The organism is Microvirga brassicacearum, from assembly GCF_008757455.1.
GTDB lineage: Bacteria > Pseudomonadota > Alphaproteobacteria > Rhizobiales > Beijerinckiaceae > Microvirga > Microvirga brassicacearum.
Map to the genome: position 1 here is coordinate 1 of NZ_VCMV01000009.1, position 57429 is coordinate 57429.

The window sequence follows — 57429 nt, forward strand, 5'->3', positions numbered from 1 at the left end:
GACCGCCATCCCAGTAGCTGAAACTCTGAAACAAAAGGTTTGCGACAAAGCCCCTTGCCGGCCTCGTCAACACCGTGAACCTGGAAGATGTGCTTGGCCAGATCCAAGCCGACTGTGGCAACATGTATGGCGGACGCTCCCTCTCTTTGTTGCGATCTTCACGACGACCACGCTATGGCACTTTGATGCCGGTGAGCAGGGAGCGTCCACACCATCACGTTAAATGCCCAAACCTTTGTCTCGTGATTACAACTAAGTCACTGAAACTATTGGATCGTCTGTCTCACGCCAAAATGCCCAGTGACACTGCTGCCTATCGATTGCGGCGACACCGCACCAGGCGTCTAAATCTGATCCACTGAAAATCGTGACGGGACGCCAAGCGAGGCTAGTCGATAACGGCGGAAGAGGATCAAACCAGCACCCTTGATGATCTTTAGCTAAGCTTTGCGACGCGCCGAGCGCGTCCGGCGAAGAGATGAAAGCGGAGCATAGACCCTTCTTGGCTCTTCGGACATCAGCGGATCGCCAGCTTCCTCAAAAGGGAGACAATTACGCCGCACAAGGATTTCTCAGCACAGTGCCGACGCTGTCCCGTTCAAGTCCGGATAATTCTGGAATTCCTTTTCCGGCGCCTCCTGGCGGTAGTTCCAAGAGCTCGGCCGCACGCAGCAATCTGCGAGTGTAAGACTCGGATGGTGCTTTCAGAATGGTCTCTGCTTGTCCGTACTCGACCACCTTACCCGACTTCATCACTGCAATGGCGTCACACATGTGAGCCACGACAGAGAGATCGTGACTAATGAAAATGAGGCTCAAGCCTCGCAATTCCTGAAGATCCTTGAGAAGATTGAGGATCTGCGCCTGCACCGATACATCGAGAGCCGATACGATTTCATCACAGATCAGGACCTGCGGCTCGAGAGCGAGGGCACGCGCGATCGTCACGCGCTGACGCTGGCCGCCCGAGAGTTCGTGCGGGAGCCGATCGAGGTGCATCGAGGCAAGGCCGACCTCATCGAGGAGCTTCAGGATGGCGCTGCGCCGATCCCTGCCGCGATGCAGCCCATGGATCGACATCGGCTCCGCGATTGCCTGCTCAACGCTCTTTCGTGGATTAAGCGCCCCAAAAGCATCCTGAAAGATATACTGAATGTCACAGCGCAATCTCTGACTCATCCGCGAAGGGTCGGCGATTGTCTCGTCGCGATAGATGATGCTCCCGGATCGTGACCGCACGAGCCCGACGAATGCCTTGGCGAGCGTGCTTTTGCCGCTTCCACTCTCGCCGACGATCCCGAGAGCGCCCCCGTGCGGGACTGCCAGCGAGACGCCGTCGACGCCGCGCACCTCCGGTGCGAACGGGCCGCGTCCCGGGTAGGTCACGACAAGGTCGCGAACCTCTACCAGAGGTCTGGCTGTGGTATTCTGGCGGGCCGTTGGCGATGATCTGTTTTCGTCCACGCGATCTATCGTCGGGAGACGATCGAGCCGGACACCGACGCGCGGTACACAGGACACCAGGGCGCGTGCATAGGCGGTCTGCGGATTGGCAATGACGCCGGATGCAGGCCCTCGTTCCACGATCGCTCCCTGTCGGAGAATGACGATACCCTGCGCCAGGTCCGCGACGAGGCCGAGATTGTGCGAGATCATCAGCATGGACATGCCGCGCGCGCGCTGAAGTCGCTTGAGCAACTGGAGGATCTGCGCCTGCACGGTCGCATCAAGAGCGGTCGTTGGTTCGTCGGCGATCAATAGCGAGGGGTTACCCGCAAGGGCGATAGCGATCATGACCCGCTGCTGTTGGCCGCCCGAGAGCTCATGCGGGTATCGGTGGGCGATATCCGGTACCTCGAGCAAACTCACTTCATCGAGCAGCCGAGTAACTGTCGACGTTACGCTTCCCGGGACGGCGTTGTGACGGAGTTGGGCGGCATGAATCGCTTCTCCGATCTGGGCCCCGACAGACATAAGTGGATTGAGCGATGCCGAAGGATCCTGAAACACGGTCCCGATTCTGCTACCTCGAATTTTGCGCAACTCACGTTCAGACAGCTTGAGAAGGTCTTTTCCCTCGAAGAGCGCCTCGCCGGTGCATGTAACCGACGTTCCCACCGGCGCAAGTCCAATGAGCGAGAGAGCAGTCATGGATTTGCCGGAACCAGATTCCCCGACGATTGCCAGGGTTTCCCCGGCACCGAGATCGAAGGAGATGTTTTTGGCGGCTACGACCGTACCTGCGCGACCGGTAATCGAGACCGAGAGGTCACGGACGGAGAGGATCAGATCTGGCTTCATGATTTTCTCAACCTTGGATCGATAAATCGCTGGAGAAGATCGGTCAGGAGATTGGCGAAGATCACCGCAAGGCCGAGCCAGATGATCACGGCTTGCACTACAGGATAATCTCGCCCCTTGATGGCTTGCAGCGTCAATGTGCCGAGGCCAGGAAGGCCGAACACCACTTCCATGGTCAAGGCGCCAGTCAGAACGCCGGCAAGGATCAGGCCTGCGAGCGCAATGACAATCGTGAAGGCATTCGGAAGAATATGCCCGATGACGATCCGCGCCGGACTAAGTCCTTTGGCGCGGGCTGTGCGGATATAATCCGCTCCCTCGATGTCCTTCATATCCTCATGAAGCATCTTCGCGATCGTTCCCGCGATATCCATACCGAGAATGATGGCCGGGACGACAAAGTTGCCAATCGCCGGAATCCAGCCCAACCAGACCGCAAAGACGACCACACAGAGGATGCCGATCGAGAAAGTCGGAATCGTGATCGACCAAATCGTCACGAAATCGACCAGACCCACGAAGATTGACCGAGGGTAGACGCAGGCCAGTGTCGGCAGTGCGATACCGAAGAACAACCCAATACCAAGCGCCGCCAACCCCAACTTCAGAGTCGATGGCAACACCGTGGCGATAAGGTCGACAATCGGTGTCGCGAACCGGGACGAAACGCCGAGGTCTCCGGTCGAGATCATCGAGAGCCATGTGAAGAACTGTTCGATCCATCCTCGAGAGAGCCCCAAATCATCACGCATTGCGCTTTGCTGCGCGTAAGTGAGGGAACCTTCAAGGCCTCGAACATCGACAACATCGCCCGGGATCATGCGGATCAGAAAGAAGGTGATCAGGACGATCCCGACCGCAATCGCAAGCGAGCGCAGGATATCGACCGTGATGCCGACGAGCAGGCGTGCAAGGTGAGGGGTCACTGGGCGATCCTCCGGCGGGCGGGATCGAAGCGGCGACGAAGCGCATCCCCGATGAGGGCGAGAGAAAATGTGACGATCGACAAAGCCAGAATTGGCGCGATGACCGCGTGCGGGGCATCCTCCGTAAAGCTCGCCGCGCTAGCGATCATGCGTCCCCATGTTGGAGTTTCGGGCGAGACACCAAGGCCGAGAAAACTCAGCACCGATTCAGAGACGATGCAGCGCGGCAGGATAATCGCAAACTGCGTGATCAAGGCGCCGCCGATATTGGGAAGCACATGAACCAGTGCGATCCGCAATCGGCCAGCGCCAAGGACTTTCGCCGCGTCCGTATACGGTCGCGCCATCTGCTGGAGGTACGTGGCGCGTGCAATCAGCGCAAAATTCGGTGCAAATGAAATGCCCAACGCCAAAACAACCGATGTCTCGCTGGGCTCGAACGCAACGACGAATGCGAGAGCAAAGAGGATGCCCGGCAGAGCGCGGATAAGATCGACGACAGCGAAGACCACCGTCTCGGTGACCGGCCCGAGCGCCATCGCGATCAGCGCCGCAAGCCCGCCCGTGATGAGGGCAACGCAGGCTGCGCTCGCGCCATAGAAAAGGCTCAGCCGCGTCCCAATCAGAAGCCGAGAATAGACGTCCTGCCCCTGATCGTCAGTGCCAAGCCAGTGTTCCTTGCTCGGTGGCGAATTCATATCCGCGCCGAACATGTAAGGATCGTGTGTGACCAGAAAGGGTCCGATCAAGGTGACGATCAGAGCGACGGCGATAAAGCCGATGCTGATCCATGTCATGAGAGGGAGCGCGGGCATCCGATACCTTGAATACCCTGTAGGGGCTATCATCGACATTTCCGCGCTCCCTGTTCTTTCATTAATGCAGTCCGGCGAGAGTTATCGTTCGATCCATGCGAAGGCGACACCGCCATCGGCGCGATGTGCCGAGGTGTTGAAGCCGATGGTCAGATCCTTGACTTCACTCCGGATGCCATACGCGCCCGGCGAATGCCCGAGGACCACCGTGTAGTAATTGTCGATCACGCGCTGCCAGGCTTTGAGATAGAGTGCACGACTCTCATTTTGATCGACCGCGGAAATTGCTGCCGTTACCAGAGTGTCGAACTCCTTATCCTGCACTCCGCCCCAGAGACCTGGATTCGGGCCGTCGCTGGTTAAGCGGACGTAGCGAAGAAAAATGTCGTTGCGCGGGCCTGAGCCGCCCGGGAAAACGTCCCAATCGTAAGCTGATAGCGCCTTCTGAAAGCCCAGGTCGTCGAACGACTTGTTGTCGACTTTGAAGCCAAGTTGGCGCAGCACTTGAGCGATCGGCGCCGCGGTCCGGCTTGTAATCTCGGAGATCATGTAGATCGTGGTCTTCCCCGGATCGACACCTTCGGCGGCCAGGATTTTTTTGGCCCGCTCGAGATCAGGCTTCGCGTGTTTGTCTTTGGCCGCCATTTCGGCGTCGAAGAAGAAGTTGCCCTTGTCCACCATCTGGTTGCCGACGGTGCCGTATTCTCCAGCCGCCTGATTCAGGAGGGCTTTTTTGTCCAACGCATAGGCGACCGCCTCACGAACCTTTATGTTGTCGAAGGGCGGACGCGGCTTGCGGTTGTTGAAGGACAGGAAGTTCCAGCTCGTATCGCCGCGAAACTCGACTCTGATGTTCCCGCCGGCTTCGACGCTTTTGATCTTCGAGAGCGGGATGGAGGCGGCGTGGTAGTCGCCTGCGCGCAAGGCGAGCGAAGCATCGCCGACCTCGCGCACATCGAACTTGATGCCGTCGACATAAGGCTTGCCTTCCATCCAATAGTCTTTGAACTTGGCGCCGGTGATTTTGAGCTGCGGTGTCCAGCTATCGAAGGTAAACGGTCCGGTACCGATCGGCTTCGTGATGTTGGAATCCCAGCCAGGCGATTCAGGCGCCAGAATCCATGCCTCGGCGAGAAGGTTGACGAATGGCGCGAAGGGAGCCTTGAAATGAACCACAAGGGTGTTCGCGTCTGGAGTCTCCATGCTTTCGACCTGCTGCATCGCGCTGGTCAGCCAGCCCCCTTTGACCTCCCGCTCGATGCGCTCCAAGTTCTTTTTCACATCCTGCGCAGTCAGGATGCGGCCGTTGTGAAACTTGACGCCCTTTCGGATTGCAAAGGTGTAGGTCCGGCCGTCGCTGGAAATGTCCCATTTCTCGGCGAGAAGGCCCTTGGGCTGGCCGTCCTTCGAGATTGTCGTCAGTGTTTCGGCAAACGGATGCGGGAGTGAGATCGTGCCGGTATGGCGATGGAAGTCCGCGGTGTCGAGAGTTCCCCATTGCAGCTTTAGAATGCCGCCATATTTTGGCTCTGCGTGTGCGGCAACGGACCCCGATATTGCAAGTGTTGCAGATAGCAACAGTCCAATCAGATGTTTTTTCATCGTAAGCTCCTTGAAGAGTGACGGTCAGTTCTGTGGAAGCGCCAGGCCATCGACGCCTGTGCGAGGCAGATCGAGATAGCGCAGAATGGTCGGGGCGATGTCGATGAGCCTGGTCTCGCCGTGTTCGACGGTTTCCGAGGCAAATCCGCCGCCATTGATCATCAAGAAAGGATGCCGCTCGAACGATCCGAGCCCGCCATGACTGCCGAAGCCTTCTGGCTTTCCGGGTTTTTCATCGGACACGCAGATCGTAATGTGGCCCGGTACGCCGTACGAGTTGCGCTCGTCCGTTCGCGCCATCGAGAAGGCGATGCTGAGCCCGTTGTCGGGCCTCTGCCCGAGATGACCCATTTCATCTCCGACGAAGACCTGCCCGATCCATGGTTGAGCGCGCAGGAACGATGCCACCTCGCCCTTGCGAGCACTCATGTGAGGAGCAAGGTAGATCAGTCCGGCGCCACCCTGCGGCGCCACCACGAGATCGGTCGATTCGGGCGCTTCCTTCAGCCCCGCATCGACTAGGCGCGCCGCCACGGCGACACGTTCAGCAACGGTTTCCTGGCCATGGTCCGATCCGACCATCAGCAGAATTTCTTCACCCTCAGCACGAAGTTGCGCGACCGTGTCCTCGACCTGACCGAAACTACGATCGGCGCAGGCGATGCCGTCGAGATGAGTGCCCGAACCAAGGTGATCCGCGTGCATGGCCGCATCCGGATTCGAAAGCCACAAGACAGCCAGCCTCGGTTGGCGTTCCCGCAGGACGATCTTGCAGAACCAATCGGTGAGCGCCTCGTCACCTGCATAATCGTGGGTGACGACGGGTGCCTCGTCCTTGTCCAGACGGCGGCCGCCGGGGCCGAACGAACCGGCGCGGTGAATGACGTGACCGAAGTGGTCAGGGTCATGGAAATACGCTGCTCCCGGGGAGACGTTCGAGGCGATAACCGCGCCGCCGTAAGGCGCGAGACGCTCGGCCAGTGTTGGCACGCGCAAAGTACGCCCGAATGCCGCGCGCATTTTGCCGACGAACGCAGGGTCTCCGACATCGTGAACGCGAAACCCGTCGGCGTCCGGCAATCCCATCATGTTGCCATGCAGCCCATGATTGGCGGGCCAGCAGCCTGTGGCGATGGAGGCTGCGCTGGCCCGTGTCGCGGACGGGAAAATCGCGCGGTGGTTGGCGAAGCTCCGAGAGCGGTGGGCAAAATCCGTGATCCGAGGGCACGTGTCATGTCGTACGAAGTCCGCGCGATGGCCGTCGCAGATGACAAGGACCACGCGCCCCATCGAACGGGAATTCTCCGGCTGCGGTGATCTGATCGAGGATGTAACGGTCACAACTTTACTCCATTGAGCGCGTAGTCGAAGATGTCGAAATTGCGCAGCCCCTTACGAGCGCGGCCCGCATAGTCGGGCTTCAGGGGGTGCGAGAGGATAAAGGGGACTTTCTGCTCGCTGGTGCCGCCATGAGAACGCAAGCGGGTGCCCGCCAGGGCGGATAAGTCATGCTCCTCGGCGCGGGCCCCAAGCGCCACGCCGCGCTCGGCGACGACCACGAGATCGCCCTCGCCCTCTCCCGGCAGTTCGTAGAGCTTGCACGCCTCCGCGGCGCTCAGGACGCTCTGGACACCAAGCACTGACGCGAGGAGTGCAGCGACACTGTCTCGAGAGACATCCGCTCGTTTGAGATAGACCCGCACGAACCCACCGAGAGAGGCATGATGGCGCACGAACGGATCGGTGATCGGACAAATGACGCGGGCGGTTCCCTTGCCGAATTCCTGCTCGATCAAATCCTCCAGGAACACGACATTGGCTGCCCCGTCGGGCAATGCCATGTCGTTCATCCCGTGATCGGCGACGATGCCGATGACGGCGCCTTTGGCGAGAAGGGTTGCGATGCGGTCGTCCACCGCGCGCATGAAGGCGAGCGCCTCCGGTTCCTCAGGCGCATGCTTGTGCTGGATGTAGTCGGAAAGCGAGAGGTAGAGAATGTCGCTGCGGTCGCGGTCGAGCAGTGCGATCCCGGCGTCAAGAACGAAGAGCGACAGGTCGGCCGAATACTTGTCCGGCTCTTGGGAATCGGGAAGTGGAATGGAACCAATGAGGTTGATCGCCTGCGCTGCGCTTTCGGCCGAACAGGCGGTGCCGGAGAACCCGCGCGCCAATGATTTCAGCAACTTGTCCTTGGCTGTGACGATGGCAACCTTCGCGCCTGCCGCCGAGAACCGGGCCAGGATGGTGTCGGCGCGCATCCGCTCTCCGTCCAGCATCATGACTTCGCGACCGGTTGCCCGATCAAGGTAGTAGTTGCCGGCAATTCCATGAACGGACGGCGCGGCTCCGCAGACGATCGAGATATTGTTGGGGTTTGTAAAAGTCGGCATGGCCGCGAGCGCCGTTCCGAAATATCCATGGCGCATGAGAGAGGAAAGCGTGGGGATCACCCCGGCAGCCTCCGCGGCCTCAAGGTAGCTTGGATCACACCCGTCGAAACAGATGACGACGACTGGCAGACTCGGCCAGGAGTACGAGCGTCCGTTTACAAGCAAGGGCATGCTGGCATGGTGATATCCAACCGTCGACAAGGCTCCGACTTTAGTCATACAAGTGTCACCAAACGTAAGTAATGTTATCTGTTAGTTGAGTAAGATCATTTGCTCACTGGCTATTTAACGATAGCAACGTCTCGTTTAAAGTAAATTGAGAAATAATCTCTCTGCTGTGACATATAGTAAGATATGAGAAGAAACCTTCCTCCACTTAAATCTCTTGTGGCTCTCGAGAGCGTAATACGTCACAAAAGCGTAACAAAAGCGGCAGATGAACTGTTCGTCACACATGGAGCGATAAGCAAACATATCGCTTCTGTTGAGGATTGGATCGGCCTCCCTCTCTTTGCGAAGAAGCGTCGATCGATGCAGCCGACGGAAGCCGCGCTGAAACTGGCTGAGGCTGCAAACAAGGCATGGACTCTCATCGCTGATTCCGTCGATGCCGCACGCGCCGAAGAAGAGCCCACGGTTCTGAACGTCGTCTGCCCGGCGACATTTTCGATGCGATGGCTGATCCCGCGCGTGTGGGATTTTTCCGCAAAGCATCCGCGAATCTCGGTGCTGATTCGTCAGACCCACACTGGTGACAAATGGCTCGAGACGCCGTTCGACGTCGCTATCCGATCGGCCGGTCCAATTCCGGCGAGATACGCGTCAAACTGTTTCCTTCGGGAGGAGCTTGCGCTCCTCGTTTCGCCGAGGGCTGTCAGCAAGCCAGGAGCGATGATCGCGGATATGCACGGCATCAAACTTCTTCGTGCAATGACGCGTCCAGGCGAGCTCGAAGCCTGGCTGAAGGCGGCTGGAGCTCCAGGCGGAGCCGTTGCTAGCGCACAGGCCTTCCCGCACTTCTATATTGCGTTAGAAGCAGCCCTTGCTGGCGCTGGGGCATTGATTTGTCCTTTGGAGACCGTGCGAGACTTGTTGGAAAGAGGCGATCTCATAGAGCCCTGGCCACGAATCCGAATTCCGGGACCGGATCATGAGGCGATCTATGACCCAGGAACGGCACAGGCTAGGGCGGCCGAAACCTTTAGCGATTGGCTGATAGGAGTGGCACGCGAAGCAGCGCGGGCGACCGCTTCGTAACTCCGGCGCGAGCTTCTGCACAATGAACGGGTAGCTGAGTAAGGGCCAAGGTACGAAACGCGCCACGCTCCTTCCTTGCAACGCTCCTGAGGTCGTCCAGGGCAAGTTCATATAGTGTGCCCATCGCCTTCTCCGTGGTGAGATGGGCCCAGTTGCACTTTGCCTTCAAAACGATGGGGGCGAGACTGTGGGCATCGATGGAATGCTCAGACTTACTCCTCCCTTTGATGAGAGAACCTGTCGGTCACTTTCAACCTCTGCGAAGACCACCAGTCACATCATCCGATCCTCACGAGGTTCTGGTTCGGCAATGGTCCGCCGGGAAATTGAGTGAGTCTGCCACCGACCTCGAGCGGCCCAAGGTCAATTCCCGCAAAGCCGATGCGGTCGATCAACGCGCCGACCTCTGCCTTTGCGGTATCGTCATCCCAACGAGAGTCGCCCGTCAGGGAGTATGGCGTATCTTGCGATACCGCCGACCGGCTGCGCGATAGGTCGAGGCGCCCATTGCAGCTAATCCAGATCGGCAGAGTCGATACTTGAACAATCGCATTGAGCAGGATCACAGGAGGATCAAGCGACGGGTCCTGCCGATGCTCGGCTTCCAGTCCTTTGCGAGCGCCCGCGTGATCCTGGGTGGGATTGAGATGATCCACATGATGCGCACGGGACAGGCGAAATACGCCCGAAACCCGCAGCCGTCGCTCGCTGCTCAATTCGACCTGCTCGCAGCATGAACGCCTCGCGGAAACTCTGGTGTCTTTTGGACGTCCCTCAAATTTGCGACGGAACCGCCGGCACAGGTATAGGGGAGATGTCACATTAACTGAGTATAAGGCTTCCGCTGGCTACGGCTGCCGATTTGTGCACAGGCCAAGTGGTTGATTCCACTGATGACAGATTTTTTCTTGACCAGTAAAGCGCAGCATTTCCCGTTGATGTGACATCCCCCGTAGCAGACTTGGAACGCCCGCGTACGAGCGCGCCGAGATCAGAGGTGTTGGTATGGGCAGGACGACGGAAGAGAGTGGCGGTCTAATCGTAGGCTGGGAGGAGCTGGAAGACGATGGCGGATTTAGTTGGCAAGCTTTGGCCGAACTTCAGGGCTCACTACCGGACCACCTAATGGCTGACCTCCACTCACCGCAAGCATCTCCTCCATTAGAAAATTTGGGAGGCCTAGATACAGAGCCAGACGGCTTGGTTGCTAACTCTAAGTGAGAAGTGCTGTCAGGTGTAGAGAGGATGACAGGACAGTTCCATCCTTCGTATATGCTATTACTCTGTCACTTACGTGTCAGCTCAAGGTCCCTCCACTAATGCCCTCTGAAAAGGCCGTAAATGCGCCTAGCTCAGGCCCCCGTAGCCACCGGGCGCTTTAGTCGAGCCGCATAGACCGAGGCGTCATCAGAGCCTCGCATCAATCTCGAAACTCCTTCCTCGATCTCAGCTGAGATTCTGCAAATTTCGCTAATAAGCTGAGAGAGGTCGAACTTGGCAAAACGTTCCTGCGCGACAACAAAAACGACGCTCCCCAGAATACGCTTCTCCGTGTCGCGAACGGGAGCCGCGATACCCACTAAACCTTCGAACACTTCTGAGTGAGTAACGGCATAGCCGTCACTTCGCATCACGCTCATTGCCTTACGGAACTCATCCCAGTCCGCTGCTAAACCAATCTCACGAATCTCTTCTTCGTTCCAGCGGTATACGTTCTTGAGTTGCGCAAGAGACAGGTGCGCCAGAATGATCTTTGCCATCGCACCGCGAAAGATGGGCATGGCGCGGCCACGTTTGTAGATTTCTTCTATGCTGCGGTCGGGCCAAGCGAAATCAGCACAAAGGACTTTGTCTCCGTAATAGCTACAGAGCATAATATTGAGATCAAGATCCTCCGAGTTACGCCGGATCAGTCGGCGGGCCGCTCTCAAGAGAGGGTCGCTCTCGCGTATCACCATCTCAAGTTCGATGATGCGCGAACCGAGAACGTAGTTCCCTCCTGCTGCTGCCATAAGCAGTCCGCTCTTCGTCAGTGACTGGATGTAGCGGTAAGCAGTTGCCCTCGACGTTCCTGTCAGTTCGGCGGCTCGAGACACATCTATCGACAAATTGTCTTCGTCAAAATAGTTCATGATTTCAAGCATTTTGTCGAGGCTTGTCATGGTCTCATCTCGGTCTATTGGCCGCTCAGCCAGGCCGCGGGGATAGTGATGATCCCTGGGAAGAGGATGAACAAGATAAGGATGGCGATCTGGGCCAAAATGAATGGCCCCACACCACGGATAACCTGAGGCAAGCTAACCTTTGACACGGCAGCGACAACGTTGAGGACCGCACCAACAGGTGGTGTGAGCAGCCCGATTGCGCAGGCTAACATGAAAACAACACCGAAATAGATGGGGTCGATCCCCGCGTCCCTGACGGCAGGCAGGAGCACCGGAATAAGAATAAGGATGATCGGAACCATGTCCATGGCGCACCCGATAACGAGCACGAGGCCAACCACGATGAACATCAGGAGGGTCGGATTGTTCGCGAATGGAGCGACGAGGTCCGTAATCTGGTCCGGCAGTCCGGCAATGGTAATCATCCAGCTGGACACGAGGGCGGCAGCGACTAGGAACATGACCATGGCAGTCGTTTTCCCAGCCGCGAGAAACACGTCGAAGAGGTCTTTAGCCCTTAGTTCACGATAGACAAACAGTGCGACGAACAGGGCATAAACAGCCGCGACCACGCCAGCTTCAGTGGGCGTAAATACCCCGAAGCGCAAGCCGACGAGGATGATAACAGGCAGAAGGAGGGCCCATATTCCTTCCCGAGCTTTCCCGAACACCGCCTTGACCGGCACGCGAGCCGGCGTGGCAATGTTCTCATGACGCGATACGAAGTACCATGTGGTCGCGAGAACCACTCCCATCAAAATGCCGGGAACGATACCAGCGATGAAAAGCTTCGTGATCGACATATTGCCGACCACGCCGATCAGAATAAAACCGATGGAAGGCGGGATGATCAGAGCTGTGATGCCAGATGCTGCGATCAGACCGGCAGAACGTCCCTTGTCGTGGCCCGCTTTGACCATCATGGGAACGAGGATCGCAGAAAGGGCGGCTGCATCAGCTGCGGCGGAGCCGGACAGACTTGCAAGAATACAGGCGGCGAGAACGCCGACATATCCGAGGCCGCCCTTAATATGGCCAACCGCGGCCAGTGCCAAATTGACGATGCGCCGTGATAGACCACCTGCATTCATCAACTCGCCGGCGAGCATAAAGAATGGCACAGCCATAAGTGGGAAGCTATCAGCGCCATTCAGAAGATTCTGGGCAACGATTTGGGAGTCGAAGAAATCCAACTGCCACATCAGGGCGACCCCTGTCATGAGCAGAGCGTAAGCGATGGGCAGACCAATGAACATGCTGCCTAGCAGGGCGCCGAGGAAGACAAGCAGCGTCATGATTACTTCTCCAGACCTTGGCTGACTGCGGCAGTTTCTTCATCGATCACGATCATTCGATCCATTTGTCCGGTAGCGATTAAGAACAATCGCCAGACCAGGATGAACATTGTGGATATTCCGAAGACTAGGCCAACGCCGAAGAACAAGCCCATGGAAAGACCTGTCGCTGGCGCATAGGTGTAGAGATTAACGGAAGCCTGGGTCCAGCTGCCCTCGATGATCAGCCAGGTTGCGAGGATCATCAGCAAATGACCGACGATCAGGCAAATGCGGCGCAGCGGCGTGGGGAGGCTATTGACGACGAAATCCAGTCCAAGGTGGCCATGGTCGCGCAGCACAATAATTGCTCCGATGAACGTCAGCCAAACAAACAGCCAGCGCGCGAACTCTTCCGAGACTGTAATTCCAGAATTGAAGATGTACCTCATGAGCACGTTGCCGAACACAAGGACAACCATGCCCACGAGACACAGGACGACAATCCCCTTCAAGAGGGCGAAATAAGCGTCAATCGCCTTCGTCAACATCTTCTTCCGTCCTCCAGACAAGTATCGTGAATGATGTTAGAGCTGCATCAACTACCCCAACGTGATGAGCGAACCGGGAATTACCCGGTTATGCTTACGGTCTCCGATAGCCTTCCAACCCGTCGTCAGGAACGTCCGGGAGGTTCACCACGATATTGTCCGGCGTACGGCAGGTCAGCCAAGTCAGAGGCTCGGTTACGCTCATGTTCGCCTCGACATGCGGCATGTTCGGGGGCACGAACACGAAATCGCCGTCCTTCATATCGACGTACTCCTTGTAACCCTCTCCGAAATAGATACGCCCATGGCCCTTGAGAACGTAGCCGCCGGTTTCTGCATCGCCATGGTGATGAGGAGGCGAACGGAAGCCAGGCTCATTGGTGACCTGTCCGAACCAGATCTTCGTGGCCGGGGTGTGTTGCGGGCTTACGCCCGAACGCCGGACGCAATCCCCGGATTGATCGGTATTTGAGTCGAGCTCACCTGCGCGGGTTACAACAGGCACAACTTTGATAGTCACTTCATTTCTCCTCGTTAGGATTGCTCAAGCAGTCCACTGTCGGGTGACTTTCGTCAGTTCATATGCATTCCGCCATTCACGTCGATCGCAGATCCTGTGATGTAGGCGGATTGATCGGACGCCAGGAACAAGCAGGCTCCCGCGACATCGTCTGGCGTTCCAAAGCGTCCAAGAGGCACTGTAGGAAGCACTTTTGCCGTCAACTCATCGTCGTAGAAATCTTTGGTCATCTGGGACATGATGACCCCTGGATTAATCGCGTTGACGCGAATTCCGGCAGGTCCAACATCGCGTGCCATAGCCTTGACCAGGCCTAGGACGCCACCCTTAGAGGCAGCGTAATGGGGTCCGCCCATGAGGCCGCCGCCGCGCTGTGCCGCGATCGACGCGATGCAGATAATCGAGCTCCCAGCCTTCATCACGCGGAGTGCCTGCTGTGACATGATGAGGGTGCCGCGGAGGTTTACGTCCATGATCGCGTCGTATTCATCACGGGTAATATCGACGGTTTTGCGCGGTTGAGTGATCCCCGCGTTGTTCAACAGAATGTCGATTCTCCCGTACCTCTCCGTCGCAGCGGCATACACATGCTGGGAGGTCTCCTGGGATCTCACGTCCGCCGCAATCCCGAGCGCACTGGGTCCGATCTCGCGTGCGGCGGTCTCGACCCCGTCTTTATCGAGATCGACGAGGATTACGGATGCGCCGTTACGCGCAAACGCGCGAGCAGCAGCAAAGCCAATGCCTTGGGTGTTCCCGGCGCCAGTAACAATCGCAACCTTCTCTTTCAGCAACATCACGGTTCGCTTTCTTATCTTTTGGACTCAGCCGTCGTGCAGACGGAAGAATCGTTCCTGTGGCGGACAGGTGCCTCTGTTAAAATAGGCGACTTAGCTCAGCACCGGCAAACGCAATGACAAATCGCACAACTGCGCCCGCTGATGCGAGCGCAGTATTGTCTCACAGGTTACTGACTCTTCGCTTTGGCGGCTTCGCGATCGGCATTGAAGCTCTTCACGACTTCCTGGTCCAGACCGGCTGTTACGCGCTCAATGACCGGCTTTACAGCCTCACGCACCTTCTGCATGCTTTCGTCAGAGATCTGGTTGATCTGCATGCCCTTGTCGACCAGGAATTTCCGGGTATCGACGTCAGACGCTTCGATAGCTTTACGGTTGAAGATGGCCGCCTCATCACAAGCAGCGCGCACGGCTTCTTGCTTCTGCGTATCAAGCTTGTCCCAGAAGCGCTTGCTGACGAGCACGACGCTCGATGTCGGGAAATGGCGCGTTTCCGTCAGGTACTTCTGGACCTCATAGAATGACGTTGCCCGAGTAACATCGTTCGCGATCTCATTCCCGTCGATTGCCCCGGTTTCGATGGCTGTGAAGGTCTCAGGAAACGGCAGCGGCGTGGGGTTCATACCGAGAGCCTTCAGAACGTCGAGATACACGGCATTCTGAATGGTTCGGATACGAAGGCCGTTCATGTCCTCAAGCTTCTCGATCGGGCGCTTGTTGTTCGTGACGTTACGGAACCCATAATCCCAATAGCACAGGCCGACCAGATTAGAGGCCGAGAGCTTGTCGAGCATTGTTCGGGCGGTCTTTCCGCGCAACACGCCATCAAGTTCCTGATAATTCTTGAATTGGAACGGAAGCTGGAAAAGATCGAAATCCTTGACCGTGCTCGCAAGTGCGGCAGTAGTCGTCACGGCCATCTCGACGATCCCGCCCTGCGCCGAGGATGCAGATTGGATTTCGTTGCCAAGTTGGGCATCGGGGAAGCCGCGGACTTTCAAAGCGCCATTGGTACTTTTTTCGATGAGGCTACCGAAATGGTCGACCGTTTGGCCCATCGTGCTTGTCTTCGCCACTGGGTAGCTGAACTTGACGGTCTGGGCTGATGCGCTGCCCGCAATACAGATCGCAACCGCGGTACCCGCAAGCGTTGTGCTTAGCCATTTAGACTTTGTCATTCTCGTCTCCTCCAAATTCGTGTTCTGGGGTCTCAAGAATTCTCATATTATGAGATAAGTCAAGGAGGTTCCAATGATGCATATGCTCGACCCGACAGCGTAGATCCGTAGGTTTATTAGATGTAACGTGATTTTATGCCCGAGAAATCAAAAACTTAATCATGCTGGGCAGCGATGAAGCCGTGCCATCGTTGTAGACGGTAGTCGCATCATGTGATAATTCGGTGGACCTCATCTGGCCTGGGCCCTATGGGTTAAAGCCTGTGAGGATGAGCTTCTGGGAGTGAAGATGACCCTTAGGGAGAACAGCTACGACTTGGCTGGGCGCTTGGCCGTTATCACGGGTGGGGCAGGTCAGATTGGGAGCGCGATCGCCAAGATTTTCTCCCGGTCCGGCGCCAAGGTTGAGATCTGGGACCGGCATGAACCTGCCGCTGCTGAAGGAGTTCTTCGCTTCCGGGCTGTCGACGTAACGGATCCGGGATCCGTTAGCCGGGCAATGGCAGAGGCGGCGCGGGACTTGGGAGGCGTCGATCTCCTCGTCAACGCCGCAGGCGTGACTGGGCCGACAAAGAACGTTGCCGACTATAGCCCTGCCGAGTGGCAACTAACGCTCTCCGTTAATCTCACAAGCGTCTTCTACTGCTCGCATGCTGCTTTACAAGTAATGGACAGGTCACGAAGCGGCCGGATCATCAACATAGCGTCCGTCGCCGGGAAAGATGGCAATCCTGGCATGGCGGCTTACTCAGCAGCAAAGGCCGGTGTCATCGCGTTCTCAAAAGCGCTCGGTAAAGAGTTGGGGACCACTCAAATTCGCGTTCACAGTATTGCGCCAGCGCTTATCGAGACAGGTCTTTTGCGCCAAATGGACCCTGAGATGGTCGCTGCCAACTTCGCGAAAATCCCTATGGGGCGCGCTGGTACACCTAAGGAGGTCGCTGAGCTCGCCGCGTGGCTGGCCTCTGATGGCTGCTCCTTCTCTACCGGAGCCGTGCACGATCTTTCCGGCGGAAGGGCGACTTACTAATGGTGAACTCTCAGACATTTGCCGCTGCAATGCCAGCAACCCTCGAAGGCAAAGTGGCGATCGTTACAGGTGCAAGCCGAGGCCAGGGACTGGCCGAGGCTCGACTTCTTGCGCAGCGAGGTGCTGCCGTTGCGCTATGCGACGTCCTTGAGGAGGAAGGTGTTGCGACCACGGAGGAGCTGACCCGTGCTGGCTTGGACGTTCGCTTTTTCAGGCTTGACGTTAGTCAGGAAACCGATTGGACGACCCTCGTTGACGCCGTCATGCAATGGCAAAGGGCAATCAATATTCTTGTCAACAATGCCGGGATCATCAATCGGCAGTCGATTGCCCAGACGACACCTGATCAATGGAGGCGTCTTGTTGATATCAATCTGACGGGTGCCTTTCTAGGCATCCGTAGTGTCAGTGACAAGATGGCAGACGGATCAGGTGGGGCGATCGTCAATATCTCCTCCAACTCAGCTTTCTCAGCTCATTATGACCCAGCCTATACGGCGAGTAAGTGGGCCCTTCGGGGGCTGACCAAGGCCGCGGCCATGGAATTCGCCGAGCGCCGCATTCGGGTTAATTCTGTTTGTCCCGGGCTGGTATTAACGAAGCTCAATAGCGGATCACCCCATCTCGCACCTATGATTGAGATGACGCCGATGAAGCGCGCGGCTGCCGACGAAGAAGTCGCGCGATTGGTGGCCTTCCTGGTCAGCGAAGAGGCCAGCTTCATCACAGGCGAGGACTTCATTATTGATGGAGGATTCACCGCCGGTGCCGCCTATCGCCGGGTTTCTGAAGAGACGGGCCTGCTGGGCTAGAACATCGCGCGATCAATGCTGCCGTGGCTGACCACCAATTATTTAATTGTCAGGATGGAACGATGAAACTTGCATGTGTCCGCGTCGGGACTACGGAGCGGTCTGGAATTATCCGTGGAGACAAGGTTGTACTCTTACCACCGTCGAGTGGCGACCTCGTAGACCTTATCAACTTAGGGTTCGGTGCATTCACTGAACTGGAATCTGCTGCCAGTGAGTCTGTATCAGTTGAGGAGGCTCAGTTCCTGCCCCCGATCCGCCGGTTCCGCCGCGATGTACTATGCACGGGTTGGAACTATTGGGACCACTTTGAAGAAGGTGTCGGCAAGCGCGACGGGCAGGAAGTCGAACGCCCAACGGCTCCCACGTTCTTCAATAAGGCTCCCAGCGCACTGGTCGGCGCGCGGGAAGATATTGCCTTTGATCTGCGTGTCTCACAAAAGTGGGATTACGAAGGCGAGATTGCAGTTATCATCGGCAAAGAAGGGCGGAGCATCCCCTCAGGTCGTGCGTCGGATTATATTTTTGGATATACTCTGGCCAATGATGTGTCTCAACGTGATCTCCAGCGTCGTCACGGTGGCCAATGGTTCAAAGGCAAGAGCATTGATCGAAGCACCCCGATCGGACCATTCCTTGTGACCGCCGACGAAATCGACCTTCCTTCAGTCAGACTGGAAACGTTTGTAAATGGCGAGAAGCGTCAGGACGCATTCGCTCAGCAGATGGCCTTTAACATCGGACAGATCATCGCAGAGCTGTCCTTCGGGATGACTCTGTATCCTGGTGATGTCATTCTGACTGGGACTCCCAGTGGTATCGGGATGGCGCACGACCCGCAGATTTTCCTAAAGAGCGGCGACGAGGTCGTCGTTCGCGGGACAGGTCTTGGAGAACTTCGCAATCGAGTTGTTGAAACAGATTTGTATGGCAGTTCGGACGTCGCGCTCGCATAGCGCGCTACATGTCATAGATGTTTAATGTTCGGCAATATCTCTGCCGAACTTAGACTTGCTGGAACTCCTGCCTGCGCCGTCAGACCTGCGCCAATTACAATTGCGTTCCATTGCATCCTCACGTCATGATGTTTTTTGCGTGCCAACCCTTATCGGATTGGCGAGAAAGCAGTTGGAACGAGTAGTCGATTTTCCATCTTCACAATCAAAGGCGTGACGGCCGAGAGATAGTTCTGCCACTCGGGCTCTGCCGCCAGAGCCTCCCGACGCGAAATGCGTTCCTCGAACGAAGTGTAACCCCAAAGATGAACAAGCGTGCTGAGCGGACCCACTTCGCTAGTAAAATAGCCAAGTAAATTGCCCAGGACTCGCGTTTGTAAGTCGAGCGGGCCATTCGTGTATAGCGCGAGATAGGTCGGCAGCTTCCCTGCTGCAATAGTGTAGATGCGTTCTTCGATGAGCATCGTTAGTTCCTTCGAATCAAACCATTTGCACGACAGGAATGCGAGAGGTGCCAAGATGATGGAGCTAACGCTATCGGCGCCAGATCTTGCCATGCCCCCGTCAAGCGCGTGTAGTATTACCAGTTGCGTCTGTCCATCCCGAGCAAGCTGTCGCATGCGTCTCGCTCGATTAAGCCATGCTGCCGAACGTAACGGCAAATTGCTCTGAACCCTGCATGGGTCTAGCCCGTGGTTCAGTGTTTGGAGCAGATCTAACCGTGATTGGAGCGCCGGTCAGGCGCGCATTGGGGCGACCGTCGTTGCCGAGGAGGCAGAGTGGAAAGTGCGTTCCGCTCCCTTCCAGGTCATGGGCACGAAGCTCTGGGGAATGCCACGTCCCAGACCCCAAAGGCTCACGTGGCCTGAGTGCGTGAGACCATCCGGCCTCGCGAACGGCACTTGGTGGAACCCTGGTGCAGAACTAAACCACGGCTGATAGGGAAGGTCTCTTACGGGTCCAGTCGACATCGAGAGTTTACAATGAACGTCCGCTTTCCGCCTATACGCTGACCAAAGCAGTACTTCGGACACGTGCCACGAGCGGTCATTGCGGCGCGCTTCTCTAATGTCTGGTTCGCGCCGCATTGCGGACGTTCGATGTACTTCCGGAATGTGCCAGGAGCGGACGTCTCAGCCGTGGAGAGAGCCGATCCCTAAATGGAAGCATACCGTGAATGGCTACGCGCCGTATCAGTGACGGTGTCACCTTTATCCCTTCGCCAAAGGGCTGCTTCGAGCAATGTCATTGAGTCAAAACCACCTGTCTGATGCGATGGCCGACCAGCACATCGCCGCGATATTGTCGCGCTCTCCGGGAGTCAGTCTTGCTCCTGCGGCGCGATGCCATTTCAGTGTGTTGCGGATGCCGCCGCCGATGAACCCGCCCATGTCCTGTACTGGGAGGTTGCGCAGCACCCCGGCCGCTCGGGCATCCTCTATCAGCTTGTTGGTGAACGTCGTGACCGGTGCGAAGGCCCGCCGCAGTTCGTTGGCCGGAATCAACGGGACATTCGACAGATATTCAAACAGGATAGCGCGATCGGGATCGGACCAGATGAAATCGATATAGTCGCCGATGTAGCGACGGATTCGCGCCTCGTGCGGGGTCGCCGGATCGTGCTCCACCACGAGCGCCGCGGCAACCGTTTGCGTCAGGCGCTCGTATACGCCCCAGATGAGATCGTCCTTGGATTTGAAATAGTTGTACAGCGAGCCGGTCGCGATTCCCGCCGTCGTCGCGATCTCGGCCATCGAGCACTGAAGACCGTTGCGCACGATGAGCTCAGCGGCGGCGGCCAGAATGCGTTCCCGCTTGTCCACAACGATGCCGTCCATGGTCTGAATGAACCTTCATTCACCTGTCACAAAGACTAAGTAGCGGTAGCTCCGTTCTCGCGCAAGAGCCATCCGGACATAGCGGCCCGATGGTTGTTGCCCCCTCGAAAGGAGCCGCGCGCCATGCCGGATGCTTACCCGACCTTTGTTCATCTGACCGACCTCCACATAGGAAATCCGGCCGTCGAGGACGATCACCTCTATTCGGACACCGCGACCACACTTCGCAGTATTCTGGCCGAGGTGAAGATGCTGGTGCCTGCGCCGCGCTTCATCGTCGCCAGCGGCGATCTCACCAATCGAGGCGATGCGGGCAGCTACGAACAGCTGAAGTCGATCATGGCCGAGGCCGATCTCGGCATTCCGATCTTGTACGCGCTCGGCAATCACGACAAGCGTGCCGGCTTCTACTCGGCGATGCTCGACCGCACCGGCGATCTCGACAAGCCCTACGACCACGCGGCGGTGATCGACGGCATCCACATCGTCGTCCTCGACAGCAGTGTGCCCTTCAAGATCGGCGGCCATTTTGAGCCGGGTCAGATCGAATGGCTGACGGCCGAACTCGACCAGCATCCGGACGTGCCGAAGCTGATCGTCATCCATCATGCACCGGCGCTCGACACCGAGCACCCGGATCTCGAATGGGAGTCGCTGTCGTTTGTCGATACCGAGCGTCTGCGCGTTGCCCTCGAAGGGCGAAACGTGATCGGCGTGCTTTCTGGTCACATCCACTTCGACCGCGTCAGCAACTGGCACGGCATCCCGGTGGTCGTCGGCATCGGCCAGCATGCTGCGACCGACGTGCTCTACCTGCACGAGGGCCTGCGCATGCTGTCGGGTGCCTCCTTCGCCGTCGGCACGGTGCGCCCCTCGGGGCTGACCATCTCCTTCATTCCGCAACCTTCGGAGCGGCGTGAACTGAAGGTCCACACCTTCGCTGGCATGGCCGAGATCATCAAACGCTACGAGACGGAGGCTGCTACTGCTGCTGCAGTCTCCGCCATCGCCGCAGAATAATTCCGGAGATACACCGATGAACCGCAAGACCTTTCTGACCGGTGCACTCGCGCTGCTTGCCACAGGCGTCGCCTATCCGGCGCTCGGCCAATCCATTCCGGCGACCGTCGATCAGCCAGTGACGATCAGCTATTACAACTACAATCTCGCGTCGGCCGGCAACGGCGCAGAGGCGACGAAACGGCTCATCGCCAAGTTCGAGGCCGCCAACCCGAACATCAAGGTGAAGGGTGTCGGCGCCAGCTCGGCCGACATCACCAGCCGCATCCAGGCCGATGTCGCCGCCGGTCGCATTCCCGACGTTGTGCAGATGGTGTTTTCCGATCTGGAATTCACCGTGGACAATCTCGGCGCCGCAGCGCTCGAGCAAATCGTGCCAGAGACGGAACTCAAGGCGCATTTCGAGGGCATTTCGCCAAACGGCCTCCAGCTCGGCGTGTTGAACGGCAAAACTTACGGGCTTGCCTATACTTTCTCGACACCCGTTCTGTTCTACAACGCCGATCTGTTCAAGGCAGCAGGCCTCGATCCAGACAATCCGCCCAAGACCTGGGCCGAGGTCAAGGCAGCAGGGCTCGCTATCACGAAGAAGACAAAGGCCGAGGGTATTGCGACCGGCATCTTCGGACCCTCCGCCGGCGACTGGTTGTTCCAGGGCGTGCTTCGTTCGAACAACGGAAGTCTGATGTCTCCCGATCGCAAGACCCTGGCCTTCGCGGAGCCTGCATCGGTCGAGGCAGTCGCCATGCTGCGCGATCTCTATGACAGCGGCGCCTACACCAACCTCGACATCACGGCGGCCATGGAAGCAATGGCTTCGGGCAACGTCGGGATGTATCTCCAGACCTCCGCAATACAGGGCTTCCTGGTGAAAGGCTCGCAAGGCAAATTCGACTTGCGCGCTTCGACCATGCCGCGCTTTGGCGATAAGCCCCAACGGCCGAACAATTCCGGAAGTGCGCTGGTGATCCTGAGCCGAGACCCGCTGAAGCGGCGCGCCGCCTGGGAACTCATGAAGTTCATGACATCCAAGGAAGCCTACACGGTTATCACCTCGGAGATTGGCTACCTGCCTCTGCGCGCCGACATCGTCGAGGACCCGAAATATCTTGGTAATTGGGTGAAGGAACACCCGCTGATCCAGCCGAACCTTGAGCAGCTCAGGATGCTCGAGCGGTGGGAGTCCTTCCCAGGTCCAAACTATCGGCAGATCCAGAAAACCATGATGGAAGGCGCCGAGATGGCTGTCTTCGGCGGCACGGATCCGGCTGCGGCGATGCAGGCGGCGCAGAAGTCCGCACAGGCGATGATGCCGAAGTGATGCGAGACGCGAACCGGCCCTGTGCACCGCAGGGGATGCGGGGCCGGCTTTGGCAAAACGGCGATATCCGAGGCCTTCGGCCGACGAGCAGCAGGATTCGAGGATTGCAGATGTCTGAAGCCGCTCTGAGCACCCATGGTGGCACTGTTCGACGCCGCCGAATGGACAACTGGCGCGTCACGCCCTGGCTCTACCTTGCGCCAGCGGTTCTGACCCTCGCGATCTGGATCTATTGGCCGCTCATCGACGCTTCTCGGCTGAGCTTCTACGAATGGAACATGCTACCGACCACACCGCAGACCTATGTCGGTTGGCAGAATTACATCAACATATTCGCACTGCCGAAATTCTGGCAGGCATTGTGGAACACCGGCATCTACATCATCGGCCTGCTGCCGATCGCCGTTCTCATTCCGCTCGCCATCGCGATCTACACGCATGACCTGCCGGCTCGCGCGCGCAACTTCTATCGTGCCATCATCTTCGTGCCGATGATCATCGCCCCAGTCGTCGCAGCTGCGGTCTGGCGCTGGCTGCTCGATCCCGGCCACGGCATGGTCAACGAGGCGATTACGCTGTTCGGATTCCGCCCCGTCCGCTTCCTGCAGGACCCGAAGATCGCGATCTGGACGATCATCGTCATCACCGGATGGAAGCTGATCGGATTCTCGACGCTGATCCTCTCCGCTGCCAATGCCAACATCAATCCGTCGTTGGTCGAGGCGGCGCGGATGGACGGGGCCTCGAAGTGGGAGATCGTCCGCGATATCCGCCTGCCGCTCCTGCGCTCAACGGTGCTCTTCCTCGTGCTGATGACGATCTTGCTCGGGGCGCAGTGGAGTTTCGCCTACATCCATGTGCTGACTGGCGGCGGCCCGCTCGGCGCGACCACCAATATCTTCTACATCCTCTGGGATTTTGGCTTCTCCAGTCTGTCGGTGGGGTGGAGCTCTGCAGCCGCCGTCATCCTCTTCCTCGGCTTTGGCGTGGTGGCCTTTGTGCTCTTCCGCCTGATGGATAGGTATTCGTTCCATGACAATTGATGCGGCAGCCTTTGCTCCCTCCATACCCGCCATAAGCATTGCTCGACCTACGAAACGCGGTGCAACCGGGCTCAACAAATCCGTGGGCCATTTGGTGATGGCCGTACTCGCAATCTTCTGCCTGTTCCCGGTCTACTGGATGATCGTCACGTCCTTGCGGCCGGCAAACGAAGTCTTCGATACCAGTCTGTGGCCAACCGCCGCCTCGCTCGACAACTATGTCTACGCACTCAATGCTATCCCGATCATCGAGATGCTGGGCAACACGCTGCTCGTCTCGGCGGTAGTCACGGTGGTGCAGCTCTTCACCGGCCTGCTCGCTGCCTACGCTTTCGCGCGCTGGCGCTTTCCGTTCGACAAGCTGACCTACACGCTGATCGCTCTCACCTGGCTCGTGCCTTTCCAGGTCGTAATGATCCCGAACTACCTGCTGGTAGCCGATCTCGGCCTGCTCGACAGTCTCGCCGCGCTCATCCTGCCGCACTTCGCGGCAGCACTCGCCATCCTGATGCTGGCACAAGCCATGCGTTCCTTTCCACGGGAAGTCCTGGAAGCAGCGCGAATGGACGGCGCCAAGAGCTGGCGAATCCTGTGGGAGGTGATTGCGCCGAACCTGCGCGGCACGATTGCGTCGCTGACAATCCTCATCTTCATCTCGACATGGAACGAGTATTTCTGGCCGCTGCTGCTCTCCCGGACACCGGAGAACAGCGTCATCCAGATCGGCATTCAGATGTTCATGACCTCGGAAGGTACCCAGTGGGGGCCGCTGATGGCGGCCTCGACGATGGCCAGCTTGCCGATCCTCCTTCTCTATGTCGGCCTGCAGCGGCAGGTGATTCAGTCCTTCATGAAATCGGGAATTCGCTGATGCAACCACAATACCAGCGCCATTTGGCCGTCGACGGAACCTTTAACATCCGCGATCTCGGCGGTTACGCCATTGCCACGGGCGAGACCCGCTGGCGACGCGTCCTGCGCGCCGACGGGCTGCATCGCCTCGACCATGCGGGCATGGCTGTGCTGACGGCGGAAGGCGTCACCACAATCATCGATCTGCGCCACGGCCACGAGCTTGAAACGCAACCCAATCCGTTCAGCACCAATCCGGCGGTGCAGTACCACCACGTGTCGCTATTCGATCAGCTCGCTCCCTCGGCGATGGCAGGCGATGATGTGCTCTACGACCTCTATGTCCAGGCCTTGACCAGCCGACAGGGCGCGATTGCGCAGGTTCTGACGGTGATCGCCAATGCGCCCGACGGAGTCGTGCTCTTTCATTGCACCGCAGGAAAGGATCGGACAGGCATCGTGTCCGCACTGATGCTGGCGGTCGCCGGTGTGGAGACCGCGATCATCCTGGAAGACTACGCCATGACCAAGACGCGGATCGCACCGATGATCGACGAGATCCTCGAAGGCGCGGCCACCCGTGGGGTCGATGTCGAGACCTTCATGCCGCTGCTCGCCTGTGAGCCCGAGACCATGGCGGCGACCATCGCCCATGTCATCGGGTCCTATGGCTCGGCCGAAGCCTACCTCGAAACAATCGGCCTTGCTCCCCAAACCATCGATCGCCTCAGGTCGCGCCTTGTGGAGGATGTCTGATGGCTCGCCTTTCGCTGACCCAGCTCAAGAAACGCTATGAAGGCAAGCAGGTTCTGCATGGTGTCGATGTGGAAATCGCCGACGGCCAATTCGTGGTGATCGTCGGACCCTCGGGCTGCGGCAAGTCCACGTTGCTGCGCATGATTGCGGGGCTCGAGGATGTCACCGAAGGAACGATCGCCATCGATGGACGCGAGATCGACCACCTCGATCCGGCCGATCGCGGTTGCGCCATGGTGTTTCAGAACTATGCGCTCTACCCGCATATGACCGTACGCGAGAACATCGCCTATCCGCTGAAGATCGCGCGTCTGCCGAAGTCCGAGCGCGAACGCCGCGTGGTCGAAGCTGCCGGCACCCTCGATCTTTCGGATTATCTCGATCGCCGTCCGGCGCAGCTGTCCGGGGGGCAGCGCCAGCGCGTGGCCATGGGCCGTGCGATCGTTCGCGAGCCCGCCGTCTTCCTGTTCGACGAGCCGCTCTCCAACCTTGACGCCAAGCTGCGGGTCACCATGCGCATCGAGATCAAGCGGCTGCACAAGCGCCTTAACGCGACCTCGATCTTCGTCACGCATGATCAGGTCGAGGCTATGACGCTAGCGGACATGCTCATCGTCATGAATTCCGGCATGGTCGAACAAATCGGTACGCCGAACGCGATCTATCGCGAGCCGGCCTCCACCTTCGTCGCCGGCTTTCTGGGAGCCCCGGCGATGAATCTCCTGCCGGCCACGGCGGTAGGCCACGACCGCGTGGCCTTCGACGCCGCGCCGACCCATCTCGTGCCAGCGGCGGCGCTCAATTTGGCTGTCGGTACCAAGCTCACGCTCGGTATCCGCCCTGAGGACGTCGTCGTCTCGTCCGATCCGAAATGCGGCGGTCTGGCCGCCTCGATCGACCTAATCGAAGAACTCGGCAGCAGCCGTATCGCCTATTGTGCGGTCGGTACAGAAGAGGTGGCTGTCGTTTTGCCGCGGAACGAAATGAACTTGGACCACCGCACCATCTTTCTCGATTTTCCGGCTAACGCGCTGCATGCCTTTGACCAACGAACGGGCAAACGGCTGGCCAGTTCTCCCCCTATCGTCGACGAATGCCGGGAAACCCTAGTAGCTTGTTTCAACTCCGATGTGGTCTAGCAGAGATCCATCGCGGACCCAAACGGCAGTAAATTTCGATCCAACAAGTACCTCTGTGTCCTGACGGATCCGGCGATAATCGCCGTTTGGCACTTTTTCTGTCTTTAGTCGGAACCTCGGACAGAGCCTTCTTATGTGCAATCCATGCGCCTTTCGCGGCTTGTGCCATCGGTTGAAAAGCGAATGAGCATGTCGTCGTGTCGGTAGACCTCGCCAGGCCTCGGTACGGGCGAAGGAAAGCGGTCAGCAAGCGTTGAAATGTTCACGCCACAGGAATCTTGGTGCGCCGCTGCTGTGATCGGGCAATTCGGCTGTTGGGCGGGATCCGCGAAGGTGTCTGTTCAATATCGTGATGCTCAAGCGCCGGCAGTCAAAGCACCGGGCCTCGACATACCGAACAAGAAAACACCTGCGATTTCATGTCCGATCGCACAGGGGCTCCAGACCAACCAGCCAATGGTTGGCCCCACTTGGACGTCCATCGGTGCATCAAGCCTTGCCGGGGCGGCCTGCGACTGCTCTAACAAAATCATTAGTAGAGCCGCCGCATACTTTCCCATTATGTGTTCCCAATGTGCAACGCGCTGCCCCGGCAAATGCCATGCTCAAGCGTGAACTCCGGCACAAGCATATCGAGATATTTCGTGCCGTCATTCGAAGCGGCAGTGTAACGGGCGCCAGGCGCCTGCTCGGTATCACTCAGCCAGGGGTCAGCAAGCTCCTGAGCCAGACTGAAGAACTGTGTGGATTCAGCCTCTTCGTCCTCTTTGAGCCGACGGTTAATCCGGCGTGTCCAATGTTGCGATATTGCCGGTCACATTGAAGGCCTTCAACCTTGCCATCCCATTGAGATCCAACACAGTCAGACTTCCAGGTTCGACCGGGATGATGCGGTCGGGCTCCAGTCCGATCAGCACCGACAGCGCTGCCCGGATTGCGCCGCCATGGGTTACCACCACCGTTGTCCCGTCGCTCGGAAGGGCCGCGAGTGCCTGGCGGATTCGCTCCCTGAACTCCTGCCACGGTTCGGCCCCCGGGGGGTCGAACCGGGCAGCCCGCCAGGCTTGATACTCGGCCGGATCAAGGTGGGCCTTTGCCTTACCCTCCCATGCCCCCAAGCCCGCTTCACGCCAAGCCGGGTTGGTTATCACTGGATTGAGGCCGAGAATCCCCGCTGTCTCCCGAGCGCGCCGAAGGTCGGATGCATAGGCGGCCTGTGGGTTCAGCTCATGAACAAGCGGCGCGATTGCAGCGGCCTGCTGCTCCCCTTGTGGCGACAGACTGATGTCCTCCTGGCCTTGCAACACGTGCTTCGCATTCCAGGCCGTCTCGCCGTGTCGCACCAAAACCAATCTCTTCATGAACGCAGAATCCCTCTCTCGTCGAACACCCCGTCCGGCTCAGACGGCAGGCGAATGCCGATCACCTCCCCAATCGTGAAGCGGTGCGCCTGATCAATCACGGCCGTCAGTCGGGTCTCGCCAGCAAGGGCCGTCACCATCGTACGCCCTGCCAGGGGGACGGCTTCTAGTACCTCCACCGGAACCGCATCCTGCTGGTCATGGCTCGTCACGCCAAGTCGCTCCGCCCGGTACATCAATTGTGCGGATCCGGCTCCTTGGGATGGCCCAAGCCGAATCCCTTGAAAGGACCAGGATCCCTCGGCGTCCGTTGCCGGCACCAGGTTCGCTGGTGGCGTCCCGATGAAGGTCGCCACAAAGGCTGTCTTCGGCCTGCTCAACAGCTCCTCCGGTGAGCCAAACTGTTCGACGCGTCCATCCTTCAGGACCGCAACGTGGGTCGCCATCGTGAGGGCTTCGACCTGGTCATGGGTGACATAGACGCTTGTCGCTCCTGTCGCCCGATGCACACGCATCAGTTCTGTTCGCATCTCGACGCGCAGCTTTGCGTCCAAATTCGACAGTGGCTCGTCGAAGAGAAGGATCTTGGGCCTAGGGGCAATCATCCTGGCAATGGCCACGCGTTGCTGCTGTCCACCGGAGATCTCGTTTGGAAAGCGCTCGGCGAGATGATCGATCGCCATGAGCTTCAGCACGTCCGCAACGCGCGCGCGACGGTCGCCTGCCGACCATTTTGCAACCTTCAACGGCCACTCGACGTTCGCCGCCACCGTCATGTGGGGCCACAAGGCATAGGATTGGAACACCAAGCCGCAATCGCGGTCTGCGGGCCCTCTGATGATGCCGCGCGAGCCGCTCGCCACCTCCCGGCCCTCGAAGGTGATCGAGCCGCCCGTCGGTGTCTCAAGTCCGGCCAGCATGCGCAGCATTGTGCTCTTGCCGCAGCCGGACGGCCCGACCAACACGAGGAACGAGCCGCGCGGCACGGTGATGTTTACCTCCGAAACAGCGTTGAACGTTCCATAGGTGCGCTCGAGATTGCTGATTTCGATGGCCGAAGCATTCGTTTGGGGCAATATCGGCTCCCCTTTCTGCTCGCGAATCTGAACGTTCATCGGGCCTCTCCACGATTGTCGTCGAGCCACGGCTCTGCCTTGCCCTGAAGGCGCTGCGCCAGCAGCGTGGATGCAAGTGCGACGACGGTAATCAGCGCTGTGATGGCGTTGCCGAACTGAAGGAAGCCTTCTGAGGCATAGCGATAGGCCAACACGCTCAACACGGGCGTGGCTGGCGTGAACAGCAGCACGACGAGAGACAGGTCTCTCAGGATTTTGACGAAGGTGAGGACGCCGCCGGCCATGAGCGAGCGTGCCGTGAGGGGAAGAAAGATTGCCAGGAGCCTGCGCGGGAATCCTGCTCCGGTCATACGGGCCGAATCCTCCAGCTCGCCCGCCACCTGCTCCATCGCCGCCCGTCCCGATTGAACGGTAAACGGCAGAGTGTAGGCGGCTCCAGCAATCACCAGAAGCACGAAGGTTCCGTAAAGAGCCGGAAACGGCCCGATCGGCGCCCCAAATAATGCAATATAGGCCGCACCGAATGCAATGCCGGGCACGAGCGCTGGCAGGAAGGCAAGCTGGTTGAGGGTGGCACCGATGGGATGCCGCTTCAGGCGGGAGATCGCGTAGGCGATTGCCAGGCCGAGCACCATCGAGACCACCGCGACCGACGCCGCAAAAGCCAGTGTCATCCCGATTGCGTTAAGAGTTTCGGGATTGCGCAGGATCCCAGGTTGGCCCTGGGCGTAGGCAGGATCGGAGCTGCCAATCCAAAAGTGCAGCGTGAAGCCGGAGAAGATGTCTCCGGTACGGACCGTCAGGCTCGACGTCAGCAGAGCCAGGAGTGGCATCAGGGTTGTCAACGCGAGGATCAGACCTGCCAGCGCCAACCAGGGCCAGCGCCAGTTCCCCAGGGCGAAGCGTCGGTTGCGCCCGCCTTTGCCTGAGATCGTCGCGAAGGACCGCCGCCCGGCCATCACGCGGTTGGAGGCCCAAAGCACGAGCGCCGCAACCGCAATCAGCACAATAGCGAGCACGTAGCCCCGCTCGGGCTGGCCGGTGGACAGCGCCCCGTACAGACGGGTTGATAGCGTGTGCATGCCCGCTGGCAGCCCGAGGATGGCCGGAGCGGCAAAGTTCGAGACCGCGCCCGCGAAGGCCAGCGAGCCTGCCGACAGGATTGCCGGTATAACCACTGGGAGCGTGATGCCAACCAGGATACGCGACGGGCGGGCGCCAGTCATCGTCGCGGCCTCGATGAGGTCAGCGTTCACGGACGCAAGTGCCGCGGCGATGAGGAGAAAGGCGAGCGAATAGTAATGAGCGACCAGGACGAGGAGGGTCGGCGTCATTCCCCATGCGAGCCAGTCCGGGACTGCGAACCCCAGGTCGGTCAGAACCCCGACCTGTCCCCCCACCCGCTCGTTCCGGAAGACAACGCCCCAGGCAAAGGCGGCTGCAAAGCTCGGGATCATGTAGGGAAGCGTCGCAAAGACACCAATGGTGCGCCGGAAGGGGACGTCGGTCAGAACAACGAGCCAGGCGAGGAAACCGCCGACGACGATAGTCCCCAGCGCCACGAGAACACCGATAACCATCGTGTTGGCGAGTGGCGACCACAAGAAGTTCTGTGCGATGCGACCGGTGAAGACCTGGTGCCAGACGCCCAGGCCTCTGCCCTCTCCCACCGTTGCCAGCGCGACCGTGAGCAGAGGGGCAGCGACGAGAACGAGAAGAACTCCGCAGAGTACAAGGCCGAGCAGCAGCGACGGGGACACCCCCCGTCGCCAGACTGGAGCAGTCGACAAAGCCAAGGTTGTCATGTCCAATTCTCCGTCACCCGATCACTTCAGGGACAGAATGAAGTCGGACACATCCTGTCGGATTCCAGCTGTTTTAACCGGGTCCATGCGCCAGGCCCGGAATTGATCAAGGGGGATTGCATCCTTCGGCTGCTGGATGTCCGTCCGCGTGGCGTAGTCGCCGGGGACGTAGAAGGGCGCAAAACCCGGCCCGCCGTTGGCGCTGTCGTCGCCGATCATGAAGCGGATCAGCAGGCGAGCTGCCGCCGGGCTCTTCGAACCCTTCACGACACCGAGATAGGCCGGGAAGAGGACACCAGGTGCTGGTTCGACGGCGTTCGCCACCTGAAGAGCACGGTTCTCTTTGGCGTTGTCCCGACGATCCGAATAGGTCGTGATGCCAACAGGGGGGCTGGCTTGGCCCTTCTTGCCGACGGCGTCATTCACCGCATCCGTGTTCCTGACCAGCACTGGGCCATTGGCCCAGAGCGCTGCGATCCACTGCTCGCCGGCGTTCTTGTAGGATTTGTCGAGCGCGAACGGCTTGCCGAACGCTGCCTGGTAGGCCTTCTCCATCTCGGCTGAGCGAAGGACGACTTCAGCCATGAAGTCGAGGTAGTCGCCGCGCAGGTTCGGATCCACGAGCACGACCTTGCCCTTCCATTCGGGCTTTGTCAGATCCCACAGGTTGCGCACAGGCGGGCCGTTCGGGTTCGCCTCTTCATTATACATGAGGACTTTGGTCGAGAGACGGTTTGCCAGAAGCGGCTTCTCGTGCTCATCGGGCACGCGGCCTGCGATGTCGGTGGGCACGTAAGGCAAAAGCAGGCCCTTGGAGACGAGCTCCGTGTAGACCACGGGCGCATCGGAAACATAGGCGACGTCCGCGTTCATCACGCCAGCCTGCGCTTCCGACTTCAAGCGCGCGATCATCTGGGTGGACGAGATATCGAGCGGGACGACATCGATACCAGGATAAGCAGCCTCGAATGCCTTCTCGATTTGCGCAATACGACTCGTAAAGGCATAGACAGTGACCTTGCCCTCCTTCCGCGCGAGCGGGAGAAGCTCCGCAGCCGTCATCGCATCGAGGTTCTGAGCGCTGGCCGGGGCGAAGGGTAGGCAGACGGCGATTGCAAGAACTGCCAACAAGTTTTGTCTCTTCATGTTCGTCTCCTCTATGGCAGCTCGTGTCGGCTGCTTGGTGGTTAGTCGAATCGCGTCACCAGCGTCTCCAGCGCATCGAGCGTCGACACGGACTGGCCGCCGTCGATGCGCGCGATGGTGAGAATGAGCGCGTTGCAAATTGCCATCGGGACGGTGAGCGTCAGGAATTCCTCATCTCGGCCGCGCGGAGCGGCGAGCACGTGGTCGGGTGTTCGGGGAATGCGCCGGGCGATGTGATCTGCGATGAGGAGCGTTGTCGCGCCGACCTGAGGAGCATGATCGAGCGCTCCGGTGATCTCCCGGGGCAGGTGCCGAAAGGCAAAACAGACGAGCACATCGCCCCGCCCGAGGGGAATGAGACGCTCGGCGAACTCACGTCCCTGGCCCGTGACGAGGGAGGTGCGAAAGCCCGCGCGGCGCAGACGGCGGTCCAGAAGATCGGCCAGGACGATGGAGTTGCCCTGGGCACACAGAATGACACTGCGAGCCTTTAGCAATGCCTTGGCGGCGGTCTCGATGGCAGCCTGATCGATATGGCGCACGAGCCCCAGGAGCGTATCAACCTCGCTGGCAACCAGCGAAGCCAAAAGGTCACCTTCGGATCCGGCAAGTGTCTCGGCGATCCGGCGCGAGGAGTCGGACGCGACGACCTCGGAGCGCAGAGCCGAGCGCATATCCAGATAGCCCTCGTACCCAAGCTTCTGGGCGAGCCTGACTGCCGCGGCAGCATGCACCCCGGCCTCGCGGGCAACCTCCGAGGCCGAGAGCATCGCCGTATTTGCGGGATCGCGGAGCAGCACGTCCAAAAGCCGCTGATCGGCCTCAGTCAGGCGGTCCCGGCACCGGTTAATCTGATTTGCAAGGGAATGTGCCATGTGTCACCCGTTCTGCAATAATAATTGCACAGCATGATGGTTCGTGCAAGTACCATTGCATCGTCGTTTGGCACGATCGTGTTTTGCCGAGAGAGCCACAGAGCATGGCGAGCTGGAAGGCCGCGACCGCCTCCATAACCTTCTTCGTCAGCCGAGCATCCTGCGATGCGGAGGCATTGCCACGGCGGTTGCAGTCCTCGCCTTCACCTTGAGTGACTTATCGATTGTCGTAGCCATCGATTGCTATGAGGGCCATCGCGCAGAACCCGGCGAGACGGCTGCCCCATTGCCTCGGAGAGCTAGAGCCGGACAACGTGACATTCACGAGCGGTCCCTATGTCGAAGGCGGAACTGGAGCGATCACTCGGCCATTAATCAGGAGCTGATTTGGTCTAATCCGAAGGCCGATCCTTGGATGAATGGAAATCATGAGTGATCCGCAAATTCCGACTCCCAATAATTCCCCAACGCGGCCGCCCATTCCGCCCGAGACGCCGCCTCGCGAACCGGCTGATGTTCCCTCGCCCGATGTTCCCTCATCTCCTCCCGAGGAGTTCCCCGCTCCAATCGAACCGGGCGGCGTACCTCCTCCGCGGCCTCCCGAAATTCTTGTCGTGCCGGCAGGTTCGGCGCCTCGCGCTTAGAAGCCTCATTCCGGGTCATCGTGCTTGACTCACTGCATCGGCCACCAAGCCCGTGAATCGGCTCCGCGGACGCAGCTTGATAGCCGAGCGGTGCGAGCAAAACCGCGCCGCTCACCAGCTGACGGAAATGGCAGCGCGTCACGATCCGACCGAACGGATGAGCTTTCGACGACGCGGTGTGCTCCCGACAGCAAAAAAGCATGCTTTATGCTGCCCGCCCCATCAGCGTCCCCGTTGACGTTCTGTGAATTCATCTTCAGATCGCGTTTAGCGGCGATCACTTGCCCGCAAGGCGCCGCTGGTGAGCGCCGGCTTGCCCGCCCCGGCCCGGCCGCCGAACCAAGCCGCGAGTGCTCCTAAAATCAAAGCAATCGATCCAAACAAAGCTCCTCGCGAAACCGCCTCCGCCGCCACGTCCGCCGCCTGGGTTGCCTGCTGCCTGACTTGGTCCATTCTCTGTCGATATTGCTGCTCGTATAGCTGAACCTGGCTGCGCGCCTGCTCGATCGGGATATTCTGCGCCCTGGCGAGGGCCTGAGCCGCCCGTTCACGGGCCTCCTGCGCTTGGGCCGGATTCCCGGTTAGTGCCGCGCGCACCGCAGCCACCGCCGCATCCCTTAGTGCAGCCGGGTCATTGCCGCCCGTCGCATTGCGGACAGCCTGCTCGATCGTTGAGAACGGATCCGTGACTTGGGTAAGCCCGGGAGCGGCTACTTGTGCCATCATTTGCGCCGTCCCGCCGGCCGTGCTCGCCACGTTGCCGACCGCATTGGTGATGGTCCGGTAGGTACCGCCAAGAATGCTGCCGACGGCGGAGGTCAGCAGGTAAAAAATAACGAGGGTTGTCAGCGCCCCAAGTGGTTAGGCCATGCCAGCCTGCGGGTCGATTCCCTCGGATTGCCGGCCAATCGTCCGGCCGCGTAGCCGCCGGCGAAGGCAGCAACGATCCCGGATAGCGTCCACCAAGTCGCAGCGACAATCGAGAATCCGGTTGCGGTGGGATTGTCGCCCGTTCCGGGGTCGAGGGTCGCCACACCAATCCCGATGCCCGGCAGGTTGCCTGCCATCTCCATGGCGCCGCCTGACCGCATCCACAGCATCCATTCCCCACCTCACCACGCAAAACGCCTGGAAAGGAAACAGCATGAAGTTCATTAGCGCCCACGTCCGCCCCGAAAAGGTCTTCCACGGCTACGATGACAACAAGCAGCTGGTGACCAAGCCGATGGCGAACACCGAGTTCGTCGAGAAGGTCATTCGCGTCGACCGCATCCTGTCGTTCACCGAGAATTACATCTTCATTGAATGCCCGCACGGCACGGCCCAGACCTGGGAATATGAAGGCAGCCTCGAAAGCATCAAGACGCAGTTGCGCGGGGCCGGCATGCTGCTCGGCTGAACGCGGCGGGGTGGCGCTGCCGCCCCTTCCGCACAGGCAGCGTCAGCATCCGCCCCCTTTTTTTGCGTAGGCTACGATTGTGCACAACACCCCTCCCTCGATGACAGTGACCGCGACTGTCAACGGCCAGCCCGTGGCGATCACGGTCGATGTCCGGCGCACGCTGCTCGACCTTCTGAGGGAAGATCTCGGCCTGACCGGCACCAAGAAGGGCTGCGACCATGGCCAGTGCGGCGCCTGCACCGTGTTTGTCGATGGGCGGCGCGTGCTCTCCTGCCTGAAGCTCGCCGTGACGACGAGTGGACAGGCGGTGACCACCGTCGAGGGGCTCGGCACCCCGGACGTCCTGCACCCACTGCAGGAAGCGTTCATGCGTTATGACGCATTTCAATGCGGCTATTGCACCTCCGGGCAATTGATGTCTGCGCTCGCCGTCGTGGCCGATGAGTCGCTGACGACGCGCGACCAGATTCGTGAAGCCATGAGCGGCAACCTGTGCCGCTGCGGCGCTTATCAGGGTATTGTCGAGGCCATCATCGAGGTGAAGGCCAGGTCGCATGCGGCCGGTTCAGAGGATGCGACGCCTGATGCGATCGTTTGAATTCCTGCAGGCTCATTCCGTCGAGGAGGCTCTCGCCCTGCTCGCCCTGCCAAGTACCAAGGCACTCGCCGGCGGGACAACGCTTGTCGACCTGATGAAGCTCGGTGTCGAAGCGCCGGCACGCCTGGTCGATATCCAGGCACTGCCGCTTACCGAGATCGCGGTAACCGGCGAGACGCTGCGCATCGGCGCGCTCGCCAGTAACAGCGCGGTCGCCGCCGATCCGTCCGTGCGCCGGCTTTGCCCGGCCTTGTGCGACGCGCTGCTGTCCGGCGCGTCTGGCCAGATCCGCAACGCAGCGACGATGGGCGGCAACCTGCTGCAACGGACACGCTGCCCGTTCTTCCGCTCGCATGATTGGCCGTGCAATAAGCGCGAACCCGGCTCCGGCTGCCCGGCGCATGAGGGCGCCGATGCGCATCATGCCGTGCTTGGCACGAGCGATGCCTGCCTTGCGGTGCACCCCTCTGACCTCGCCGTCGCGCTGCTGGCGCTTGATGCCGAGATTGGCATCCGCGCCGGCCATGCCGCGCGGCAAGTGTCATTGGCGGCGTTCTATCGACTGCCGGGCGAAACACCACACCTCGAAACGATCATTGGCGCCGGCGAACTCATCACCCATATCGACGTGCCGATCACCCCGCTTGCCGCGACCTCCCGCTATCTGAAGCTGCGCGGACGCGCATCCTATGAATTTGCCAGCGCCTCGGTGGCGACCGCGCTCCATTGCGAAAACGGACGCGTTGTGGAACTAGCCGTCGCGCTGGGCGGGCTGGGAACGGTGCCGTGGCGTGACCGCCAAGCGGAAACGCTGCTGATCGGCGGACCTCTTTCCGAGGCCGTGATCAATCGTTTTTGCGATGCGCTGCTCGCCCCGGCCCGCGCAAGCGCAGCCAATGCCTACAAGCTGGCGCTCGCGCGCGGCGCCATTCGCCGGATGCTGGAGAGTGCATCATGCTGAAGCAGATCGGCATCGCGCAGAACCGGGTCGACGGCCCGATGAAGGTCACGGGCGAAGCGGCTTATGCCGCCGATCGGCGCCCGGGCGGCCAGCTTTACGCGCTCGCAGTGCGCTCCCCCGTTGCCGCCGGCACGATCACGCGCATCGAGACTGCAGCCGCCAAGTCTGTTGCCGGCATCGTCGCGATCTACACCCATGCGAACGCGCCCGCAGCGCTGGACTGGCATGCGGACCCCGCCGTGATGGCGCTCAGCGGCGAGGGGCTCGGGCGGCAAGCGCTCGAAGCCGCCGAACCCGAAGCGCCGCCGCCCTACCTGCCGATGACCGGGCCGGATATCGTCTTCGCCGGCCAATGGATCGCCGTGGTGGTGGCGACCTCCCTGGAAGCGGCCCGTGAGGCGAGCCTTTTGGTGAAGCCGATCATCGAACCGCACGAAGCCTCGGTCGAGATCGACGCGCGAAACGACCGTTTCCTCGAGCCGGGCTTCTTTTTCGCGGCCGACATGCAGGTACAGCGCGGCGCCTGGCCGGACACCGCTGCCAAGCAGCAGATCGTGAGCGAGACATACCGCACCCCGATGCAGAACCACCATCCGATGGAGCCTTCGGCCACCGTCGCGGTCTGGGACGGCGATGCGGTGACGGTGTTTGATTCGACGCAGGGGGTGATGGCGACGCGGGAGTACGTTGCCCGCTCGCTGAAGCTGCCGTTGGACAAGGTCCGTGTCATCTCCGCTTTTGTCGGCGGCGGTTTCGGCGGCAAGAACCAGACCTGGCCGCATCAGGCGCTGGCGGCGCATATCGCGCGCGCCCTCGGACGCCCTGTCCGCCTCCAGTTGACCCGCGCCGACATGGCGGTCGCCTCGGGCCACCGCTCGCAGACGGAGCAGGATGTGGCGCTGCAGGCCGCCTCCGATGGCAGCCTTACGGCGTTGCGTCACGTATCGCGCGTGCCGACCTCGCTGCACGGGAATTTCTTTGAGCCGTCCGGGCTCAACTCGCTGATGCTGTACGAGGCTGCCGCTCTCGGCGTGCGCCATCATGTCGTACGCAAGGCGTTTGCCACCCCAACGCCGTTTCGCGCGCCCGGCGAAACACCGGGCTCCTTCGCCGTCGAAAGCGCCGTCGATGAGCTTGCCCACGCGCTCGCCCAGAACCCGCTCGACCTGCGACAACGCTACATCCCATCCCGCGACCACTACCATGATCGCGACTGGTCCTCGAACAACCTGCTGGAATGCTATCGCCGCGGTGCCGAGGCTTTCGGCTGGCCGGAGGGGGTCATCGTGCCACGCGCAAGGCGAGACGGGCACGAGTTGATCGGCGTCGGCATGGCGACGACCGCCTACCCTGCCCCCGCCCTGCCTGCGATCGTCCGGCTGCGCCTGCGCGTCGAAGGTAAGCTGCAGGTCGAGACCTCGGCAACCGATATCGGCACGGGAATGTACACGATCCTCGCCCAGACCGTCGCCGACGAACTGAGCCTGCCGGTCGAAGCCATTGAGGTCCGCCTCGGCGACTCGAACTTCCCGCATGCGCCGACAGCCGGCCGATCGAAATCGACCGCAAGCCTGCTTCCGGCGGCGCAGCACGCAGCCCGTGCCCTGCTGCAACGCCTCGCCGCTGCCGTCAGGGAGCCGCTGTCCGAATTATCGAACGTGGCCCTGCAGGACAGATTGAAGGCCGCAGGCCTGGCGGAACTCGAGGCGGAGGGCTCCTCGACCGGGCTGCAGGTCGGCCAGCAGGTCAGCTTCTACTCGTTCGGCGCGCATTTCATCGAGGTCCGGGTCGACGAGGCTCTCGGGCGCGTCAGTGTCACGCGGGTCGTCAGCGCCCTCGATTGCGGGCGCATCGTCAATCCGAAGACGGCGACGAGCCAGATCAGGGGTGGCATCATTTTCGGCATCGGCATGGCGTTGATGGAGGACGCTGCCTTCCATCCGACGCGAGCGCGCATGATCAACGACAACCTTGCCGATTATGCCATCCCTGTGAACGCCGACATTCCCGAGATTGACGTCATCTTCGTTGGCGAGCCAGATAACCGGTTCAACGAGCTGGGTGTGCGCGGGCTGGGCGAAATCGGCGTGCCCGGAACAGCCGCCGCCATCGCCAATGCGGTATTCGCAGCGACGGGGCAACGGGTGCGCAATTTGCCAATCACACCGTCAGCTATCGTAAGAGGAGGCGAGTAGAATCACATCCTATCTATCCCTAGAGAAGGTTGTGCCATGAGTGTGGCTGTCCGCCATCAGGCAATTTGAGACAGATGGCGAGTTACTTTAGCGAAGACTCCTAATCATCTTGGTTGTTATTTTTTCCGGGGGGCTTTGCGATGATGCGCCGTCGATCGTCGATGCAGTCCTCACACTGATGCCGCGCGACCGAGCTGTGCCCGAGGCCGCCTTCCGGCCCTGTGCCTTTGGCCACTGCGAAAAGCTCAAACCCGTCTTTGGCGAGTTCGAGATGGCGATCACCCGTCATGAGCCTCACTTCAGGCTGACGCCGCTCGTCGGCGACAAGTTCAACGAACGCGTCCGTAGCGCCGATGCCGTCATCGCCAGTTCCTACACCATGGCAGTCAAGCCGGTCGGATCGGCCTTCGCGGCGCTGGTGGAACGCGAGAAGGGCAGACGGGTCATCAGCGTCCACATGGGGTAATCGCCGGAGCGAGTCGCTCTGGATCTGCAGTCCCGCGCATGGAAGCCGGTGGCTGTTCCCCGATAAGGTGGGAAAACGGGCTCACGACGGAAGCCGGGCCCAGCGGGATGTCGAGATCGGCAGGTCTGCTCGAGTCCATCGTCAATCAGGGCGCCGGCGTTGAATCCCAAATAGATCTCGAGCTCTCGGACGAGCTGGACAAAGCGCTCGACGCGGGCTCGCCCGCGCGGTCCGTTGAGGACAATGGCGCTAGCGGCCATCTGCATGATGCCAGGCAGCGTCCAGCGGGCCCTTGTGCTCGAGGTCCAATCCAAGCAGGCCGGCCAACGTCTGCTCGATGTGACGCGCCCGCATGGAGATGTGAAACCAATCCAGAATATGCGTCACCGGCCCGCGCACGGCCGCGTGCACGGCACCGACGGGCGAGGGATCACCATCGCTGAGCACGACCACCACCTCGCGGCCGGGGAGCCAACCCTGAGCGCGAAGGGTGTTGCGGATCGCGTCGGGCCGGCTCACCGGCACGACCGCAAAGTGCCTTGCCCGTCGTCCTTGAGCGTTGACACGGCCGGTGGTCACTTCGAAGTGGCGGGTCTGGACTGGGACAGCGCGGATGTGGGCGCCGTCGAGGGAAACGATCAGCGGTCCGCCCTGGGACAGGCTCATGCAATGCGGGCTGGCATGATCGCGTGTCTCGATACGATCAGCGATCTCGGCCAGGCGGCGGCGCACCGTCATGTGGTTGGCGCCGATGCCGCTCGGGAGGAACAAGCCGATGACAGGGGTGGCCTCGCGGAACGAAGCCTTGCGCCAAGCTCGGCTTGCACGCGGGCGAGTTCGGGTGTGGCGCGGCCGCCCGCAGGAAGCCCGTGTCCGGATGAATTGTCGGCGCGCGAGAGAAACAAAGAGTAGTCCTGCGGCGAGGACGGTCCATAGATTCGTGGCAACCAATGCTTTACTAGGCCATCGGGACACCAATCGTACAGACCACGCCGGTTGGGACGAACGCGATCCGGGCCTCACCGTCAAGGTCCTGTGCCAGGATGCGCTCAATCAGCCGTGTTCCAAAACTGCGGCGGCTCGGCGGCTCGACCCGTGGGCCGCCCTTCTCTGCCCAACGCAGATTAAGGTGGGGTTGAGTGCACTCGTGATCCACCCGCCACGTGAGGTCGATTTCACCAGTCAGATTCGACAGCGCGCCGTACTTGACGGCGTTGGTCGCCAGTTCATGCAGCATCATCGCCAGATCAAGAGCCATGCGCGGCGACAGCCTAGTTTCTGGTCCTCGCACGTGAAGGCGGTCGTTCTCCGGGGCGCGGAACGGCGCAACCGCTTGCGCAATAATCTCGCGCAGATCCGCCCCCTCCCATTTCTCCTGGGTCAGCACGTCATGGGCGCGCGCGAGAGCGATCATGCGCTGCTCGATCAGGGCGCGCGCTTCTGGCGGGTCGGCGCATTCCGAAGCGTCTGCGACACGATGGATTGAACCGTCGCGAGGGTATTCTTGACCCGATGGTTCAGCTCATTGAGGAGCAGTTGTTGGCAATCAGCGGTACGGAGGCGATCCGTGACGTCGTTGCCCTCGATGAAGATACCCGAAACCACCCCACCCGCCCCCATGATGGGCTGGTACACGAAATCAATGAAGGCGTCCTCAGCGGAACCATCCGGCCGCCTTTGAAGCGTTACCGGCATCTGGCGCCCGACAAACGGTTCGCCGGTCGCATAGACCTGGTCGAGCAACTCGAAGAAGCCCTGCCCCTCCAGCCCGCGGTCCGCAGCCAGCACTTGCCGAGCAATTTGCTCTACTGGCTGCGTGAACGCTTCTAGGTGTTCCGCGATGTTCACGTCCTCGTTTCAAGTTTGCGACGCAACCTCATTTTCCAGAGTTGCCTAGGATTGATTGGAATCGGTCCGCCATCTCAATTACGGTTGACGACAGTTGGGTCAGTCGATCGTTCTGGAAGTAAACAGTTGCCCCGTTAATGCTCACAGCGGCATCGACAAATTGGTTGACCCGGAAAGCGGCGGCGACACCGCATGTGCCGAGGCTCACTTCCTCGAAGTCGGTCGCAAATCTCCGGCGCTTTGCATTCTCGAATTCTGACCGGATCTCTGTCATGTTGCGTGCATAGTGTTTGGGAATGTTCTGAAGATACGCATTCCAGGTATGCGAGGGGCGGCGACCGATCAGGGCCTTGCCAACCGCGGTTCGGTAAGCTGGGGCGCGTTGGCCGACATGCGAGCGGATCTGCAATTCCCGCCGGCCGGCAATACGCTCGACAAGGATGATATCGGGCCCGTCGAGGATTGCGAGGTGCAGGGTATCTCCGACTCTCTCCGCATATTCCTGCAGGGTCGGCCGCAGCGTCTCGACAAAATCAAGACTACGTTTCTTTTTTTCGCCTAATTCAAGCAACTTGAATCCGAGGTCATACCGCTTCGAACTGTAGGACAGATAACCGTGCGCAACCAGTGTCGAAAGCAGACGATGCGTGGTGCTGCGCGACAATTCGGATTCTCTGATCAGATCGACGAGGGTTTGATTTCCAGCCGCGACAAGCCCGATCAAATTTAGCGCCTTATCAAGGACGAGACTCATCAATTTACTCCGTAGGCTCCTCATGATTTCGCGTCTGGTCGATCCCGAAATCATGAGAATGTGGTCGATCCCATCGTCCAATGCGAGGGCTCGAAAAAGCGCGAGGAATCCGCTTCCCTGTTCGTCTTGACTACCGAGGCACGTAACTCCCGCGGAACTGGACAGGTCGAGAAGCTCTCCAAGTACCCTAAGCTCCCTCGCAAATCCCAACATGCGGGATATATATTCCAAATATTGACAGCTAAAACGCGTTGCGGCAAGTTTCCTGGAACAAGAATTTTGGCGGGGATGCCGCAATAGGCACCCATAAAACCAAGGGAGCGGGCATGGCCAAGCGGATATTCACGACACCGAAGATGCTGCTCGACGCCCAGCTCCCCGAACTGCCATGCGCGCTGTCGTTCTGAGCGAGGTCGGCACTCCCGACAAGCTAACGTTGATGGATGTGGAGGCACCTCTCCCACGTGAACATGAGGTGACAATCGCTGTCACTGCCGCGGCGCTGAACTATTCCGACCTCTTGCAGCGGCAGGGGATCTACAGCAAAGCCGCCGCCCTTCCGACAATCCTCGGAATAGAGTGCTCGGGCACGATCACCCAAATGGGGAGCAAGGTGACGGGTTGGCAGGTGGGCGACCCGGTATGTGCACTAGTGACCGGTGGGGCCTATGCGGAACGCGTGGTTGCCCCGGCTTCGCAGTTGATGCCCGTGCCTGCGGGAATCGATCTTGTGGCGGCCGCAGCCATGCCGGAAGCGGCGTGTACGATCTGGTCGAACCTCATCGATATCTGCTCTATGAAGGCAGGAGACACGGTGCTCGTTCATGGCGGCGCCGGCGGCATAGGGTCATTCGCGATCCAGGTTGCCAGTGCCATCGGTGCAACAGTTTTCGCAACTGCGGGCGACGCAACGAAGCTTGCGCGTTGTGTGGCCATGGGCGCCGAGCGGGCCATCTCCTATCGTGATGACGACTTCGTCAAAGTCCTGCAAGCCGAAACGGGGAACCGGGGTGCCGACGTCATTCTTGATAATATGGGCGCGTCCTATCTGCAGCGGAATCTCGCAGCGCTCGCCATGGATGGCCGTATCGCGATGATCGGTCTGCAAGGCGGGACGGATGTGCGGTTCTCGCTTAGAGAGATGTTCGCCAAAAGAGCTTCGCTTATAACCACATCGCTCCGGGACCGCACCGCAGCTGAAAAGCAACGCATCGTCTCAGGGGCGTGTCGCGATCTTTGGCCTCTTCTAGAACGCGGTCAGGTCGTGCCTGTCATCGATAGGACATTCCCGCTGACGGACGCCAGGGCGGCGCACCAATATATGGAAACAGCCCAACACGTCGGAAAAATCTTGCTGGTGACTTAAATCCAAATACCAAACAGGGGAACTACGCAATGAAATCTCGCATTCTTCTTTCATCGCTTTTTGCCGCCGGACTGGCGATGATGAGCTCTGCCTCGGTCGCGCAACCTGCTGCCGCGCCCGAAAAGATCAATATTTCGATGCATTTCAACGTGCCGCAGCTCTCCTGGTATGGTCTTTACTGGGCGCAGGAGCATGGCTATTTCAAGGATGCCGGCCTGGAGGTGAACTTCCAGTATCTGCGCGGATCGACGCTTGCTGTGCAGGCGACCGGCGCAGGTCAATCCAACCTCGGCATTGCTGCTGCCGACACCGCGCTCCTGGGCGTCGCGAAGGATTTGCCGATCACCGCCATCGCAAACCATCTGCAGAAGGATGCGACCGGCGTCATTTTGAACAAGGCGAAGGGCGAAGCCTCGAGCTTCAAGGATCTCGGCGGAAAGACGATCGTCACCTCGGACACGACGACGCTCGCAACGCTCCTGCGATCAGCCCTGAAGCGCTCTGACATGACAAACAAGGTGAAGGTTCTGTCGGTCGATGCGCAGGCGGTCTGTACGCTCATGCTGACGGAGCAGGCCGATGGATGCACCGGTTTCTCCTTTGCGCACCTGCTTCAGGTGAAGGCAAAGGGTGTAGATCCGCTCTTCCTGCCCTTCAGCACGCCCGAATTCCCGATCCTTGGCCACGTCATCCTGGCGAACAATGATTATCTTGCCTCGCACAAAAAGCAGGTTCGCGCCTTCCTTGCTGCGGTTGCGCGCGGCTATAGCGAGGCCAACGCCGACATACCTGCAACCGTCAAGATGATGGCCCGCATCGATCCGACCCAGCCGCGCGAGACATTGACAGAGGCGATCACCATCATCGCAGGCCTCACGACTAGCCCGCGCTCCGAACAGAATGGTTGGGGCTGGATGGACGACGAGTCCTGGAAAAACCTCTATATCGGTCTGACCGAAGGCAACGTCATGCAGCCCGGCCTCCAAGTCTCAAAAGTTTACACCAACGAGTATCTGCCGGCCAAGAACTGAGGCCGGATCATGCAATCGGAGTGCCCGGATCAGTCTCCGGGTATCCCCACCACGCAATCGGACAATCTGCTGTGTTGAATCATTCTCCCCAGGAGACAGGTCTCGTCATCGAAGGTGGCGAGTTGTTCGCGCCCGAGTCGTTCGGTGTCGCGTCCATCGCCGCAATCGCTGGCGTCACGACATGGATCGGCGAAGGCGCGACAGATCGCCTTGCCGGATTGCCGGGTCTGAAAACGATCGACGCGCGTGGCATGCGGATCATTCCCGGCCTGATTGATCAGCACATTCATTTCCTTGGTGGCGGGGATGCCAACGGCCCGCTCGGCCGTGTGCCGGAATTGACCCCCGATATGCTGCTTTCCACGGGCACCACCACGGCGGTGGGGGTGCTCGGCGTCGACAACGAAACGCGCGATTTGCGCCTTTTGCTGCGCAAGGCGCATGAACTCAGGAACTCCGGCGTCAGCGCTTACCTCTATTCAGGCGGCATGCCCCTGCCGGCGCGCCATCTTATGGGAAGCGTCTGCGCGGATGTCTCCTTTATCGATCAGGTGATCGGCGCAAAATCGGCCGTGGCAGAACGACTGCATCCCAACCGCTCGTGGCACGATCTGGCCGAACTTGCGGGCGAGTTGATGCGCGCCCGCGCCCTGTCGGGCAAGGCTGCGGTTCTTCACTGCCATGTCGGTTCGCTTCCTGAAGCGATCGAGCCACTTATGAGACTCGTGACGGAACTCGGCATGCCGCCGGACCAGATCGTACCGACGCACGTGAACCGAACACCGGATTTCTCGCCGGTGTTCGGGCAGGCGATTGCCTTCGCGAAAAACGGCGGCACGATCGACATGACATGCTGCGTTTCCCGGATCGACGGGAATTTGGCCGGCGTCGACGTGCCGGAGGCGGTCAAACATTGCCTCGAAGAGGGTGTGCCGCTTGGAAACATCACCATATCGACCGACGGCAACATCCCGGCGACGGTGCGAGACATCAAGGGTCGCGCACTCGGCTACCGGGTGGTCCCGCCGAGCGTGCTCTTTCGCGATGTCATGCGCCTTGTCCATGAATCCGGGCTTGCTCTTGAGAAGGCATTGACACTCGCGACGACGAATGTGGCGCGCGTCCTTGGTCTCGCCGGACGCAAAGGCCAGATCGCGCTTGGCCATGACGCGGATTATGTCCTGCTGGGTCCGGACGACTCGATACAAATGGTGATTGCACGAGGTCGCATCGTGTTTCGTCGCGGTGAGCAAGGCGCATGATGAAGTTCAACAATCTCGGCGCGGCGCTTTCGCTTGTTGATCCCGAACGAGCGGCGATCGTGGACCTGAGTTGCGCACCACCCCGCAACATCAGCTATGGCGCGTTCGAGACGCTCGCTGCCTCGTTCGCGCGCGGATTGCGCAAACGTGGATTTGCGAGTGGCAGCCGCATCGCAGTCGTCGCCGCCAACAGCACGACCTATCTCGCCATCGTCTATGGCGCGCTCCGTGCGGGCGTCACGGTCGTACCGGTCAATTACAAGCTGCCTCCCGCGCTCGTCGCGTTCATCCTTCGGGACAGTGCGGCAAATCTCGTCTTCACCGATGAAGCGCGGCGCCATCTCGTCCCGCCCGGCATCGAATGCATCGATATGGACAACGCCGACAGATCGGGTGCGATCCCCGGCTTTTGTGACTTCGGCGATTTCGACACTATCCAGCCCGCTGAGGGCGACATGGCGATGTTCATTTACACCTCTGGTTCATCCGGCGTGCCAAAGGGTGTCATATTCTCGCATCTCGGCCACCTCTGGGCACTTCATCACCGTACCAGCGCTGCCAGTCCAATGGCACAGCGCACCGTTGTGGCGGCACCGCTCTATCACCAGAACGGACTCGCATCCTCTCAGGCGGCCCTCGGCAGCGGGGGTACCGTGATCCTGCTTCCGACATTCGAAGTCGAGGCGTTCGCGCGAGCGATTGTCGACTATGGAGTCGAGATGATTACGGCCGTGCCGACCATGATTGCGATGCTTCTGCGCCGGACCGATCTGGTTCGTGAGCTCGATTTCTCGAAGGTGAGACTCGTGCGCGTCAGTTCCGCACCGTCTAGCCCGGAGCTCATCGCCGATATCGGCCGGATCTTCCGAAACGCCAAGGTCGTCAACGGGTTCGGAACCACCGAGGGCGGGCCGATCTTCTTCGGGCCGCATCCGGACGGCATTGAGACACCTCAAATGTCAGTTGGCTACGCGCATCCCGACGTCACACTGCGCCTCATGCGCGATGGGCGGGAAGTCGAGGATGAAGGCGTACTCGAGATCAAGAGCCGCGCCATCATGATGGGCTATCTCAACAAGCCCGAACTCTCGTCCACAGTCATCACGTCGGACGGGTTCTACGTGACCGGAGATATCTTCCGGCGCGACGAGAACGGTTTCTTCTTCTTCGTCAGCCGGGCCGATGACATGTTCATCTGCGGCGGGGAAAATGTATTCCCGAGCGACGTGGAGGCGATGCTGATGCGTCATCCGGCGGTCGCCGAAGTTTGCGTCGTCCCGATCGCCGATGACATCAAGGGCCAGAAGCCGGTTGCTTTTGTCGTGAAGCGGCAGGGCGTGGATGTGAGCGAGGAGGAGATCAAGTCCTTTGCACTCCGGAACGGACCCGCATACCAGCATCCGCGTCGCGTCTATTTCGTCTCGGAATTTCCGCTTGCTGGCACCAACAAGGTCGACCGCCGGGCTTTGGCCGAGCGCATCGCTTTTGCGACATAAATTCGAGAGTTGAAAGGTACGCGTCCCGTGAGAGCATTCTACATCAAGGAACATGGCGGTCCCGAAGCCTGCGTCTACGCAACCGACTACCCGGACCCGGTAGCCAGGCCCGGTGAAGTCGTGCTTCGCGTCAAGGCGTCGACCCTGAATTACCACGACATCTTCACACGGCGCGGCATGCCGGGCATTACGCTGCGCCTGCCGGTCGTTCCAGGCCTCGATGTCGCAGGTGAGGTCGTCGAAATTGGCGAAGGCGTCGAAGGCTGGTCGCTCGACGACCGCGTGGTTGTCGACCCGATCAATCGGATCGGCCGCGGCATTGTCGGCGAGACGATCGATGGCGGCCTTGCCGAGTACTGCGCGGTTCCGGCGCATCAGCTGATCCGTATCCCGGACAATGTGGATTTCAATACGGCCGCCGTCATGCCGACCGCCTATGCGACAGCGCTGCGCATGATGTTCACCAATGGCCGCGTCTCGGAAGGTGAGAAGGTGGGCGTTCTTGGCGCCAGCGGCGGTGTCGGCGTCTGTTGCGTGCAGCTTGCCAAACTCGCCGGGGCCGAAGTCGTCGCCTTCGCCGGCTCGGACGAAAAGCTCGCGCGCCTCAAGGAGCTCGGCGCCGACCACGTTATCAACTATCAGGAAAAAGATTTCCTGGAGGAGATATACAGCCTCTATGGCAAGCCGAGCCGCCGGGGCCCAAAGGCCACCAACGGGCTCGACGTCATTGTCAACTATACAGGCGGGGACACCTGGGTGAAGTCGCTGAAGACGCTGCGCGTCGGCGGCCGCCTTCTGACCTGCGGCGCGACCGCTGGCTTCGACCCTGTCGAGGACATTCGCTATATCTGGGTATTCGAACTCCAGATCCGCGGATCAAATGCTTATACACGCGAGGACATCGTCACCTGCCTTGATCTGGCGAGCCAGGGCAAGCTGAAGGCGCTCATCGATGAGACCTACACGCTTGATCGGGCCGCTGAAGCATTTGCCCGCGTCGAAGAGCGTCGTGTTCTCGGCAAGGTGCTGGTTCGCCCATGACATCCCCGACCGCTCCCGATCTCGAGCGCTGGCTGCGACAATCGCCCTTCGTCGCGTTCATGGGTCTCGAACTTGCCTCGGCCGACCCGGCCGAAGGCAAGCTTGCCTTGCGCATGAAGCTGAAGCCGGAATTCGAGCGTTCCGCCGGCGCTTCCGGCCGATGGCATGGCGGCGTGATTTCGGCGCTTGCCGATACAGCAGGCAACTTCGCACTGATCATGGTACATGGCGCGCCGCCGCCGACCGTAAATATCCGCATTGATTATCTGCGGCCGATCATGGGTGAGGCGGTGATCGCAACGGCGCTCGTGCGCAAGACCGGTCGCAGCATCGCCTTTGTGGATATCGATATTCATAGCGAAGACGGCTCTCTCGTAGCAATCGGGCGTGCCAATTATGCGACGTCCGGATTACAGGGCGCTACACCGAGGGAGCGCAAGCCATGACAGCAGACAATAAATCGATTGTCGGCCAGAATTTAAACCTCATCTACCGGCGCGCCGGCGCCGAGCCGGTTGCGGCACTCCAGGATGTGTCGTTCACCATCGAAGACGGGCAGTTCATTTCCCTGATCGGACCATCCGGCTGCGGGAAAACCACGCTTCTCAAGATCTTCGGTGATCTCCTGGTACCGACATCGGGTCAACTGACCATCAATGGCGAACCGCCATCAGTATTGCGGCGCCGACAGGCGATCGGCCAGATGTTTCAGGATGCAACCCTACTGCCGTGGAAAACCATCGGCCAGAACATCGCGCTCCTGGGGGAGATCGCCAGCCGCAAGCCGCCACCGCATGAGGTGGCGGCGCTCGCCAACATGGTGGGGATCGGTCGTTTCATCGACAATTATCCGCATGAGCTGTCGGGCGGCATGCGCCAGCGCGCGGCACTCGCCCGCGCCTATGCCCTGAAACCCCGGATCCTGTTGATGGACGAGCCATTCGGCGCGCTGGACGAGATCACGCGCGAACATATGAATGACGAACTCGTGCGCATCTGGACGAAGAGCCGGCTTACTGTGATCTTCGTCACCCATTCGATTGCCGAAGCCGCCTATCTCTCCGATCGCGTCCTCGTCATGGCGCCGCGCCCAGGCCGCGTCGTGGCTGAAATCAGCATCGATATGCCCCGCGAACAACGCCCGGCGGAGCGGTTCGGACCAGAGCTGACACGCTGCGCCGAAGAGATTCACCACCACCTCGTGACGAATATGCAGCTGGGGAATGAAAATGAGCCTGCTTAACCGGTTCCTACCTGGCATCACTATCGTTGTGGCGCTGCTGATCTGGGAGTTCTCGACCCGCTATTTCGGAATCAAGGAGTTCATCCTGCCTGCGCCTTCTGTGGTGCTCGCGACCGCCGTCACCATCGCTCCCGAGCTCATGCGTAATATGTGGGCGACGCTCTCGGTCCTGCTCGTCGGCTACGGACTCGGTGTCGTACTGGGCATTGCGCTTGCCGTGCTGATGATAATCCTACCTCCCGTCCGGCGGGCTCTCTACCCGTTGGTCGTGATGTCGCAGACAATCCCGAAGATCGCCATCGCTCCGCTTCTGATCCTGTGGTTCGGCGTCGGGCCCGAGCCGAAAGTGTTCATCATCGCGCTGCTTGCCTTCTTCCCAGTGCTCGTCAACACGGTAGCGGGCCTGGAAGGAACGGATCGCGGGCATCTGGAGCTCATGCGCTCCGTGAACGCCAATCTCTGGAAGGTCTATCGGCACGTCCGTCTGCCTGCTGCCGTGCCCCAGATCTTCGCCGGACTGAAGCTCGCATTGACCGTGAGCGTGATCGGCGCGGTCGTCGGCGAATGGGTTGTCGGCAACCAGGGGCTTGGCTATCTGCTGCTGGCCTACAACTCCTCGCTCCTAACCGCCAATGTGTTCGCCACCTTGCTGTTGATTATTCTGATCAGTGCAGTCCTGTTCTATTCCATCACGCGGATTGAACGGGTCTTTTCATGGCGCGCGCGCCTGGATAGCTGAGAGGTTTCATTCACGCGAAAAAGCAGAAGGGCGGTCTTGCGGACCGCCCTTCTCATTTCATGCCGGCGTCGGACGAGCGATCAAATAACCGGTTGGGCCAATCCCTTGGTCTGGGCCCTCAGCAACATGCCGAACAGGTCGCGCGGCTCATCCGGATCGGCGAGAAGATCGAGATCTTCGGAAAAACCCGCTCCTTTCAGCTTGTCATGGACATAGCGCAGTGCGGAGAAATCCTCCGTCGCGAAGCCAACCGAATCGAACAGCGTGATCTGGCCGGCATGGTTGCGGCCGGGCAGCTTGCCGCTGATCACTTGCCAGAGCTCGGTCACCGGATGGTCGCCCGGCAATTGCTGGATCTCGCCTTCGATCCGCGTCTGGGGCGGATATTCGACGAAGATTTCAGAGCGCATCAGGATGTCGCGGTGTAGCTCTGTCTTGCCCGGGCAGTCGCCGCCGACCGCGTTGATGTGAACGCCGCTCCCCACCATGTTATCTGTCAGGATCGTGCTGTACTGCTTGTCGGCTGTCGCAGTCGTAATGATAGCGACGCCCTGAACCGCCTCCTGCGGCGAAGCACAGCTTTTGATCGAGAAGCCGAGACCTTTGAGATTGCGCATGCATTTCGCCGTCGCCGCCGCATCAATGTCATAGAGTTGCAAGCGGTCGACGCCGAGAATCGCCTTGAAAGCCAGCGCCTGAAACTCGGCTTGCGCGCCATTCCCGATGATCGCCATCGATGTTGAGCCTTCCGGCGCGAGATATTTGGCGGCGACTGCGGATGTCGCGGCGGTTCTGAGCGCTGTCAGGATGGTCATCTCGGAGATCAGCCGAGGGTAGCCGCTCGCGACATCGGCCAGCATGCCGAAGGCCGTCACGGTCTGCAGACCTTCCTTCATATTCTTCGGGTGGCCGTTCACATATTTGAAACCGTACAGAATGCCATCGCTCGTCGGCATCAGTTCGATCACACCATCACGCGAATGCGACGCCACGCGCGGCGTCTTGTCGAAGACCTCCCAGCGGCGGAAATCTTCCTCGATATAACCGGCCAGCTCCGTCAGGAAGGTTTCGACGCCGATGCTCAGCACCAGCTTCATCATATGGTCTACGCTGACAAAGGGGACGATGTTGAGCTGTCTGTCGGTGATCATGATTCTGGTCTCTGCCGGCACCGCTTCACGATTCCTGATTGGTGCGTTCGCACCGCTCATAATGAGCCGCAATGTCGCGCCCGGTAGCGATCCAGACATCGTCGAACTGCCGCACATGCGTGAGGAATTGGTCAAGGATGCGGATGCGCATCGGACGTCCCGTCACCTGTGGATGCATCACCATCGTGGTCACCCCGCCCCATTCGCGTGTCTGATCGAATTCGTCGCGCCAGATCGACAGCACGTCCTCGCGACCAAACATCGCGCGCGGGCTTGTGCGGTGGGTGAGTCCGTAGCTCCAGTCGTCAAAGCTGTAGTTGACGGGGATTTCGATCGGTCCGGCACCGGAAGGCAGCACATGCCGATAAGGCCGAATATCGTCGCGGAAAGAGCTCGAATACCGGATGCCGCGCGACTTCAGCAGTTCGAGCTGCTCGACACAGGTCTCGCCCCAGGGCGCGCGGTAGCCGGTCGGAGAGATGCCGAGAACACGCTTCATCGCATCGATGGCGCGATCCATCTCTTCGATCCGCGTCGCTTCGTCAGCCGTGTCCGGGCGCAGATGCAGATAGCCGTGATGAGCGATCTCGTGACCGTCGGCCAAGATTGCCTCGCAGGCGGCCGGATGTGCGTCGATCGACCAGCCGGTCACAAAAAAGGTTGCTTTGACCTCATGGCGCCTCAGCACTTCGAGGATTTTTGGAATGCCGACGCGTGCTTCGTAGCCGCCATAGGACATGGTGACGAGCCGCTTCGCATTCTGCGGGTCGGCGCCGAGCCAGACCGATTCGGCGTCGACATCGAAGGCGGGGAACAACGCGCATTGCGTGCCGTTCGGCCAGGGGTATTCCGGAGCCGCCGGTGCCGGGTTTGAAGGTCTGGTCGCAAGCAGGTCCATGATGAGATTCCCTCAGGTTGATGGGCGGATGTTAGCTTCTGCCTTGTGTCTGCATGATCTGGGCGAGTACAAGCCCGGCCGCGGCCTGCGTCGGATCGACGACGGGGAGTCCCACGGCGCGCTCCAGCGGCGCCACATACCGGGCAAGACCGGCCGCGGCAAACAGCAGGGCTTCAGCTCCGGCATCTCGCAAGGCGAGGCCTGCCACGATGGCGCGCTCGGTTACGAAATCAGGATTCTGCAGCTGGTCATAGGTCAGGCCGAGGCCGCGATGCCCTGCAATGCGCGCCGCGACGCCCATATGCCGCGCAACCCGCATGCTCTTGACGCCCGGCCCGGCAGCAACGCCAATCGTGCCGACAAGCTCTCCGAAACTAAGGGCTGCGGCGAAGCCTGCCTCGCCAATGCCGACGACGGGCTTCGAAGTCAGACCGCGCGAGGCGAAGACGCCGGGATCCGAAAAACAGGCGACGACAAAGCCGGCGGTCTCCTCGCGCGCAGCTTGCCTTTCGATGAAGCGCAGAACCGCCGGGGCCGCGTCGTCGCTATCGCGTGCCGTGCTGATGCCGCGCGGCCCGTCCTCCAGAGTCAGGCAGTTGATCTTGGGCATTCCGTCACGGTCCACCCATGCCAGGCTGCGGGCAATATCTTCCGTGATCCCCGTATCCGTGCGGCTCGACGCGTTGATGACGTGGATAATCCGCTGCATGGCTCCTACCTCCAAGGCCCCTGGCCGGCGACGACAGCCATGCTCGTCGTGTCTTGCCGGCCGCCTTCTGCGATCATGCGGAAATCGTCGATCAGATTGCGGGCGGCCTCGAGCGCGTCGGTGATCGACTGGCGCAGGCGCATCAGTTTTGTCTTCAGCAGCCGTGCCTGGAGCGTATCCGCCGGAAGCGTACGATAATCCTGAAGGCAGGCCAAAGCCGGAACGGGCTGGGCGAGCGTGCTGACGCCATAGCTGTCCTGGCCGTAACGGCCGATTGCCGAACTCGTCAGAAAGGTCAGAAGTCGGCTCAGGCGCAAGATCAGCCGGTTTGCGCGGATCCGCACAGCATCCGGCGCCGTCGCGGCTGCTCCATCGAGATAGGCCTCGAACCAGCCGATCTCACTCTTGAGCGTTGCGAGCGCCATCGGGATCCGCGCGAGGTCCGCCGGATCGCTGCCGTCGCCGATCATCGCTGCGAAGCGTTCTTCGAGATCGGCGAGGCGCATACCGAAGCGCTGCGGCAGGACAGGCTTCGTGACCAGCGCATGCACATATCGGGAGCACCAGTCGAGATCGGCTTCCAGCGCCGCCTCGTCCACCACGTCGATCGTGTCGAATTCCGTGTGGTTATACCACCCAAGCGTTGCTCCGTTCTGGTCCTTGACCACTGCCGGGCTGTAGCTGTGCCGGCCGGTCGCGGCGGAGACACCGACACCGAAGAAGGACTGATCACCGACACGGCGCAGCGTCGTCACCTTTTGCGGAAGCGTACCGGCGAAGACCGCCTTCGACATCTCTGCCGAGAAATCTGCTAGTTCGGGGCAGGAATTTATGTGGAACTCCTCCGTCCCCTTCATGCCGACGGAGTCGATGTTCACATAAGCGACCGCATCACGGTTAATCCGCTCCCAGTGGCTATCGACGAAATAGGTCGACCCAGCGGCTTCCGCGACCTCATGTCCGTTCCAGAAGCAGAAGACCACCGAGCGCCGTAATCTGTCGCGCTGCCGTGAGAGCAGGTGCGCGATCTCCATCATCACGGACATGCCGGTGATGTTGTCGGTGACGCCGGGATTCCAGGAATCGATATGACCGGAGACGATGACGAACTGGTCACGTTCCGGAGCATCCGCTGGCGCGTTCAACCAGGCAAGCGGCTGATAGAGCGTACGCCAGAGGCGGCTTGCGGTGAGGCGGATATGGAGCGTGACCGGACCCTGCGCCATCTTCCGGCGCAACATGATCCCGTCGGAGCGCGATATGCTGACCCCAGAAATGCGCGGAATGTCGCCCCAATTCTCAGGCGTCGGATTGCCCCAGACAGATTTCAACGCACGCCAGGGGATTTCCTTTCCTTCGTCGCTGCCCCAATTCATGAGTACGATGCCGGCTGCACCCATCGACGCCGCGATGCGCGCCTTTTCCGGTGTTGCGGGTGCATAGGACACTTCGGCGAGCACAAACTTCCCGCGAACATCCTTGCCGTCATAATCGGAAAGCCCTCCCGGGCCGACATCGATGAGCTCGGCAATCAGGCCAGCCTCCGGTGTCGGCTCGGCATGAAGGCAGGGCCGCGCCGTGATCGGCGTCCCGCCCGGGTCATCGAGCGCGACAAAGGCTTCGCCAATGTCGCTGTCGAACGTTTCAAACGGCTGCAGGCTTGCATCGAGACCGTAGGAGGAAAGCGTCTCGACCACATACTGACCGGCAGCCAGATCCTGTCCGCCGCCACTCTTCCGATTGGGGAAGTTGGTCCGCATGTGATGCACATGCCGCATGACCTGAGCAAAGGAATAGTCGAGCGTGCTCATGCGGGATGTCATGGCATGGGCCTTTCATGCGAGGATTTCAGAAAACGGATCGCAAAATCGATGTAGAGGTCGCGGGCGAGATGAAGCTGATCGAGGTCGACCCATTCGTCGCCGGCGTGCATGTTCGCACCCCCCGGCCCGAAAAGGATTGTCGGGATGCCTGCGCGCCCTGAAAAGATATTGGCATCCGAAACGCCGCGCCCGAAGGCGAGGTCCGGTTCCTTGCCCAGAACGCTCCGATAGGCGTCCGCGAAGCCGGATACGAAAGGATGGTCGCGCTCGAGCAGAAAGCTTTCATAGCGCGGCTCGCGGACCGTTACGCTAAAGCAGGCCTGCGAGTTCAGCCGGGCAACCAGCCCCTCGATGAGCGTGACAGCGCCGTCCACCGTTTCGCCTGGCATGAAATGCCAGTTGATCGTGAAGGTGCATGTGTCTGGAACGCGGATCTCGTAGCGTCCATCGCCCGCGGCGACATCGAGCACGCAGTGGCTCGCCCTACCGAAATCCGGGTGGGAAAAGCGCTCCAGCCCGTCTATCGCAACCAGCAGCCGGGCAGCCTCGATCACCGCGTTGACCCCCTGCTCGGGACGCGAACCGTGGGCGGAACGCCCCTTGACCTCGACCCGCAGATTGATCTTGCCCATGGAGCCGATCACGACATCTTCGAAATGCGGCTCGCACATGATGGCAGCGTCGATGCCGCGGTCCTTGCGGATGAAGGCATTCGCGCCACGCGAATAGGCCTCCTCGTCAGCGAGTGCGGAAAAGATCAGCCGGCCGCTCCACTCGGCGCGCCGCCCGTGCAAATCACGGACGGTTTCCATGGCTGCCGCAAGCCCGGCCTTCATATCCATCGTGCCGAGGCCGTAGAGCCTGTTATCCTCGATGCGCGGGGCGTGCGGCTCACGCGTCCAGCCGGAAGCGATGCCGACCGTGTCGCAATGGCCGCCAATCCAGAGCGTCTGACCATCGCCATTGCCGCGGATTTCGACAACGACATTCTTCAGCCCGCCATCGACCTCCTCGATCTCCGCCGTAATGCCATGACTGGCAAACCAGTGGGCAATGCGGTCCTGAACGGTCGCTTCGTCACCTGAATAGCTTTCGATCGAGACCAGTTCCTCGAGCAGCCCGATAAGCCTGCTGTCATAGACGCTGTTAGCCATTATCATGCCTCGGCCGTGAACGGGATCGCGCCGCTCTCGGTGACGAGATAGCCGTCCTCGATCGCTATCAGGATCTCTCCGATTGGCCAGACATATTCCGTGCAGCCGAGCATACCCTCTTCTATTGTCTCGGTGACACCGGGAAGAAAATAGACCGAAGAAATCGTCTGGCGCTGGATCGTGTGGCCGCAATCGCGCAGATAGCTATCGACATTCATGCCTTCCGGCAGAAGACCGAGGCGGCGCAAATCCGCCTCCAGCGGGCGCAAACAATCGACGCCGACGGCGTGTACCTCCTGCCCGGTCATTCCCGGGCGAATGGCGGGGATCAGCTCATCGACGAGAATGGTCCGTAGCCGATCATGCAAGGCCTCGATTTCAGAATCGGCGCAAATTGTGCGCGCGATATCCGAGCAACCACGCAGACAGCCGAACGCGTCTGCGACCATCAGACCCATATCAAACTTGATCGTCTTGTCACGAGTGCTGACCGGATAATCACCTGCGGTCGCCGGCAGGAGAGTTCGCGCGCCTGAATGCACGATGTCGAAATAGGATGACACGCGGTTCTCAAAGCCATAGCGGCGAGCAAAGCGGCGGACAGCCTGATGATAAACCGCGACGAGATCGCGCTCGGTCAGCTTTCCCTCGGCATTGCGCGTCAGGAGCGCACGCGCTGCTGAAATTCCTTTCAGAACGGCATTCGCCGCGAAGATGAAGTAGACGAGATCATCGCCTGCCCGGCGATCCTGCCAGCGGCGCAGCACATAAGCGGCATCCTCCAGCTCCAGCTCCGCTTCCGCCAGCGGCAGATAAATGCCGGTCGCGAGATGGTCCTTCTGGAAACCGATCCGCTGCGCCCCTGTCGCCAGAAGCGCCGCGGCAAGGCCGTCCGCCCGGCCTGCGGGAGCAAAACCCACGCCGTCAATCGCCCGCGCCGACAAAAGGAGGATCGTCGTTTCGTCCGGGTTGAACAGCGCGGAAATGCCATACTGCTCGATGACCGCGGAAGGGAGGCCAGTGAACATCTCGACTTCATGCGCCGCTGTGACGTAGAGCGCCTGAAATCCCCTTTCGCGGCACAGCGCGTCAAGGGGCGCGAAACCTCGGTTATGGGCCGTCATGGCCGCAACCAACGCATCACCGTTCCGCAGCCCGGCGACGAACGGCGCAAAACGCGCAGCATCGGCATCGCGGGTCGCGATCCATAGAGCTTCGATATCGCTGCGCGTTTTCCTATAGACGAATAGCTCCGCCGAATCCGGCAAGTCAAACAATGTCACAGGACCGCTATCAGCGAGCATCTCATAGCGACTGACGGGAAGCGTGGCTTCGCAAGCAATCGCTTCCGGGCCGGTGATCTTGCGCACGGCCTGCGCAAAACTCGTGACTGGCGCGCTCATGTCCCTGTCCCAGGAAAAATAGCGGCCATAGCTCTCCGCGGTGACACCAGGCGTCATCACGCGGCAAGCGTCGGAATCCGCTTCGCTGACAACGGCCGAAATCTTGCCGCCTTGCTCTATCACGACCGGGGAAACATTGAGCGGCGATCCGCGATAGATCCCTGGATAGGTCAGCTGATCACCTAACTCGAATCCGAGACGATCGATCACGCGATCAAGGCTGGCATAGAGTCGAGCCGTCATGAGCGGCCATCCTTTTGCAGAATGTAAAGGGCCCCGAATTCCCCAGGACCGCTTTTCTTTCGATCGAATGGCCGCCGCGTTTGCTCACACGGCAGCCGGCAGTTCCTCAAGGGCGCCGCATCATTTGCGGCGGGGCTCGACATTGATCATCGTCGCCTTCACTTCCGCATAGGGCATCTCCCACTTTGCGAAG

Annotated in this window: 54 protein-coding genes and 3 pseudogenes (1 of these 57 only partly in view); 25 read left to right on the forward strand and 32 right to left on the reverse strand. The window is 60.1% G+C overall.

Annotated elements, in window-relative coordinates; translation table 11 throughout:
- Window positions 1–552: 552 nt before the first annotated feature.
- From FEZ63_RS06455 to phnA, 6 genes are all read right to left on the reverse strand, one after another.
- On the reverse strand, window positions 553–2301 hold the full coding sequence (locus FEZ63_RS06455; protein ID WP_150942826.1) for a dipeptide ABC transporter ATP-binding protein: 1749 nt from the start codon (window positions 2299–2301) through the stop codon (window positions 553–555).
- Window positions 2298–3227, reverse strand: coding sequence for an ABC transporter permease (locus FEZ63_RS06460; RefSeq protein ID WP_150942827.1), 930 nt, complete (start codon window positions 3225–3227; stop codon window positions 2298–2300). The genes FEZ63_RS06455 and FEZ63_RS06460 overlap by 4 nt, the downstream gene beginning before the upstream one ends.
- A complete protein-coding gene (locus FEZ63_RS06465) occupies window positions 3224–4042 on the reverse strand; it encodes an ABC transporter permease (RefSeq protein ID WP_201274100.1) in 819 nt (272 codons plus the stop codon). Before FEZ63_RS06465 ends, FEZ63_RS06460 begins: the two co-directional genes overlap by 4 nt.
- Before the next feature lie 81 nt (window positions 4043–4123).
- A complete protein-coding gene (locus tag FEZ63_RS06470; protein WP_150942828.1) occupies window positions 4124–5644 on the reverse strand; it encodes an ABC transporter substrate-binding protein in 1521 nt (506 codons plus the stop codon).
- Window positions 5645–5668: 24 nt separating this feature from the next.
- Window positions 5669–6985: an alkaline phosphatase family protein gene (locus FEZ63_RS06475; protein WP_201274101.1), complete on the reverse strand. Its 1317-nt coding sequence runs from the start codon at window positions 6983–6985 to the stop codon at window positions 5669–5671.
- The gene (phnA, locus tag FEZ63_RS06480; protein WP_162419683.1) at window positions 6982–8253 is read right to left on the reverse strand and encodes a phosphonoacetate hydrolase; all 1272 of its coding nucleotides are present in this window, start codon (window positions 8251–8253) and stop codon (window positions 6982–6984) included. The genes FEZ63_RS06475 and phnA overlap by 4 nt, the downstream gene beginning before the upstream one ends.
- A 135-nt stretch (window positions 8254–8388) precedes the next feature.
- Here phnA and FEZ63_RS06485 point away from each other — a divergent pair, with 135 nt between their 5' ends.
- Window positions 8389–9291, forward strand: coding sequence for a LysR substrate-binding domain-containing protein (locus tag FEZ63_RS06485; RefSeq protein WP_150942829.1), 903 nt, complete (start codon window positions 8389–8391; stop codon window positions 9289–9291).
- 278 nt (window positions 9292–9569) lie between these two features.
- Here the strand turns inward: FEZ63_RS06485 and FEZ63_RS25510 are convergent.
- Window positions 9570–9719 (reverse strand): annotated as a pseudogene (locus tag FEZ63_RS25510) (NADP oxidoreductase); the annotation flags it as partial.
- 99 nt (window positions 9720–9818) lie between these two features.
- On the opposite strand from FEZ63_RS25510, the pseudogene FEZ63_RS06495 reads away from it, so the two are divergent.
- Window positions 9819–10028: pseudogene (locus FEZ63_RS06495) on the forward strand (DDE-type integrase/transposase/recombinase); the annotation flags it as partial.
- Between the two features lie 615 nt (window positions 10029–10643).
- Here the strand turns inward: FEZ63_RS06495 and FEZ63_RS06500 are convergent.
- The 6 genes from FEZ63_RS06500 to dctP form a co-directional block, all read right to left on the reverse strand.
- The gene (locus FEZ63_RS06500; protein ID WP_150942830.1) at window positions 10644–11453 is read right to left on the reverse strand and encodes an IclR family transcriptional regulator; all 810 of its coding nucleotides are present in this window, start codon (window positions 11451–11453) and stop codon (window positions 10644–10646) included.
- Window positions 11454–11467: 14 nt separating this feature from the next.
- On the reverse strand, window positions 11468–12751 hold the full coding sequence (locus tag FEZ63_RS06505; protein WP_150942831.1) for a TRAP transporter large permease: 1284 nt from the start codon (window positions 12749–12751) through the stop codon (window positions 11468–11470).
- Window positions 12752–12753: 2 nt separating this feature from the next.
- Window positions 12754–13281: a TRAP transporter small permease gene (locus tag FEZ63_RS06510; protein WP_244622671.1), complete on the reverse strand. Its 528-nt coding sequence runs from the start codon at window positions 13279–13281 to the stop codon at window positions 12754–12756.
- A 94-nt stretch (window positions 13282–13375) separates the two neighbouring features.
- Window positions 13376–13801, reverse strand: coding sequence for a cupin domain-containing protein (locus tag FEZ63_RS06515; RefSeq protein ID WP_150942832.1), 426 nt, complete (start codon window positions 13799–13801; stop codon window positions 13376–13378).
- A 53-nt stretch (window positions 13802–13854) separates the two neighbouring features.
- The gene (locus FEZ63_RS06520) at window positions 13855–14598 is read right to left on the reverse strand and encodes an SDR family NAD(P)-dependent oxidoreductase (protein WP_150942883.1); all 744 of its coding nucleotides are present in this window, start codon (window positions 14596–14598) and stop codon (window positions 13855–13857) included.
- Window positions 14599–14768: 170 nt separating this feature from the next.
- Entirely contained in the window at window positions 14769–15779 is a 1011-nt protein-coding gene (gene dctP, locus FEZ63_RS06525) for a TRAP transporter substrate-binding protein DctP (protein ID WP_150942833.1), read from the reverse strand.
- Window positions 15780–16068: 289 nt separating this feature from the next.
- Between dctP and FEZ63_RS06530 the strand changes: the two genes are divergently transcribed.
- The 3 genes from FEZ63_RS06530 to FEZ63_RS06540 all read left to right on the forward strand — a co-directional run bounded on the left by FEZ63_RS06530 (window position 16069) and on the right by FEZ63_RS06540 (window position 18577).
- A complete protein-coding gene (locus tag FEZ63_RS06530) occupies window positions 16069–16809 on the forward strand; it encodes an SDR family oxidoreductase (RefSeq protein WP_150942884.1) in 741 nt (246 codons plus the stop codon).
- The gene (locus tag FEZ63_RS06535) at window positions 16809–17621 is read left to right on the forward strand and encodes an SDR family NAD(P)-dependent oxidoreductase (protein ID WP_244622672.1); all 813 of its coding nucleotides are present in this window, start codon (window positions 16809–16811) and stop codon (window positions 17619–17621) included. The genes FEZ63_RS06530 and FEZ63_RS06535 overlap by 1 nt, the downstream gene beginning before the upstream one ends.
- A gap of 62 nt (window positions 17622–17683) precedes the next feature.
- Window positions 17684–18577: a fumarylacetoacetate hydrolase family protein gene (locus FEZ63_RS06540; protein WP_150942834.1), complete on the forward strand. Its 894-nt coding sequence runs from the start codon at window positions 17684–17686 to the stop codon at window positions 18575–18577.
- A 149-nt stretch (window positions 18578–18726) separates the two neighbouring features.
- On the opposite strand, the gene FEZ63_RS06545 is transcribed toward FEZ63_RS06540, so the two are convergent.
- Window positions 18727–19041: an NIPSNAP family protein gene (locus FEZ63_RS06545; protein ID WP_150942835.1), complete on the reverse strand. Its 315-nt coding sequence runs from the start codon at window positions 19039–19041 to the stop codon at window positions 18727–18729.
- A gap of 789 nt (window positions 19042–19830) precedes the next feature.
- A complete protein-coding gene (locus FEZ63_RS06550) occupies window positions 19831–20415 on the reverse strand; it encodes a TetR/AcrR family transcriptional regulator (protein ID WP_150942836.1) in 585 nt (194 codons plus the stop codon).
- 123 nt (window positions 20416–20538) lie between these two features.
- Between FEZ63_RS06550 and FEZ63_RS06555 the strand changes: the two genes are divergently transcribed.
- From FEZ63_RS06555 to FEZ63_RS26165, 7 genes are all read left to right on the forward strand, one after another.
- Window positions 20539–21435, forward strand: coding sequence for a metallophosphoesterase (locus FEZ63_RS06555; protein ID WP_150942837.1), 897 nt, complete (start codon window positions 20539–20541; stop codon window positions 21433–21435).
- A 16-nt stretch (window positions 21436–21451) separates the two neighbouring features.
- On the forward strand, window positions 21452–22756 hold the full coding sequence (locus FEZ63_RS06560) for an ABC transporter substrate-binding protein (RefSeq protein ID WP_150942838.1): 1305 nt from the start codon (window positions 21452–21454) through the stop codon (window positions 22754–22756).
- 110 nt (window positions 22757–22866) lie between these two features.
- Complete coding sequence (locus FEZ63_RS06565; RefSeq protein WP_150942839.1) at window positions 22867–23799, forward strand: carbohydrate ABC transporter permease; 933 nt, start codon at window positions 22867–22869, stop codon at window positions 23797–23799.
- A 97-nt stretch (window positions 23800–23896) separates the two neighbouring features.
- Window positions 23897–24670 (forward strand): carbohydrate ABC transporter permease, encoded by a 774-nt coding sequence (locus FEZ63_RS06570; protein ID WP_244622673.1) that lies wholly within the window; start codon window positions 23897–23899, stop codon window positions 24668–24670.
- Complete coding sequence (locus tag FEZ63_RS06575) at window positions 24670–25407, forward strand: tyrosine-protein phosphatase (protein ID WP_150942841.1); 738 nt, start codon at window positions 24670–24672, stop codon at window positions 25405–25407. Before FEZ63_RS06570 ends, FEZ63_RS06575 begins: the two co-directional genes overlap by 1 nt.
- Window positions 25407–26546, forward strand: a complete 1140-nt coding sequence (gene ugpC, locus FEZ63_RS06580; RefSeq protein ID WP_150942842.1) for a sn-glycerol-3-phosphate ABC transporter ATP-binding protein UgpC — start codon at window positions 25407–25409, stop codon at window positions 26544–26546. Before FEZ63_RS06575 ends, ugpC begins: the two co-directional genes overlap by 1 nt.
- Window positions 26547–27147: 601 nt before the next feature.
- A complete protein-coding gene (locus tag FEZ63_RS26165) occupies window positions 27148–27369 on the forward strand; it encodes a LysR family transcriptional regulator (protein WP_150942843.1) in 222 nt (73 codons plus the stop codon).
- On the opposite strand, the gene FEZ63_RS06590 is transcribed toward FEZ63_RS26165, so the two are convergent.
- The 7 genes from FEZ63_RS06590 to FEZ63_RS06620 form a co-directional block, all read right to left on the reverse strand.
- Window positions 27326–27907: a histidine phosphatase family protein gene (locus FEZ63_RS06590; protein ID WP_150942844.1), complete on the reverse strand. Its 582-nt coding sequence runs from the start codon at window positions 27905–27907 to the stop codon at window positions 27326–27328. The genes FEZ63_RS26165 and FEZ63_RS06590 overlap by 44 nt on opposite strands.
- Entirely contained in the window at window positions 27904–29022 is a 1119-nt protein-coding gene (locus FEZ63_RS06595) for an ABC transporter ATP-binding protein (RefSeq protein WP_150942845.1), read from the reverse strand. Before FEZ63_RS06595 ends, FEZ63_RS06590 begins: the two co-directional genes overlap by 4 nt.
- Window positions 29019–30788, reverse strand: a complete 1770-nt coding sequence (locus FEZ63_RS06600; RefSeq protein WP_150942846.1) for an ABC transporter permease — start codon at window positions 30786–30788, stop codon at window positions 29019–29021. The genes FEZ63_RS06595 and FEZ63_RS06600 overlap by 4 nt, the downstream gene beginning before the upstream one ends.
- 21 nt (window positions 30789–30809) lie before the next feature.
- Window positions 30810–31934 (reverse strand): ABC transporter substrate-binding protein, encoded by a 1125-nt coding sequence (locus FEZ63_RS06605; protein WP_150942847.1) that lies wholly within the window; start codon window positions 31932–31934, stop codon window positions 30810–30812.
- Between the two features lie 41 nt (window positions 31935–31975).
- Window positions 31976–32809 carry a MurR/RpiR family transcriptional regulator gene (locus FEZ63_RS06610; protein ID WP_150942848.1) on the reverse strand — a complete coding sequence of 278 codons (834 nt, stop codon included), beginning with the start codon at window positions 32807–32809 and terminating at the stop codon, window positions 31976–31978.
- A 911-nt stretch (window positions 32810–33720) separates the two neighbouring features.
- Complete coding sequence (locus tag FEZ63_RS06615; protein ID WP_150942849.1) at window positions 33721–34179, reverse strand: hypothetical protein; 459 nt, start codon at window positions 34177–34179, stop codon at window positions 33721–33723.
- 119 nt (window positions 34180–34298) lie between these two features.
- Window positions 34299–34544: a hypothetical protein gene (locus tag FEZ63_RS06620; protein ID WP_150942850.1), complete on the reverse strand. Its 246-nt coding sequence runs from the start codon at window positions 34542–34544 to the stop codon at window positions 34299–34301.
- 53 nt (window positions 34545–34597) lie between these two features.
- Here FEZ63_RS06620 and FEZ63_RS06625 point away from each other — a divergent pair, with 53 nt between their 5' ends.
- From FEZ63_RS06625 to FEZ63_RS06645, 5 genes are all read left to right on the forward strand, one after another.
- Window positions 34598–34852 (forward strand): hypothetical protein, encoded by a 255-nt coding sequence (locus tag FEZ63_RS06625; protein ID WP_150942851.1) that lies wholly within the window; start codon window positions 34598–34600, stop codon window positions 34850–34852.
- Between the two features lie 100 nt (window positions 34853–34952).
- Entirely contained in the window at window positions 34953–35453 is a 501-nt protein-coding gene (locus tag FEZ63_RS06630) for a (2Fe-2S)-binding protein (RefSeq protein WP_150942852.1), read from the forward strand.
- Complete coding sequence (locus tag FEZ63_RS06635; protein WP_150942853.1) at window positions 35440–36414, forward strand: FAD binding domain-containing protein; 975 nt, start codon at window positions 35440–35442, stop codon at window positions 36412–36414. Before FEZ63_RS06630 ends, FEZ63_RS06635 begins: the two co-directional genes overlap by 14 nt.
- Window positions 36408–38609 carry a xanthine dehydrogenase family protein molybdopterin-binding subunit gene (locus FEZ63_RS06640; RefSeq protein ID WP_150942854.1) on the forward strand — a complete coding sequence of 734 codons (2202 nt, stop codon included), beginning with the start codon at window positions 36408–36410 and terminating at the stop codon, window positions 38607–38609. The genes FEZ63_RS06635 and FEZ63_RS06640 overlap by 7 nt, the downstream gene beginning before the upstream one ends.
- Window positions 38610–38718: 109 nt before the next feature.
- A complete protein-coding gene (locus FEZ63_RS06645) occupies window positions 38719–39075 on the forward strand; it encodes an RbsD/FucU family protein (RefSeq protein ID WP_150942855.1) in 357 nt (118 codons plus the stop codon).
- A 249-nt stretch (window positions 39076–39324) separates the two neighbouring features.
- Here the strand turns inward: FEZ63_RS06645 and FEZ63_RS06650 are convergent, their stop codons facing one another.
- The 3 genes and pseudogenes from FEZ63_RS06650 to FEZ63_RS06660 form a co-directional block, all read right to left on the reverse strand.
- A complete protein-coding gene (locus tag FEZ63_RS06650) occupies window positions 39325–39813 on the reverse strand; it encodes a hypothetical protein (RefSeq protein ID WP_150942856.1) in 489 nt (162 codons plus the stop codon).
- 220 nt (window positions 39814–40033) lie between these two features.
- Window positions 40034–40770: pseudogene (locus FEZ63_RS26170) on the reverse strand (sensor histidine kinase).
- A gap of 181 nt (window positions 40771–40951) precedes the next feature.
- A complete protein-coding gene (locus tag FEZ63_RS06660) occupies window positions 40952–41677 on the reverse strand; it encodes an IclR family transcriptional regulator (protein ID WP_162419684.1) in 726 nt (241 codons plus the stop codon).
- 388 nt (window positions 41678–42065) lie between these two features.
- Here FEZ63_RS06660 and FEZ63_RS06665 point away from each other — a divergent pair, with 388 nt between their 5' ends.
- The 8 genes from FEZ63_RS06665 to FEZ63_RS06700 all read left to right on the forward strand — a co-directional run bounded on the left by FEZ63_RS06665 (window position 42066) and on the right by FEZ63_RS06700 (window position 49855).
- The gene (locus tag FEZ63_RS06665; protein WP_150942858.1) at window positions 42066–43043 is read left to right on the forward strand and encodes an NAD(P)H-quinone oxidoreductase; all 978 of its coding nucleotides are present in this window, start codon (window positions 42066–42068) and stop codon (window positions 43041–43043) included.
- Between the two features lie 29 nt (window positions 43044–43072).
- Entirely contained in the window at window positions 43073–44074 is a 1002-nt protein-coding gene (locus FEZ63_RS06670) for an ABC transporter substrate-binding protein (protein WP_150942859.1), read from the forward strand.
- Between the two features lie 74 nt (window positions 44075–44148).
- Window positions 44149–45336: an amidohydrolase family protein gene (locus FEZ63_RS06675; protein WP_162419685.1), complete on the forward strand. Its 1188-nt coding sequence runs from the start codon at window positions 44149–44151 to the stop codon at window positions 45334–45336.
- A complete protein-coding gene (locus FEZ63_RS06680) occupies window positions 45333–46832 on the forward strand; it encodes a class I adenylate-forming enzyme family protein (protein ID WP_150942861.1) in 1500 nt (499 codons plus the stop codon). The genes FEZ63_RS06675 and FEZ63_RS06680 overlap by 4 nt, the downstream gene beginning before the upstream one ends.
- A gap of 27 nt (window positions 46833–46859) precedes the next feature.
- On the forward strand, window positions 46860–47873 hold the full coding sequence (locus FEZ63_RS06685) for a zinc-binding dehydrogenase (RefSeq protein WP_150942862.1): 1014 nt from the start codon (window positions 46860–46862) through the stop codon (window positions 47871–47873).
- Complete coding sequence (locus FEZ63_RS06690; RefSeq protein WP_150942863.1) at window positions 47870–48319, forward strand: PaaI family thioesterase; 450 nt, start codon at window positions 47870–47872, stop codon at window positions 48317–48319. The genes FEZ63_RS06685 and FEZ63_RS06690 overlap by 4 nt, the downstream gene beginning before the upstream one ends.
- Window positions 48316–49116: an ABC transporter ATP-binding protein gene (locus FEZ63_RS06695; RefSeq protein ID WP_150942864.1), complete on the forward strand. Its 801-nt coding sequence runs from the start codon at window positions 48316–48318 to the stop codon at window positions 49114–49116. The genes FEZ63_RS06690 and FEZ63_RS06695 overlap by 4 nt, the downstream gene beginning before the upstream one ends.
- Window positions 49103–49855: an ABC transporter permease gene (locus FEZ63_RS06700; protein WP_162419686.1), complete on the forward strand. Its 753-nt coding sequence runs from the start codon at window positions 49103–49105 to the stop codon at window positions 49853–49855. Before FEZ63_RS06695 ends, FEZ63_RS06700 begins: the two co-directional genes overlap by 14 nt.
- Before the next feature lie 80 nt (window positions 49856–49935).
- Here FEZ63_RS06700 and FEZ63_RS06705 read toward each other — a convergent pair whose 3' ends face one another.
- From FEZ63_RS06705 to FEZ63_RS06735, 7 genes are all read right to left on the reverse strand, one after another.
- Window positions 49936–51003, reverse strand: coding sequence for an ornithine cyclodeaminase (locus FEZ63_RS06705; protein ID WP_162419687.1), 1068 nt, complete (start codon window positions 51001–51003; stop codon window positions 49936–49938).
- 28 nt (window positions 51004–51031) lie between these two features.
- Window positions 51032–51904, reverse strand: a complete 873-nt coding sequence (locus FEZ63_RS06710) for a polysaccharide deacetylase family protein (protein WP_150942867.1) — start codon at window positions 51902–51904, stop codon at window positions 51032–51034.
- A gap of 31 nt (window positions 51905–51935) precedes the next feature.
- Window positions 51936–52613, reverse strand: coding sequence for an aspartate/glutamate racemase family protein (locus FEZ63_RS06715; protein WP_150942868.1), 678 nt, complete (start codon window positions 52611–52613; stop codon window positions 51936–51938).
- Between the two features lie 5 nt (window positions 52614–52618).
- Window positions 52619–54424: a M28 family peptidase gene (locus FEZ63_RS06720; RefSeq protein WP_201274102.1), complete on the reverse strand. Its 1806-nt coding sequence runs from the start codon at window positions 54422–54424 to the stop codon at window positions 52619–52621.
- Window positions 54425–54432: 8 nt separating this feature from the next.
- Window positions 54433–55590, reverse strand: a complete 1158-nt coding sequence (locus tag FEZ63_RS06725) for a M20 family metallopeptidase (RefSeq protein ID WP_150942870.1) — start codon at window positions 55588–55590, stop codon at window positions 54433–54435.
- Window positions 55591–55592: 2 nt separating this feature from the next.
- Window positions 55593–57236, reverse strand: a complete 1644-nt coding sequence (locus tag FEZ63_RS06730; protein ID WP_150942871.1) for a M24 family metallopeptidase — start codon at window positions 57234–57236, stop codon at window positions 55593–55595.
- Between the two features lie 120 nt (window positions 57237–57356).
- Window positions 57357–57429 carry the 3' end of an ABC transporter substrate-binding protein gene (locus tag FEZ63_RS06735; RefSeq protein WP_150942872.1) on the reverse strand. It continues 803 nt past the right edge of the window, so 73 of the gene's 876 nt are visible here — the last part of the coding sequence; the start codon falls outside the window, past its right edge; it ends in the stop codon at window positions 57357–57359.

Coding starts and splice junctions, on each gene's coding strand:
- FEZ63_RS06650 (WP_150942856.1), bottom strand. CDS start 39,813: ATGACGGTGCGCCGCCGCCTGGCCGAGATCGCTGATCGTATCGAGACA.
- FEZ63_RS06695 (WP_150942864.1), top strand. CDS start 48,316: ATGACAGCAGACAATAAATCGATTGTCGGCCAGAATTTAAACCTCATC.
- FEZ63_RS06730 (WP_150942871.1), bottom strand. CDS start 57,236: ATGACGGCTCGACTCTATGCCAGCCTTGATCGCGTGATCGATCGTCTC.
- FEZ63_RS06630 (WP_150942852.1), top strand. CDS start 34,953: ATGACAGTGACCGCGACTGTCAACGGCCAGCCCGTGGCGATCACGGTC.
- FEZ63_RS06595 (WP_150942845.1), bottom strand. CDS start 29,022: ATGAACGTTCAGATTCGCGAGCAGAAAGGGGAGCCGATATTGCCCCAA.
- FEZ63_RS06610 (WP_150942848.1), bottom strand. CDS start 32,809: ATGGCACATTCCCTTGCAAATCAGATTAACCGGTGCCGGGACCGCCTG.
- FEZ63_RS06575 (WP_150942841.1), top strand. CDS start 24,670: ATGCAACCACAATACCAGCGCCATTTGGCCGTCGACGGAACCTTTAAC.
- dctP (WP_150942833.1), bottom strand. CDS start 15,779: ATGACAAAGTCTAAATGGCTAAGCACAACGCTTGCGGGTACCGCGGTT.
- FEZ63_RS06465 (WP_201274100.1), bottom strand. CDS start 4,042: ATGCCCGCGCTCCCTCTCATGACATGGATCAGCATCGGCTTTATCGCC.
- FEZ63_RS06720 (WP_201274102.1), bottom strand. CDS start 54,424: ATGAGCACGCTCGACTATTCCTTTGCTCAGGTCATGCGGCATGTGCAT.
- FEZ63_RS06455 (WP_150942826.1), bottom strand. CDS start 2,301: ATGAAGCCAGATCTGATCCTCTCCGTCCGTGACCTCTCGGTCTCGATT.
- FEZ63_RS06635 (WP_150942853.1), top strand. CDS start 35,440: ATGCGATCGTTTGAATTCCTGCAGGCTCATTCCGTCGAGGAGGCTCTC.
- FEZ63_RS06715 (WP_150942868.1), bottom strand. CDS start 52,613: ATGCAGCGGATTATCCACGTCATCAACGCGTCGAGCCGCACGGATACG.
- FEZ63_RS06625 (WP_150942851.1), top strand. CDS start 34,598: ATGAAGTTCATTAGCGCCCACGTCCGCCCCGAAAAGGTCTTCCACGGC.
- FEZ63_RS06470 (WP_150942828.1), bottom strand. CDS start 5,644: ATGAAAAAACATCTGATTGGACTGTTGCTATCTGCAACACTTGCAATA.
- FEZ63_RS06540 (WP_150942834.1), top strand. CDS start 17,684: ATGAAACTTGCATGTGTCCGCGTCGGGACTACGGAGCGGTCTGGAATT.
- FEZ63_RS06560 (WP_150942838.1), top strand. CDS start 21,452: ATGAACCGCAAGACCTTTCTGACCGGTGCACTCGCGCTGCTTGCCACA.
- FEZ63_RS06660 (WP_162419684.1), bottom strand. CDS start 41,677: ATGAGTCTCGTCCTTGATAAGGCGCTAAATTTGATCGGGCTTGTCGCG.
- FEZ63_RS06620 (WP_150942850.1), bottom strand. CDS start 34,544: ATGCGGTCAGGCGGCGCCATGGAGATGGCAGGCAACCTGCCGGGCATC.
- FEZ63_RS06600 (WP_150942846.1), bottom strand. CDS start 30,788: ATGACAACCTTGGCTTTGTCGACTGCTCCAGTCTGGCGACGGGGGGTG.
- FEZ63_RS06615 (WP_150942849.1), bottom strand. CDS start 34,179: ATGATGGCACAAGTAGCCGCTCCCGGGCTTACCCAAGTCACGGATCCG.
- FEZ63_RS06700 (WP_162419686.1), top strand. CDS start 49,103: ATGAGCCTGCTTAACCGGTTCCTACCTGGCATCACTATCGTTGTGGCG.
- ugpC (WP_150942842.1), top strand. CDS start 25,407: ATGGCTCGCCTTTCGCTGACCCAGCTCAAGAAACGCTATGAAGGCAAG.
- FEZ63_RS06590 (WP_150942844.1), bottom strand. CDS start 27,907: ATGAAGAGATTGGTTTTGGTGCGACACGGCGAGACGGCCTGGAATGCG.
- FEZ63_RS06510 (WP_244622671.1), bottom strand. CDS start 13,281: ATGTTGACGAAGGCGATTGACGCTTATTTCGCCCTCTTGAAGGGGATT.
- FEZ63_RS06640 (WP_150942854.1), top strand. CDS start 36,408: ATGCTGAAGCAGATCGGCATCGCGCAGAACCGGGTCGACGGCCCGATG.
- FEZ63_RS06670 (WP_150942859.1), top strand. CDS start 43,073: ATGAAATCTCGCATTCTTCTTTCATCGCTTTTTGCCGCCGGACTGGCG.
- FEZ63_RS06605 (WP_150942847.1), bottom strand. CDS start 31,934: ATGAAGAGACAAAACTTGTTGGCAGTTCTTGCAATCGCCGTCTGCCTA.
- FEZ63_RS06710 (WP_150942867.1), bottom strand. CDS start 51,904: ATGGACCTGCTTGCGACCAGACCTTCAAACCCGGCACCGGCGGCTCCG.
- FEZ63_RS06505 (WP_150942831.1), bottom strand. CDS start 12,751: ATGACGCTGCTTGTCTTCCTCGGCGCCCTGCTAGGCAGCATGTTCATT.
- FEZ63_RS06565 (WP_150942839.1), top strand. CDS start 22,867: ATGTCTGAAGCCGCTCTGAGCACCCATGGTGGCACTGTTCGACGCCGC.
- FEZ63_RS06555 (WP_150942837.1), top strand. CDS start 20,539: ATGCCGGATGCTTACCCGACCTTTGTTCATCTGACCGACCTCCACATA.
- FEZ63_RS06535 (WP_244622672.1), top strand. CDS start 16,809: ATGGTGAACTCTCAGACATTTGCCGCTGCAATGCCAGCAACCCTCGAA.
- FEZ63_RS26165 (WP_150942843.1), top strand. CDS start 27,148: ATGCTCAAGCGTGAACTCCGGCACAAGCATATCGAGATATTTCGTGCC.
- FEZ63_RS06690 (WP_150942863.1), top strand. CDS start 47,870: ATGACATCCCCGACCGCTCCCGATCTCGAGCGCTGGCTGCGACAATCG.
- FEZ63_RS06725 (WP_150942870.1), bottom strand. CDS start 55,590: ATGGCTAACAGCGTCTATGACAGCAGGCTTATCGGGCTGCTCGAGGAA.
- FEZ63_RS06520 (WP_150942883.1), bottom strand. CDS start 14,598: ATGTTGCTGAAAGAGAAGGTTGCGATTGTTACTGGCGCCGGGAACACC.
- FEZ63_RS06665 (WP_150942858.1), top strand. CDS start 42,066: ATGCGCGCTGTCGTTCTGAGCGAGGTCGGCACTCCCGACAAGCTAACG.
- FEZ63_RS06550 (WP_150942836.1), bottom strand. CDS start 20,415: ATGGACGGCATCGTTGTGGACAAGCGGGAACGCATTCTGGCCGCCGCC.
- FEZ63_RS06545 (WP_150942835.1), bottom strand. CDS start 19,041: ATGCTCATCGAAGAACGCATCTACACTATTGCAGCAGGGAAGCTGCCG.
- FEZ63_RS06680 (WP_150942861.1), top strand. CDS start 45,333: ATGATGAAGTTCAACAATCTCGGCGCGGCGCTTTCGCTTGTTGATCCC.
- phnA (WP_162419683.1), bottom strand. CDS start 8,253: ATGACTAAAGTCGGAGCCTTGTCGACGGTTGGATATCACCATGCCAGC.
- FEZ63_RS06530 (WP_150942884.1), top strand. CDS start 16,069: ATGACCCTTAGGGAGAACAGCTACGACTTGGCTGGGCGCTTGGCCGTT.
- FEZ63_RS06570 (WP_244622673.1), top strand. CDS start 23,897: ATGGCCGTACTCGCAATCTTCTGCCTGTTCCCGGTCTACTGGATGATC.
- FEZ63_RS06500 (WP_150942830.1), bottom strand. CDS start 11,453: ATGACAAGCCTCGACAAAATGCTTGAAATCATGAACTATTTTGACGAA.
- FEZ63_RS06485 (WP_150942829.1), top strand. CDS start 8,389: ATGAGAAGAAACCTTCCTCCACTTAAATCTCTTGTGGCTCTCGAGAGC.